This is a genomic window from Phycobacter sedimenti, assembly GCF_038148855.1.
In the GTDB taxonomy this organism is placed as follows: Bacteria; Pseudomonadota; Alphaproteobacteria; order Rhodobacterales; family Rhodobacteraceae; genus Phycobacter; species Phycobacter sedimenti.
Window position 1 is genome coordinate 460080 of the sequence record NZ_JBBVGR010000002.1, and the last position, 55333, is coordinate 515412.

Annotated in this window: 59 protein-coding genes (2 of these 59 only partly in view); 33 read left to right on the plus strand and 26 right to left on the minus strand. The window is 60.7% G+C overall.

All coding sequences use genetic code 11. The features are described from left to right. From AADA15_RS05255 to AADA15_RS05285, 7 genes are all read right to left on the minus strand, one after another. Nucleotides 1-686, minus strand: partial view of a tetratricopeptide repeat protein gene (locus tag AADA15_RS05255; RefSeq protein ID WP_341640489.1) — the 5' portion only. The gene continues 682 nt to the left of window position 1, outside the view; the window shows 686 of its 1368 coding nt (coding positions 1-686); it begins with the start codon at nt 684-686; its stop codon lies beyond the left edge, outside the window. A gap of 257 nt (nt 687-943) precedes the next feature. Then, nucleotides 944-2143 carry a CaiB/BaiF CoA transferase family protein gene (locus tag AADA15_RS05260; protein WP_437343170.1) on the minus strand — a complete coding sequence of 400 codons (1200 nt, stop codon included), beginning with the start codon at nt 2141-2143 and terminating at the stop codon, nt 944-946. Continuing rightward, complete coding sequence (locus AADA15_RS05265) at nt 2130-3746, minus strand: thiamine pyrophosphate-binding protein (RefSeq protein ID WP_341640491.1); 1617 nt, start codon at nt 3744-3746, stop codon at nt 2130-2132. The genes AADA15_RS05260 and AADA15_RS05265 overlap by 14 nt, the downstream gene beginning before the upstream one ends. Nucleotides 3747-3996: 250 nt before the next feature. Then, entirely contained in the window at nt 3997-6027 is a 2031-nt protein-coding gene (locus tag AADA15_RS05270; RefSeq protein WP_341640492.1) for a PhoX family protein, read from the minus strand. Nucleotides 6028-6200: 173 nt separating this feature from the next. Then, on the minus strand, nt 6201-7259 hold the full coding sequence (locus tag AADA15_RS05275) for a YeeE/YedE family protein (protein ID WP_341640493.1): 1059 nt from the start codon (nt 7257-7259) through the stop codon (nt 6201-6203). A gap of 343 nt (nt 7260-7602) precedes the next feature. Then, nucleotides 7603-7944: an ArsR/SmtB family transcription factor gene (locus AADA15_RS05280; protein ID WP_341640494.1), complete on the minus strand. Its 342-nt coding sequence runs from the start codon at nt 7942-7944 to the stop codon at nt 7603-7605. Between the two features lie 81 nt (nt 7945-8025). Next, a complete protein-coding gene (locus tag AADA15_RS05285) occupies nt 8026-8448 on the minus strand; it encodes a thioredoxin fold domain-containing protein (RefSeq protein ID WP_341640495.1) in 423 nt (140 codons plus the stop codon). 137 nt (nt 8449-8585) lie between these two features. Between AADA15_RS05285 and AADA15_RS05290 the strand changes: the two genes are divergently transcribed. From AADA15_RS05290 to katG, 12 genes are all read left to right on the plus strand, one after another. Further along, nucleotides 8586-9323: a cytochrome c biogenesis CcdA family protein gene (locus AADA15_RS05290; RefSeq protein ID WP_341640496.1), complete on the plus strand. Its 738-nt coding sequence runs from the start codon at nt 8586-8588 to the stop codon at nt 9321-9323. A 65-nt stretch (nt 9324-9388) separates the two neighbouring features. Continuing rightward, a complete protein-coding gene (locus tag AADA15_RS05295; protein WP_341640497.1) occupies nt 9389-9991 on the plus strand; it encodes a thioredoxin family protein in 603 nt (200 codons plus the stop codon). 123 nt (nt 9992-10114) lie between these two features. After that, nucleotides 10115-10591 (plus strand): sulfur oxidation c-type cytochrome SoxX, encoded by a 477-nt coding sequence (gene soxX / locus AADA15_RS05300; protein WP_341640498.1) that lies wholly within the window; start codon nt 10115-10117, stop codon nt 10589-10591. A gap of 49 nt (nt 10592-10640) precedes the next feature. Beyond that, entirely contained in the window at nt 10641-11057 is a 417-nt protein-coding gene (gene soxY, locus AADA15_RS05305) for a thiosulfate oxidation carrier protein SoxY (protein ID WP_341640499.1), read from the plus strand. Between the two features lie 39 nt (nt 11058-11096). Further along, nucleotides 11097-11426, plus strand: coding sequence for a thiosulfate oxidation carrier complex protein SoxZ (gene soxZ / locus AADA15_RS05310; RefSeq protein WP_341640500.1), 330 nt, complete (start codon nt 11097-11099; stop codon nt 11424-11426). Between the two features lie 77 nt (nt 11427-11503). Next, nucleotides 11504-12355, plus strand: a complete 852-nt coding sequence (gene soxA, locus AADA15_RS05315; protein ID WP_341640501.1) for a sulfur oxidation c-type cytochrome SoxA — start codon at nt 11504-11506, stop codon at nt 12353-12355. Nucleotides 12356-12457: 102 nt separating this feature from the next. Further along, nucleotides 12458-14155 carry a thiosulfohydrolase SoxB gene (gene soxB, locus AADA15_RS05320; RefSeq protein ID WP_341640502.1) on the plus strand — a complete coding sequence of 566 codons (1698 nt, stop codon included), beginning with the start codon at nt 12458-12460 and terminating at the stop codon, nt 14153-14155. Nucleotides 14156-14236: 81 nt separating this feature from the next. Continuing rightward, the gene (gene soxC, locus AADA15_RS05325) at nt 14237-15520 is read left to right on the plus strand and encodes a sulfite dehydrogenase (protein ID WP_341640503.1); all 1284 of its coding nucleotides are present in this window, start codon (nt 14237-14239) and stop codon (nt 15518-15520) included. Beyond that, nucleotides 15504-16553, plus strand: a complete 1050-nt coding sequence (locus AADA15_RS05330; RefSeq protein WP_341640504.1) for a c-type cytochrome — start codon at nt 15504-15506, stop codon at nt 16551-16553. The genes soxC and AADA15_RS05330 overlap by 17 nt, the downstream gene beginning before the upstream one ends. A 4-nt stretch (nt 16554-16557) precedes the next feature. After that, the gene (locus AADA15_RS05335) at nt 16558-17268 is read left to right on the plus strand and encodes a c-type cytochrome (RefSeq protein ID WP_341640505.1); all 711 of its coding nucleotides are present in this window, start codon (nt 16558-16560) and stop codon (nt 17266-17268) included. A gap of 41 nt (nt 17269-17309) precedes the next feature. Continuing rightward, on the plus strand, nt 17310-18572 hold the full coding sequence (locus AADA15_RS05340) for an FCSD flavin-binding domain-containing protein (RefSeq protein ID WP_341640506.1): 1263 nt from the start codon (nt 17310-17312) through the stop codon (nt 18570-18572). Between the two features lie 415 nt (nt 18573-18987). Beyond that, nucleotides 18988-21207, plus strand: a complete 2220-nt coding sequence (katG, locus tag AADA15_RS05345) for a catalase/peroxidase HPI (RefSeq protein WP_341640507.1) — start codon at nt 18988-18990, stop codon at nt 21205-21207. Between the two features lie 79 nt (nt 21208-21286). Here katG and AADA15_RS05350 read toward each other — a convergent pair whose 3' ends face one another. Continuing rightward, nucleotides 21287-22294 (minus strand): GlxA family transcriptional regulator, encoded by a 1008-nt coding sequence (locus AADA15_RS05350; RefSeq protein WP_341640508.1) that lies wholly within the window; start codon nt 22292-22294, stop codon nt 21287-21289. Nucleotides 22295-22527: 233 nt separating this feature from the next. On the opposite strand from AADA15_RS05350, the gene AADA15_RS05355 reads away from it, so the two are divergent. From AADA15_RS05355 to AADA15_RS05365, 3 genes are all read left to right on the plus strand, one after another. Beyond that, nucleotides 22528-23160 (plus strand): ATP-dependent Clp protease proteolytic subunit, encoded by a 633-nt coding sequence (locus AADA15_RS05355; RefSeq protein WP_341640509.1) that lies wholly within the window; start codon nt 22528-22530, stop codon nt 23158-23160. A gap of 140 nt (nt 23161-23300) precedes the next feature. Then, nucleotides 23301-24566 (plus strand): ATP-dependent Clp protease ATP-binding subunit ClpX, encoded by a 1266-nt coding sequence (gene clpX, locus AADA15_RS05360; protein WP_341640510.1) that lies wholly within the window; start codon nt 23301-23303, stop codon nt 24564-24566. A 7-nt stretch (nt 24567-24573) separates the two neighbouring features. Then, nucleotides 24574-25101: a hypothetical protein gene (locus tag AADA15_RS05365; RefSeq protein WP_341640511.1), complete on the plus strand. Its 528-nt coding sequence runs from the start codon at nt 24574-24576 to the stop codon at nt 25099-25101. 89 nt (nt 25102-25190) lie between these two features. Here the strand turns inward: AADA15_RS05365 and AADA15_RS05370 are convergent, their stop codons facing one another. After that, complete coding sequence (locus AADA15_RS05370; protein WP_341640512.1) at nt 25191-25970, minus strand: outer membrane protein; 780 nt, start codon at nt 25968-25970, stop codon at nt 25191-25193. 209 nt (nt 25971-26179) lie between these two features. Here AADA15_RS05370 and AADA15_RS05375 point away from each other — a divergent pair, with 209 nt between their 5' ends. From AADA15_RS05375 to AADA15_RS05395, 5 genes are all read left to right on the plus strand, one after another. Next, nucleotides 26180-26545 carry a RidA family protein gene (locus AADA15_RS05375; protein ID WP_341640582.1) on the plus strand — a complete coding sequence of 122 codons (366 nt, stop codon included), beginning with the start codon at nt 26180-26182 and terminating at the stop codon, nt 26543-26545. 181 nt (nt 26546-26726) lie between these two features. Then, nucleotides 26727-27263, plus strand: a complete 537-nt coding sequence (locus AADA15_RS05380) for a glyoxalase superfamily protein (protein WP_341640513.1) — start codon at nt 26727-26729, stop codon at nt 27261-27263. A 112-nt stretch (nt 27264-27375) separates the two neighbouring features. Beyond that, nucleotides 27376-27762: an NADH:ubiquinone oxidoreductase subunit NDUFA12 gene (locus AADA15_RS05385; RefSeq protein ID WP_341640514.1), complete on the plus strand. Its 387-nt coding sequence runs from the start codon at nt 27376-27378 to the stop codon at nt 27760-27762. Between the two features lie 57 nt (nt 27763-27819). After that, nucleotides 27820-28284, plus strand: coding sequence for an outer membrane lipid asymmetry maintenance protein MlaD (gene mlaD, locus AADA15_RS05390; protein WP_341640515.1), 465 nt, complete (start codon nt 27820-27822; stop codon nt 28282-28284). Between the two features lie 41 nt (nt 28285-28325). After that, on the plus strand, nt 28326-28661 hold the full coding sequence (locus AADA15_RS05395; protein ID WP_341640583.1) for a DUF2155 domain-containing protein: 336 nt from the start codon (nt 28326-28328) through the stop codon (nt 28659-28661). Here the strand turns inward: AADA15_RS05395 and aat are convergent. The 4 genes from aat to AADA15_RS05415 all read right to left on the minus strand — a co-directional run bounded on the left by aat (nt 28625) and on the right by AADA15_RS05415 (nt 31966). Beyond that, nucleotides 28625-29257 (minus strand): leucyl/phenylalanyl-tRNA--protein transferase, encoded by a 633-nt coding sequence (gene aat, locus AADA15_RS05400; RefSeq protein ID WP_341640516.1) that lies wholly within the window; start codon nt 29255-29257, stop codon nt 28625-28627. The two genes, AADA15_RS05395 and aat, sit on opposite strands and share 37 nt — an antisense overlap. A gap of 135 nt (nt 29258-29392) precedes the next feature. Next, the gene (accC, locus tag AADA15_RS05405) at nt 29393-30742 is read right to left on the minus strand and encodes an acetyl-CoA carboxylase biotin carboxylase subunit (RefSeq protein ID WP_341640517.1); all 1350 of its coding nucleotides are present in this window, start codon (nt 30740-30742) and stop codon (nt 29393-29395) included. A 9-nt stretch (nt 30743-30751) separates the two neighbouring features. Further along, nucleotides 30752-31243, minus strand: coding sequence for an acetyl-CoA carboxylase biotin carboxyl carrier protein (accB, locus tag AADA15_RS05410; protein ID WP_341640518.1), 492 nt, complete (start codon nt 31241-31243; stop codon nt 30752-30754). Nucleotides 31244-31429: 186 nt separating this feature from the next. Beyond that, nucleotides 31430-31966: a LuxR C-terminal-related transcriptional regulator gene (locus AADA15_RS05415; protein ID WP_341640519.1), complete on the minus strand. Its 537-nt coding sequence runs from the start codon at nt 31964-31966 to the stop codon at nt 31430-31432. Between the two features lie 101 nt (nt 31967-32067). On the opposite strand from AADA15_RS05415, the gene AADA15_RS05420 reads away from it, so the two are divergent. Together AADA15_RS05420 and AADA15_RS05425 are read left to right on the plus strand one after the other, a co-directional pair. Then, complete coding sequence (locus AADA15_RS05420) at nt 32068-33576, plus strand: class I adenylate-forming enzyme family protein (RefSeq protein ID WP_341640520.1); 1509 nt, start codon at nt 32068-32070, stop codon at nt 33574-33576. Continuing rightward, nucleotides 33573-34376 (plus strand): 3-hydroxybutyrate dehydrogenase, encoded by an 804-nt coding sequence (locus tag AADA15_RS05425; protein WP_341640521.1) that lies wholly within the window; start codon nt 33573-33575, stop codon nt 34374-34376. Before AADA15_RS05420 ends, AADA15_RS05425 begins: the two co-directional genes overlap by 4 nt. 2 nt (nt 34377-34378) lie before the next feature. Here AADA15_RS05425 and AADA15_RS05430 read toward each other — a convergent pair whose 3' ends face one another. The 8 genes from AADA15_RS05430 to AADA15_RS05465 all read right to left on the minus strand — a co-directional run bounded on the left by AADA15_RS05430 (nt 34379) and on the right by AADA15_RS05465 (nt 41273). Next, complete coding sequence (locus AADA15_RS05430) at nt 34379-34903, minus strand: helix-turn-helix transcriptional regulator (protein ID WP_341640522.1); 525 nt, start codon at nt 34901-34903, stop codon at nt 34379-34381. Further along, nucleotides 34900-35442, minus strand: a complete 543-nt coding sequence (locus tag AADA15_RS05435) for a cytochrome b/b6 domain-containing protein (protein ID WP_341640523.1) — start codon at nt 35440-35442, stop codon at nt 34900-34902. The genes AADA15_RS05430 and AADA15_RS05435 overlap by 4 nt, the downstream gene beginning before the upstream one ends. A 74-nt stretch (nt 35443-35516) precedes the next feature. After that, nucleotides 35517-35765, minus strand: a complete 249-nt coding sequence (locus tag AADA15_RS05440) for a PepSY domain-containing protein (RefSeq protein WP_341640524.1) — start codon at nt 35763-35765, stop codon at nt 35517-35519. Nucleotides 35766-36008: 243 nt separating this feature from the next. Further along, the gene (locus tag AADA15_RS05445) at nt 36009-36764 is read right to left on the minus strand and encodes an ABC transporter ATP-binding protein (RefSeq protein WP_341640525.1); all 756 of its coding nucleotides are present in this window, start codon (nt 36762-36764) and stop codon (nt 36009-36011) included. A gap of 12 nt (nt 36765-36776) precedes the next feature. Then, nucleotides 36777-37532, minus strand: a complete 756-nt coding sequence (locus AADA15_RS05450; protein ID WP_341640526.1) for an ABC transporter ATP-binding protein — start codon at nt 37530-37532, stop codon at nt 36777-36779. 12 nt (nt 37533-37544) lie between these two features. Then, a complete protein-coding gene (locus tag AADA15_RS05455; RefSeq protein ID WP_341640527.1) occupies nt 37545-38747 on the minus strand; it encodes a branched-chain amino acid ABC transporter permease in 1203 nt (400 codons plus the stop codon). A 4-nt stretch (nt 38748-38751) separates the two neighbouring features. Beyond that, on the minus strand, nt 38752-39783 hold the full coding sequence (locus AADA15_RS05460; RefSeq protein WP_341640528.1) for a branched-chain amino acid ABC transporter permease: 1032 nt from the start codon (nt 39781-39783) through the stop codon (nt 38752-38754). Between the two features lie 143 nt (nt 39784-39926). Further along, nucleotides 39927-41273, minus strand: coding sequence for a substrate-binding protein (locus tag AADA15_RS05465; RefSeq protein WP_341640529.1), 1347 nt, complete (start codon nt 41271-41273; stop codon nt 39927-39929). Between the two features lie 234 nt (nt 41274-41507). On the opposite strand from AADA15_RS05465, the gene AADA15_RS05470 reads away from it, so the two are divergent. The 5 genes from AADA15_RS05470 (at nt 41508) to AADA15_RS05490 (ending at nt 47781) form a co-directional block, all read left to right on the plus strand. Continuing rightward, nucleotides 41508-42806 carry a short-chain fatty acyl-CoA regulator family protein gene (locus AADA15_RS05470; RefSeq protein ID WP_341640530.1) on the plus strand — a complete coding sequence of 433 codons (1299 nt, stop codon included), beginning with the start codon at nt 41508-41510 and terminating at the stop codon, nt 42804-42806. Between the two features lie 95 nt (nt 42807-42901). Then, nucleotides 42902-43282, plus strand: a complete 381-nt coding sequence (locus tag AADA15_RS05475; protein WP_341640531.1) for a response regulator transcription factor — start codon at nt 42902-42904, stop codon at nt 43280-43282. Then, nucleotides 43279-43671, plus strand: a complete 393-nt coding sequence (locus AADA15_RS05480; RefSeq protein WP_341640532.1) for a hypothetical protein — start codon at nt 43279-43281, stop codon at nt 43669-43671. Before AADA15_RS05475 ends, AADA15_RS05480 begins: the two co-directional genes overlap by 4 nt. Next, nucleotides 43671-46355, plus strand: a complete 2685-nt coding sequence (locus AADA15_RS05485; RefSeq protein WP_341640533.1) for an ATP-binding protein — start codon at nt 43671-43673, stop codon at nt 46353-46355. The genes AADA15_RS05480 and AADA15_RS05485 overlap by 1 nt, the downstream gene beginning before the upstream one ends. 85 nt (nt 46356-46440) lie before the next feature. Further along, complete coding sequence (locus tag AADA15_RS05490) at nt 46441-47781, plus strand: FliM/FliN family flagellar motor switch protein (RefSeq protein ID WP_341640534.1); 1341 nt, start codon at nt 46441-46443, stop codon at nt 47779-47781. 182 nt (nt 47782-47963) lie between these two features. Here AADA15_RS05490 and AADA15_RS05495 read toward each other — a convergent pair whose 3' ends face one another. From AADA15_RS05495 to AADA15_RS05510, 4 genes are all read right to left on the minus strand, one after another. Beyond that, nucleotides 47964-48386, minus strand: coding sequence for a protein tyrosine phosphatase family protein (locus AADA15_RS05495; RefSeq protein ID WP_341640535.1), 423 nt, complete (start codon nt 48384-48386; stop codon nt 47964-47966). Nucleotides 48387-48395: 9 nt separating this feature from the next. Next, nucleotides 48396-48824, minus strand: a complete 429-nt coding sequence (locus AADA15_RS05500; protein ID WP_341640536.1) for a DUF6691 family protein — start codon at nt 48822-48824, stop codon at nt 48396-48398. Beyond that, the gene (locus AADA15_RS05505) at nt 48824-49252 is read right to left on the minus strand and encodes a YeeE/YedE family protein (protein ID WP_341640537.1); all 429 of its coding nucleotides are present in this window, start codon (nt 49250-49252) and stop codon (nt 48824-48826) included. Before AADA15_RS05505 ends, AADA15_RS05500 begins: the two co-directional genes overlap by 1 nt. 106 nt (nt 49253-49358) lie before the next feature. After that, a complete protein-coding gene (locus AADA15_RS05510; RefSeq protein WP_341640538.1) occupies nt 49359-50222 on the minus strand; it encodes an MBL fold metallo-hydrolase in 864 nt (287 codons plus the stop codon). A 303-nt stretch (nt 50223-50525) separates the two neighbouring features. Between AADA15_RS05510 and AADA15_RS05515 the strand changes: the two genes are divergently transcribed. Beyond that, on the plus strand, nt 50526-50741 hold the full coding sequence (locus tag AADA15_RS05515) for a hypothetical protein (protein WP_341640539.1): 216 nt from the start codon (nt 50526-50528) through the stop codon (nt 50739-50741). A 72-nt stretch (nt 50742-50813) separates the two neighbouring features. Here AADA15_RS05515 and AADA15_RS05520 read toward each other — a convergent pair whose 3' ends face one another. After that, nucleotides 50814-51032: a hypothetical protein gene (locus AADA15_RS05520; protein WP_341640540.1), complete on the minus strand. Its 219-nt coding sequence runs from the start codon at nt 51030-51032 to the stop codon at nt 50814-50816. A gap of 193 nt (nt 51033-51225) precedes the next feature. Here AADA15_RS05520 and AADA15_RS05525 point away from each other — a divergent pair, with 193 nt between their 5' ends. From AADA15_RS05525 to preA, 5 genes are all read left to right on the plus strand, one after another. Continuing rightward, on the plus strand, nt 51226-51489 hold the full coding sequence (locus tag AADA15_RS05525; RefSeq protein ID WP_192966339.1) for a DUF2312 domain-containing protein: 264 nt from the start codon (nt 51226-51228) through the stop codon (nt 51487-51489). Nucleotides 51490-51691: 202 nt separating this feature from the next. Beyond that, on the plus strand, nt 51692-52090 hold the full coding sequence (locus AADA15_RS05530) for a RidA family protein (RefSeq protein WP_341640541.1): 399 nt from the start codon (nt 51692-51694) through the stop codon (nt 52088-52090). 99 nt (nt 52091-52189) lie between these two features. Further along, nucleotides 52190-52828, plus strand: coding sequence for a cupin domain-containing protein (locus AADA15_RS05535; RefSeq protein ID WP_341640542.1), 639 nt, complete (start codon nt 52190-52192; stop codon nt 52826-52828). 154 nt (nt 52829-52982) lie between these two features. Then, complete coding sequence (locus AADA15_RS05540; RefSeq protein WP_341640543.1) at nt 52983-54317, plus strand: NAD(P)-dependent oxidoreductase; 1335 nt, start codon at nt 52983-52985, stop codon at nt 54315-54317. Nucleotides 54318-54372: 55 nt separating this feature from the next. Beyond that, nucleotides 54373-55333 carry the 5' portion of an NAD-dependent dihydropyrimidine dehydrogenase subunit PreA gene (gene preA / locus AADA15_RS05545; protein WP_341640544.1) on the plus strand. 344 nt of this gene lie beyond the right edge of the window, so 961 of the gene's 1305 nt are visible here — the first part of the coding sequence; its start codon is at nt 54373-54375; the stop codon falls past the right edge of the window.

The following is a 55333-nucleotide window of genomic DNA, read 5'->3' on the forward strand; positions in this document are numbered from 1 at the left end:
TTGCAGTGGCTCCAGGCCCCTTCGCGTCCGGAAAGCCACTCCAGCCCGGCTTTGGCGTTGCCGGTCATGTCGTGCACATGGGCCACGGCGTGCAGCCCCCAGGCATCATCCGGCGCCATCCACAGCGCCTGCCGACCCGTGGTTTCCGCCTTGGCATAATCGCCGGTTTCTTCCAGTGCAAAGGCATGACATCCAAGCAGATAGCCGCGGCCGACATGGCCAGGCTCATAAGCGGGCATCACCCGCTCGATCGAGCGGCGCATGCCTTCGCTGTCGCCCAATACAAACCGGATCGCCTGGCTCATCTTCATGGCTAGACTGTCGGCGGGGTGATCCCGCAGGACGGTCTCCAGCATCTGTACGGCGCGGCTTGGGCGTCCTTCCAGCCAAAGCTGCAGCGCATCGACATAGCGCCGCTCTCGGGGCAGGGCGGCCTCATAGTTGCCAAGGGCGGCAGTGAGGGCATCCCGCGCGGCGGCTTGCATTTCACGGCGCCCGAGCAGCATCAGGAAAAGACCTTTCGCCGCCTGGCCAAGGGCGAAGTGAGGGGCGGCATCCAGGAGCTGCCCCAGATGTGCCGGTGTGGCGGCACTGTGCGACAGGACCCCCAATTGAACCTTGTTCCAAAGCTCGGCGCAGGACCGGGCCGTCAGGCTCGTTTCCTGTCCAAAGATATCGTTTGCCATGTAGGATCTTCCTCGCCGCTTGGGATACTGGGATTTGCTGTGTGGTTCAGCGTAGAGGAGGGAGAATTGTCACGCGATGGGCGCTCGCGCGTTGGTGAAGGCGCGTGTGCGAAGCGTGGAAAGATCCGCTGAAAAGGCCGCTCTTTGTCGGCCATTTCCTGCCCCGAGAGCCTGTTTCAACGAAAAAGCCCGCCAAAAAGGCGGGCCTTTGCCGGTTTTTGTAACATTCGGAGAAAACCCGCCGGGCCAAGTCTTGCCTAGTCGGTCTCAAACGGGGCCTTCGCGGCGAGAATTTCTGCGCTGTCGGCCCCGCATGAAGGTGGCGCGTGGCGATAGATTACCGGTGTGCGCGAAAAATTCAGCGGATTGCCAAGCAGTTTGACGGGGATTCCATTCGCCTCCATCTCGATTGCCATGCCGCGCGCGGCCACCTGATCCGAGGCAAAGACACGGTCCAGCGTCTGCACGGGACCTGCTGTGACCTTGCGTGCCTCCATCGCCGCGATCACTTCATCCATGGTGAAGCGTTTGAGCGCGGGGATCATGATATCGTTCAGCGCATCGCGATGCTTGAGCCGGGATGGGTTGGTCGCAAAACGGGGATCCTCGGCCAGACCTTCGAGGCCGAGAAATTCCATTACCCTGCGGAACTGGGCGTCATTGCCGATGGCCAGGATGACATGGGAATCAGAGGTCTCGTAAACGCCATAGGGCATGATCGAAGGGTGCTCGTTGCCGCGCCGCGTGGGCAGTGTGCCGGTGTTGAGATAGGCGACGCCCTCGTTGATCAGCCAGGCGATGGTGCTGTCGACCAGGGCAAGATCGATCTGCTGACCCTCGCCTGTCTTCTCCTGATGGTGCAGGGCGGCCAGAATGCCGATGCAGGCGTACATGCCGCACATCACATCCGCGATCCCGGTCCCGACCTTCACCGGCTGACCCTCTGGATCGCCGGTCAGCGACATGATCCCGCCAAACCCTTGCGCAACCAGATCATAGCCGGGGCGGTGGCTGTTGGGGCCGGTCTGCCCATAGCCCGAGATCGAGCAATAGATCAGCCGGGGCAGGTCGTCCTTGAGGCTGGCATAATCAAGCCCGTATTTTGCGAGGCCACCGGGCTTGAAGTTCTCGATCAGAATATCGGCATCCGCCGCCAGTCTGCGGATTTCGGCCTGGCCTTCGGGGGTGGCGATATCGATGGCGACCGAACGCTTATTGCGGTTGGCAGCCATGTAATAGGCCGACAGATCCGTCGGATTGCCGTCTTTGTCCATGGCATAGGGCGGGCCCCACTGGCGGGTATCATCACCGCCCGACTTTGGGTTTTCCACCTTGATCACGGTTGCGCCCAGATCGCCCAATAGCTGCGTGCAGGTAGGGCCTGCCAGAATGCGCGACAGGTCCAGGACCTTGATCCCTTTGAGGGCACCGTGCGGCAACATGCTAGATGCGTCCATCATATCCTCCCGGTTCGATTTCCGCAGAGATGACAGTGAAGCGATCCGATGCCAAGGCTTGCGCAAGGGCTGCACGCAGTTCCGTTCGGTCACGAACCGTCACGCCATTGCCGCCAAAGGCGCGGCCCATGGCGGCGAAATCGTGCCGGGCAAAGTCGACGCCGCGGTTGGTCATCTGGCGCTGGCGCTGCTTGAGTTCGATCAGCGCAAGGCTCGCATCGGCAAAAACGACAAAGATGGGCGCCACGTTCAACTCGGTCGCAGTGGCCAGATCGCCGGCCACCATCAGAAAGCCAGCGTCTCCGGAAAAGCTGACGACGGGCCTGTCGGGCTGCGCCAGTTTGCGCCCGATCGCCATGGGCACGGCGCAGCCCATTGTGCACAGCCCGGATGACTGGATCAGCCCGCGCGGCTCATGGCATGTCCACATCTGGCTTAGCAGGATCCGATGTGCGCCGCTGTCGGCGGTGGCCAGCGTTTCAGGCGGCAGGCTGGCGCGGCATTCTGCAATGACACCGGCTGGCCCCCAGCTGTCGTCCTGCGGGAATGCCGTTGCTAGCGCAACGCGGGCTTTATCTGGCTGGCCGTGCGTCCATGTATTTGACAGGCGCGCAGTCTCGGGCGTGAGCGCTGTCAGGGTTGCGCTCAGCGGCGACACGATGCTGAGGCTGGACTGGTGCATGTAGTGCGTGTTGGCTTCGGCCGCGATTTCGATCACACGCTGTGTCTTTGCATCCCAGGCGTTGCGCCAGCCGGGGCGCATTTCAATCGGATCGTAGCCAAGGGACAGGATCAGGTCGGCCTCTTTCACAAGCGGCAACAGATGCCTGTCCGCGAGCGGCGACAGCCCCGCACCGCCGAGGCACAGGGGATGGTCTTCGGGCAGGATCCCTTTGGCCTTGTAGGTGGTGACAAAGGGGATCTGATTGGCGTCGAGAAAGGCGCGCAGGGCGGGGCCTGCGCCCTCGGCCACGGCGTCAAGGCCAATGATAGCGAGGGGGCGCTTTGCCTCCTTGAGCCAGGAGTGCGCCTGCGCCAGTGTTGCATTGTCTGGCACCGTGGCTGCAGCGGGCGCGCGGCGGATGTTACGCTCTCTGGCAGGGCTATCGGCAACCGAAATCGGAACATCGATATGGACCGGGCCGCAACGCGGCGCGGTCGCAATGGAGACTGCCTTGTCGGCGATGACTTCGGCGGCCTCGGCATTCAGGCGGAAGGTGGCCTTGGTGATGGGGGTGAAGACCGCACGGTGGTCCAGCACCTGATGCGTGTATGTGTGTTCTTCTGCGGCATCGACGCAGCCAGTAAGGACCAGCATCGGCACCCGGTCCTGTTGGGCATTGGCCACGACGTTGACGCCATTGAGCGCACCGGGTCCCAGGGTCGCCACGAGAATCACTGGTGCTCCGTCGGAGTGATGCACCCCTTCGCCCATGAAGCCGGCGGCGTTTTCGTGTTTGGCAAGATGAAAGGAGATCCCTGCCGTCTCAAGCGCATCCACCAGCGTCAGAACTTCGCCGCCGGGCATGCCAAAGGCATGGCGGCATCCCGCTTCATAAAGTCGCCGGGCAAGAATGTCGGCTGCGCGCAGGTCTTTTGTCATGGGGCCTATCCATCGTGAGAGCTTTGGCCCGCAGCATGCGCGTGCTGTTGCGCCGCGCAACCACTTTCACGCGGGTGTGATGGATTGGTGAGCGGAAGTTGTTCGAAGTGGTGCAGGAGGTGTCTGGCAGAATGACAGGCAATCTAACAGGTGAGCTGCGCCACAGGCGCCAATCGCCCCGACAGGGGCTGAAACCAGCGCGCGCCCCGAATTGGGGCGCGCACCTTTGGATTACGTCGATAGGACGGGATCAGACCGCGATCTTGCCGCCGCCCTTCTTGGTGACCACCACGACCGAGGGGCGCGGGGGCATCTTGGGGTCGAAATCGGGCCAGCGCGTGGCCGGGTCTTCAAAGGTCGAGGCGCGCTCGAAGCCTTTCAGATCCTTGGTGCCATCGGTGCCGGGATGCTGGACCGCCAGGAACAGGGTCTCTCCATCGTCGGTGAAGTAGGGGCCGCAGAGTTCTCCGCCGACAGGGCAGCGGAAGAACAGTTTGGAGGTGCCGCGCAGATCGCCTTCGGTCTCCACCCCATAAAGGCCGTCAGACTTGCCGGTTTTGCCCCAGCCCGATCCCTGGTCGGTCGAGACCCAGAGGCGCCCATCGGCATCAAAGGCACAGTTGTCCGGCGAGCCGAACCAGCCGTTTGCGCTGGTTTCCGGGTTCCACTGGGCGCCCACTTCGGCCAGTTCGGGATCACCACATTTCACCAGGATCGACCAAGTGCCGCGGGCGGCCGCGTGATCGCCGCCGTCTTCCTTGATCTCGATGATGTGGCCGAAGCTCGACTTGGCGCGGGGGTTGGCTGCGTTGACCTGATCGTCCTTCCGCTTGGAATTGTTGGTCAGCATGATGTAGGCGGTGCCGTCGCCGCGCGGCTGCGCGTCCTCGGGGCGGTCCATCGGGGTGGCACCCAGGGCGTCGGCAGCCAGGCGCGTGTCGATCAGAACGTCTGCCTGGCTGGCAAAGCCGTTTTCGGCGGTCAGCGGGCCGGTGCCATGGACCAGCGGCATCCATTCCACGCTCCCGTCCTCGTCAAAGCGGGCCACATAGAGGGTGCCGTCGCTGAGCAGGGCGCTGTTGGCGGCGGCATCATCGGAGACCAATCCGTTCGACACATATTTGTACTGATAGTCGAACCGGTTGTCGTCGCCCATGTAGACGACCAGCTTGCCCGAAGAGGACACGGTGGTCTCGGCGCCCTCATGGCGGAAACGGCCCAGGGCGGTATGTTTCACGGGCTTTGCGTCCGGGTTTCGCGGATCGACTTCAACAACCCAGCCAAAGCGGTTGGGTTCATTGGGTTCCTTGTCGATGTTGAAACGGTCGTAGAACTTGCCCCAGGCGTACCAGCGACCGGGCACGCCGTAGCGCTTCATAGTCTTGGCTTCGGGCTGGCCCGCGATGTCAGGCTTGCCGTCGGCGTCCACTGCGTCGGTCCAGAAATAGCCGTGGAAGTTCTCTTCGGCCATCAGGTAGGTGCCCCAGGGGGTCATGCCACCGGCGCAGTTGTTGAGCGTGCCGATAACCGACAGGCCGGTGGGGTCGGCATTGGTTTTCATGCGGTCGTGACCAGCGGCGGGGCCGTCGATGGTCATCTCGGTATTTAGGGGCGTGATGCGGCGGTTCATCTTGCCGTCGCGCACCACGGCCCATTTGCCGTCGGCGCCTTTGGCGATCTCGACAACGGTGCCACCATGGGCGGCCATTTCGATGTCGACCAGTTCTTTGGTCATGCCTTCAAAGCCTGCCTTGTCCTGGCGGCCAAGGCCGGGGAACATGACTTCTTCGTTGGTGTATTCGTGGTTCACGCAGAGAAGGCCACGGGTGCCTTCGGCGTTGAGCGGGGTAAAGCCGACATAGTCGTTGTTGTAGCCGAACTGCTTCAGCTGGGCTTCGGCGCTCTGGTTCATCACGTCGAATTCCGGCGCGTCAGCGGTGATCGGATCGCCCCAGCGCAGCAGCACGTCGGCGTTATACCCTTCGGCGATGTGGTGGGTTTCGTCGTTGCCCCAGGTCAGCTCTTCAAAGTTGTAGCGACCCTTGCTGTGGCCCCCTGCGACAGCTTCGTTCGGAGCGATCAGTGCGGAGGTGCCGAACAGCGCCGTGGTGGCGGAGACACCCAGCATGCCTTTCAGCAGATCTCGGCGGCCATAGCGGGCGTTGATCACATCGCCGATGGTACGCTCAAGCCGCGGATTGGTTGGGATGTCGTCAAAGGCTTCATAGGCTTCCGCCTTGTTGCCGATTTCCGGGTCATTGATGATTTGCTTGCGATCCATGGCTTGCTCCTGAGTGTCCGAGCGCCGACGCCGTGTCGGCTCGCCGCTCTTTCGCGCGAGTCTGTAACAGCTGCGTGACGCCGGTCGAAGTTTATCCGAACTGTCACATCCATCAACCTTGGGTTGCGATGGCGTTCCGCGGCTTGCTGAGCATCGTCGGCGACAATCCGCCGTTACTCGGCGGGGCGAAAGCCCTCGATCAGCTGGCGCAGACCAAAGGCAGCCCCGGCAAAAATCGACAGAAAGGTGACCGGGGCAGAGATCGCCAGCAGGGAAAAGGCGCTTAGGCCCTGACCGACGGTGCAGCCAAGGGCAATGACAGCGCCCGCGCCCATGATCCCGGCGCCCAGGATCTGCCGACGCAATTCGCGCGGGTCTTCGCAGGCCTCCCATCGAAAGTGGCCCTTGATCAGCGAGCCTATGAAGGCGCCGCACCAGACGCCGGCGATGGAGCCCACCGCAAAGGACAGCGGGCGCAGGCTGCCGGTCATGGTCCACAGGATTGTCTCACCCAAGGGGGCCGAGAAGGAATGCGAGACGACCGGAAGCGCCTCAAAGCCGACGGTGTTCACCTGGGTGGTGAAAGCCCATCCCGACACGATGGCCAGCCCGACCACAATGGACCAGAAGATGGCTTTTCGATCCTCGCGCAGCTCGCGCCCGGCCAGGGCGCCTATCACGATCAGCACGCCGATCACCATGCCGATGCCGTGCACTGGCAGGCCGGTGAGGGCCGCACCATGATGGGCAAGGCCCGGGGGCACCTCGGTGGTGACAAGCTGCTGTTCAAAGAAAAAGTTGCGCAGAGGCGCGAGCGGGCCGCTGAGGACAACATAGGTCGAGACACCCATGACAAGCACAATGACAAAACTGCGCAGGTCTCCGCCGCCAAGCCGCGCGATGGCACCGTAGCCGCAGTTGCCGCTCAGCGCCATGCCGTAGCCGAACATCAACCCGCCCAGGATCGAAGCGACGGGCATCCATCTGATGCTGAGGTAGTAGCTTTCGCTTGCATCGAAAAGTCCGAGGGCAACCAGCGAAAAACTGCCAAAGACAGCAACACCGATCGCCAGGATCCACATGCGCATGCGCAGGGTAGAGCCGCCGTAAAGGATGTCTTCGATGGCACCCAGGGTGCAGAAACGGCCAAGCCGGGCTGCCAGTCCCAGCAGGACACCGCCGCCAAGACCAGCAAGTGCAGCCAGGTGGTGCTCTGTCAGAAAGTCGAACATCCGGCCCTCCCTCCGGTTGTTGGCATGCTACCAGTCATGCAGAAACCACCGTGTCTATGCAAGTGGTCCCTCCACACGCACCCAGCGCACCGCCCGGACCTGCGCGCAAGCGATGGCGCCTGCATCAATGGGACGAGTGGAACAGGTTGCGAATGTTTGTCTGGTCTGTGGGATGGCGATCGGATGGAAAAACCGGTAGCCGAGGTTTGAGGCCGACTGGAAACGTGGCAACGCTTTTGAGATCGAAGCGGACCCCTGAAGCTGCAGCGGGACGCTTTTATGCGCGCAGTGTCACCGTCGGTTTACAGTGCGGTGGTCCTTGCATCCGGCGGCCCTGATGCCGTCAGCCTTCTTCCTGGTTGCAGAAGAGATCGTAGACCACCTCAAGAATGCGGCGTGGGCGATCATCCGCCAGTCGGTAGTAAATGGTCTTGCCTTCGCGGCGCGGCACAACCAGCCCCTCAAGGCGCAGACGGGACAGTTGTTGGGAAACTGCTGCCTGACGGGCAGACAAGAGTTCTTCCAGCTCGGTGACGGATTTTTCGCCGGTTACGAGGTGGCACAGGATCATCAGCCGCCCTTCGTGGCTGATTGCCTTGAGAAAGTTGGAGGCCGTGGTGGCACTGTCCACCATCTTCTCCAGTTCTTCGTCCGCCATATCGACCGAAAACTTCGGCAGCCCCATGTTCGTTCTCCTGTGCGCAGCGCCTGTCGCGGTGCCTGTCAAATTCCGTTGCCCCGGCAGGCCCCCAGCGCCAGGTTCGGTTCAGCTGTCATTGCCTTCAATGCCTGGCAAAAAACCTGCATGATCGCGCAACATCGCTTCAAGCAGCGGCCAGAAAAAATCTTCTCCCGGGTATCCTTCGAGACGGGCAATCTCATGACCGTCCTTCACGATCAAGAAGGTTGGAGTAAAATTGACGCGACGTGTGGTGTTCAGGTCCGATGGCAGGTTGCGCAGATCCACGCGACGCAGCGGCGCAAATGCGCCTTCTGCCGTCTTGGGGTAGATCGGCGCGATCTCTTCGTTCCAGCGCGCGCACCACTCGCATCCGTGCTGTTCCACCATCACCAGCTCCACGGCACGTGCAGGTGCCACCAGCAGGCCAATGGCAAGACAGGCGGCGGCCCACAGGCGCACCAGCGGAGCGATCTGAAACACCCCGTTATGAAAGACCTTAAGCGTCATGTCAGATCCGAATGATTCCGTTGACGATGTGGGAGCAAACTGATTGTACTGTGAAGCACAACATAATTTGAATATGTGAATGAGACAAGGTGCAGCGCTGCACTGCAGGCGCCAAATTGACCAAAAATGAGGCTGAAATGCTCGAAATATCCTACTTTGGTGCTCTGTTTGCCGGGCTTTTGAGCTTTTTTACGCCCTGCATCCTGCCGATGGTGCCTTTCTACCTCTCGTATATGGGGGGATTGTCCATGGCGGAGTTGCGCAATGATGGGGCCATTGCGCCGGGGGCGCAGCGTCGGCTGATCCTCTCGGCCTTCTGTTTTGCGGCCGGTGTGACGACCGTTTTCATGTTGATGGGCATGGGCGCGACGGCACTTGGCCAGCTCTTTGGCCAGTATATGGATCTCCTGGCCTACGGGGCCGCGGCGCTGTTGGTTCTGTTCGGCCTGCATTTCCTGGGGGTTGTTCGCATTCCGCTGCTCTATCGCGAGGCGCGGCTGGAAAGCTCGGCCGAGCCATCGACCGTGATCGGTGCCTACCTGATGGGGCTGGCCTTCGGGTTTGGCTGGACGCCCTGCGTCGGGCCCGCGCTGGCGTCGATCCTAATGATTGCCTCGGGCATGGGAGAGGTCTGGCGGGGCGGGGCGCTCTTGCTGGTCTACGGGATCGGCATGACGGCGCCCTTCATCGTGGCGGCCTTTTTTGCCAAGCCGTTTCTGGCCTGGGTTGCGCGCCATCGCGCTGCTTTTGCTTGGGTGGAGAAGGCGATGGGTGCTATGCTGATCCTGTTCGCTGTACTGATTGTCACGGGCGGTGTGACCTACATTGCCGATGTCATGATCCGATGGATGCCGGGTTTGACGTCGATCGGCTGACCGAGCTCAGGCCATCTCTCGGGAAAGCGGAGTGGCCAACGCACCAAATAGGGAGAGAGATTGCGATGAAACGACTGTTGGACGTGGTGACGGCGCCTCTTGCGGCCTGCGCATTCGGCCTGTTGCTGGCAATGCCGGCCATGGCGGTTGAATTGGGCGATGACGGGCTGCACAAGACGTCCTGGATGCGCGACACCTTCAAGGACCTGCAGGAGGATCTGGAAGAGGCCAACGCCGAAGGAAAGCGCCTTGTGCTGTTCTTTGAGCAGCGCGGCTGCATCTATTGCACCAAGATGCACGAAGAGGTTTTTCCCCGCCCAGAGGTCAGCGATTACATCGACGAGAATTATTTTGTCGTTCAGCTTAATCTGCATGGCTCAACCGAGGTGACGGATTTTGACGGCCAGACCCTTCCGGAACGCGACATGGCGCGCAAGTGGGGGATCCTGTTCACGCCCACGATTCTGTTCCTTCCCGAAGAGGTCGCCGAGGATCAGACCGCCGTTCAGGCCGCCGTGTCGGTCATGCCGGGGGCCTTTGGGCCGGGCACCACTCTGGACATGTTTACCTGGGTCAAGGAAAAGCGGTATGAGCTTGATAACGGGGAAGATTTCCAGCGATACCACGCGCGCCGAATCCAAGAGCGCAACAATGGATCAACAGACTGATAAAATGCGCAACAAGAGAAAAATTCACATTAATGAATTTGTTGTTGCGTCTAGGGCCTTCGGTGGCCTACGGTATGCAATAGCTAAGCAGGCCACCGTAAGTGGCAGCCAACGGGAGGAACCATGAAGAGACTATCTCTGACACTGGCCATGTGTCTGGCCGGGACCATGTCGCAGGCGGGCGAAGTCGCGCCGAAGGATGTGAAGTTTGACGAAGACGGCGCCATTGCCGAATCGTTGACCGGAGTTGCCGGCGATGCGGCAAACGGTGCGACCATCGTCGGGAAGCGCTCCAAGGGCAACTGCGTGGCCTGTCATGCGGTGACCGCCCTGTCCGATGTGCCGTTCCACGGTGAGATCGGTCCGAGCCTTGATGGCGCGGCGGATCGCTGGACCGAAGCCGAGCTGCGTGGCCTGGTGGCAAATGCGAAGATGACCTTTGAAGGCACGATGATGCCTGCCTTCTACAAGGTCGACGGGTTCACCCGTCCCGGTGATGCCTACACGGGCAAGGCGGGCACCGAGCCCCTGCCGCCGATTCTGACGGCGCAGGAAATCGAAGATGTCGTCGCGTTCCTCGCGACGTTGAAGGAAGAGTGAGACAGCGGCACCTTGCCGATTGTCCGAGCGAAGTCAAAGGAGACAAATGATGGAGTTCTCACGTCGCGAGACCTTGGCCATGGGCCTGGGCGCCGCCGTGCTGACGGTTCTGCCGTTCCGCGTAAGTGCGTCGGCAGAGGATAAGATCGCCGAGTTCACCGGCGGTGCCGATCTGGCCGACAGCGGTGTCGAACTGACCGCGCCCGAGATTGCCGAGAACGGCAACACGGTGCCGATATCGGTGAACGCCCCGGGCGCGACCGCGATCTTGGTTCTGGCCACCGGAAACCCGACGCCGGGCGTTGCAACATTCAACTTCGGCCCCGGCGCCGCCAGCCAAACCGCATCCACCCGGATCCGTCTGGCAGGTACGCAGGACGTTGTGGCCATTGCGAAACTCGCAGACGGCAGCTTTGCCAAGGCAAGCGCCGCTGTGAAAGTGACCATCGGCGGCTGCGGCGGCTGATCGCCTCCGCATTCCGTTCCGCATTCAAGGAGATAAGACATGGCATCCGGTGTAAAACCCCGCGTCAAGGTCCCGAAGAGCGCCGCTGCTGGCGAAGCCGTCACCATCAAGACGCTGATCAGCCACAACATGGAAAGCGGCCAGCGCAAGGACAAGGAAGGCAACGTCATTCCGCGTTCGATCATCAACCGTTTCACTTGCGAGTTTAACGGCGCCATGGTGATCGACGTGACGATGGAGCCGGCGATTTCGACCAACCCCTACATCGAATTCGAGGCGACCGTGCCCGAAGCGGGTGACTTCAAATTCACCTGGTACGATGATGACGGGTCGGTCTACGACGACTCCAAGTCGATCAAGATCGCCTGATCCCGTCCGGATCTCAAAGGCAAGCGCCTCGTCCGCCACTCCGGTGGGCGAGGTGGATACCCAAGGGAGGATATGGAATGAACTATAAGGCAATGACTGCCATCGCCGCTGCGCTGACCCTGCCGATGGCCGCCTTTGCGGAGCCGGACGATGACACGCTGGTGGTGAACGACGAGATCGAGATGATCACCAAGGCTGCCGCTCCGGCGCACCTGTCGGATGTGATGGACGAGGTCATGTCGGGCTGGCACTTCCGCTCGGACGAAACCCAGGCGCTGCAAATGGATGACTTCGAAAACCCGGCGATGGTTTTCGTCGATCAAGCCATGGACGCATGGAATGCGGCTGACGGCTCTGAAGGCAAGTCCTGTGCGTCTTGTCATGAGGATGTCGAGACCAGCATGAAGGGCGTGCGCGCGGTCTATCCGAAGTGGAACGAAGAGGCCGGTGAAGTGCGCACTCTGGCGATGCAGATCAACGACTGCCGCGAGAACCAGATGGGCGCGAAGGCGTGGAAATACGACGGTGGTGACATGGGCGCGATGGAGGCTCTGATCTCTGTCCAGTCGCGCGGCATGCCCGTCAATGTGGCCATCGACGGTCCGGTTCAGGCGACCTGGGAACAGGGCAAGGAACTGTACTATACGCGCACTGGCCAGCTGGAACTGTCCTGCGCCAACTGCCACGAAGACAGCTATGGCATGATGATCCGTGCGGATCACCTCAGCCAGGGCCAGATCAACGGCTTCCCCACCTATCGCCTGAAGAACGCCAAGCTGAACACCGTTCACGCGCGTTTCAAAGGCTGTGTGCGTGACACCCGCGCCGAAACCTACAAGCCCGGCTCGGCTGAATTCGTTGCACTGGAACTCTATGTCGCCTCGCGCGGCAACGGCCTGTCGGTCGAAGGCCCGTCTGTCCGTAACTAAACCCGAAGTACCCCGTGTCATCTTCATGGCACGGGGTGTTTCGCCTCTTTAACATTCATACATGCGAATATGTCGTATGTTTACACAGGATATCAGAGTAACATGATCTCGCGCCGTGATTTTCTGCAGGTTTCGATGGCCGCCTCTGCCCTGGTCGGGGCATCCGGTTTTGGCAATTGGGGGCGTCTTGCGGCGCAGCAAAGCCTGACACAGGACCAGTTGCTGGAGTTCGATACCTTCGGCAACATCAGCATCATCCATGTCACCGACATTCACGCACAGCTGAAGCCGATCTATTTCCGCGAGCCCTCGATCAACCTCGGGGTTGGCGCGAACAAGGGTCAGGTTCCGCATATCACCGGTGCCGACTTCCGCAAGGCCTATGGCATTGCCGATGGCAGCCCGTCCGCTTACGCGCTCACCTATGACGATTTTTCCTCCCTCGCCAAAGGGTACGGGCGCGTTGGCGGTCTGGACCGCATGTCGACAGTCATCAACGCTATCCGCGCGGATCGCCCCGATGCGCTTTTGCTGGATGGCGGCGATACCTGGCACGGCTCCATGACCTGCTACAAGACCGAAGGTCAGGACATGGTCAACGTGATGAATGCTCTGAAACCTGACGCCATGACCTTCCACTGGGAGTTCACACTGGGGTCCGAACGTGTTCAGGAAATCGTCGAAGGACTGCCCTTTGCCGCCCTTGGTCAGAATATCTTTGACGCCGAATGGGATGAGCCGGCGGAACTCTTCAAGCCTTACAAGTTCTTTGACCGTGGCGGCGCCAAGGTCGCGGTGATCGGTCAGGCCTTCCCCTATATGCCGATCGCGAATCCCGGCTGGATGTTCCCTGAATACTCCTTCGGGATCCGGGACGAGAACATGCAGGCCATGGTGGACGAGGTTCGCGAGGCGGGCGCCGATGTCGTAGTCGTCCTGTCGCACAACGGGTTTGACGTGGACAAGAAGATGGCCAGCGTCGTCACCGGCATCGACGTGATCCTGTCGGGTCACACACACGATGCGCTGCCCGAGCCGGTTCTGGTGGGCAAGACCCATATCATCGCCTCCGGGTCCAACGGCAAATTCGTCTCCCGCGTGGATCTGGACGTGCGCGATGGTCAGATGATGGGCCTCAAGCACAAGCTGATCCCGATTTTCTCTGATGTGATCGCGCCCGATCCGGTGATCTCCAAGCTGATCGACGAGCAGCGCGCCCCCTTCAAGGCTGAGCTGGAAGAGGTGATCGGCCAGACCGACTCGCTCCTTTATCGTCGCGGCAATTTCAACGGTACCTGGGATGACCTGATCTGCGATGCGCTGCTGAGTGAGCGCGAAGCCGATATCGCCATGTCGCCCGGTGTGCGCTGGGGGCCGTCGCTGATCCCGGGCGATGAGATCACCCGCGAAGATATCTGGAATGTTACCTCCATGTCTTACGGTGCAGCCTACCGTACCGAGATGACGGGGGAATTCATCAAGGTGATCCTCGAAGACGTTGCCGACAACATCTTCAACCCGGACCCCTACTACCAGCAGGGCGGCGACATGGTGCGGATCGGTGGCATGGGCTACCGCATCGACATCACCAAGCCGCAGGGCGAGCGCATTAGCGAGATGACACTGCTGAAGACCGGAGAGGCGATCGATCCGAGCAAATCCTACGTTGTGGCTGGCTGGGCCAGCGTCAACGAGGGCACCGAAGGACCGCAGATCTGGGATGTCGTCGAAAACCACATCAAGAAAATGGGTACCGTCACGGTGACCCCGAATAACTCGGTCAAGGTGGTCGGGGCCTAAGGGCCCGACCGTCTTCCGGGCAAACTTTGCGCCGATGAGAACCGGGAGCGGATCTCGTCTTTATACGGAGGCATGAACAAGATGAGCGATAATTCAAAGGGTTTCACCCCCTCGCGCCGTCAGTTTCTGGCAGGTGCGGCAGCAGCCGGGGCTGGCAGCGCGGTTGCGGGCGCGGCCCAGGCAGCGGGTCCTGACCCGCTGATCACCGAGGTCCAGGAATGGGCCAGCGGTCTGGGCGATGGCGTGGATGCCACCCCCTATGGTCTGCCGATCAGCTATGAATCGGATGTGATCCGCCGCAACGTGGAATGGCTGACCGCCGATACGATCTCTTCGATCAACTTCACCCCGATCCACGCGCTGGACGGCACCATCACGCCCCAGGGCTGCGCCTTTGAGCGTCACCATTCGGGTGCGATCGAGCTGAAGAAGGAAGACTACCGCCTGATGATCAACGGTCTGGTCGACACGCCGCTGGTCTTCTCTTACGCGGATCTGGAGCGTTTCCCGCGCGAGAACCATGTCTACTTCTGCGAATGCGCGGCAAACTCAGGCATGGAATGGGCTGGTGCCCAGCTGAACGGCGCTCAGTTCACCCACGGCATGATCCACAACATGGAATACTCGGGCGTTTCCCTGCGCACGCTTCTGCAAGAGGCAGGCTTGGACGCTGCGGGCGATCTCAAGGACAAGTGGGTCTACGTGGAAGGCGCGGATGCGTCGTCCAACGGCCGCTCGATCCCGATGGAAAAGGCACTGGACGACGTTCTGGTCGCCTTCAAGGCAAACGGTGAAGCCCTGCGCAAAGAGCACGGCTATCCGGTGCGCCTGGTTGTTCCCGGTTGGGAAGGCAACATGTGGGTGAAATGGCTGCGCCGGATCGAAGTGATGGATGGCCCGGTCGAATCCCGCGAGGAAACCTCGAAGTACACCGACACGCTGGAAGACGGCACCAGCCGCAAGTGGACCTGGGAAATGGATGCCAAATCCGTTGTCACCAGCCCCAGCCCGCAGTCGCCGATCACCCATGGCAAGGGTCCGCTGGTCATCACCGGTCTGGCCTGGTCCGGTCGCGGCACCATCACCGGCGTCGATGTCTCCATCGATGGCGGCAAGACCTGGAGTGAGGCACGCCTCGCGGCGCCTGGCACCGACAAGGCGCTGACGCGCTTTTATCTCGATATCAACTGGGACGGTCAGGAGATGTTCCTGCAAAGCCGCGCCCGCGACAGTTCCGGTTACGTGCAGCCGACCAAGGCGCAGCTGCGCGAGGTGCGCGGCCTGAACTCGATCTATCACAACAATGCCATCCAAACCTGGTGGGTGAAGGCAAACGGAGAGGCGGAAAATGTCGAAGTTTCCTAATCTGATCGCAGCAACCGCAATGGCAGCTGCCCTGGCGGCGCCTGCTTATGCAGAAAAATTCGGATTGGGCCGCCCGGCGCTGCCCGAAGAAATCGCGGCATGGGATCTCGATGTCAGCCCTGATGGCACCGGACTGCCCGCGGGCTCGGGCGATGTGCTGACCGGGGAAGAGGTCTTTGCAGAGAAATGTGCCATCTGCCACGGTGACTTTGCCGAAGGTGTGGACAACTGGCCCAAACTGGCTGGCGGTGCAGGGACGCTGGACCATGAGGATCCTCTGAAGACGGTCGGCTCCTACTGGCCGCATCTGTCCACCGCCTGGGACTACGTGAACCGCTCGATGCCCTTCGGTGCGGCGCAGACCCTGACCCCGGATGAGGTCTATGCCATCGTGGCCTATATCCTCTACTCCAACGACCTGGTGGATGAAGAATTCACCCTGTCGAACGAGACCTTCAAGGATGTGGAACTGCCCAACGCCGACGGGTTCATCATTGATGATCGCCTGACCACCGAGGCGCATTTCTGGACCGATACCCCTTGCATGGAAAACTGCAAGGACACCGTGGAGATCACGATGCGGGCTGCGGTTCTTGACGTGACCCCGGATGAGACCGGCTCGGTGCCTCCGGCAGAAAGCGCTGAGGCGGGTGTTGAAGAAGCTGCAGCCGAGCCCGCCGCCGAGCCCGCTGCCGAGGTTGCGGCGCTCGATCCGGAACTCGTGGCCGAAGGTGAAAAGGTCTTCAAGAAGTGCAAATCCTGCCACCAGGTCGGTGACAAGGCCAAGAACAAGACCGGTCCGGTTCTGAATGGTATTGTCGGCGCGACTGCGGGGGCGGTCGAAGGTTTCCGCTATTCCAAGGCGATGGAAGGTGCGGGGCAAGACGGACTCGTGTGGAGCGAAGAGGAGCTTGCGGCCTTCCTTGAAAAACCGAAAGCCTATATGAAGAAGACCAAGATGTCCTTTGCCGGCCTGAAAAAGGAAGAGGATATCGAAGCGGTGATTGCATACCTGAAATCCTTCGACGGATGATGCCATGAGGATCTGGATAACAACCTTTGCGGTCTTTGCCGCGCTCTCGGGCGCGGCAGGATCTGATGAGGTTGCCGTTCAGATTGGCGATGCAGAGAGAGGCGCGGAAATATTCCGCGCCTGTTCTGTTTGTCACGACGTAGGGCAGGGGGCGAAGCACCGCGTTGGTCCGCATCTGAACGGTATTTTCGATCGTCCTGCAGCGGGGTTTGAGGACTTCAAGTATTCCAAGGGGATCATTCGCGCACGGCGCGATGGCCTTGTTTGGGATCTCGAAAGGCTCGATGCCTATATCGAAAATCCAAAGGCGCTGGTCAGTGGCACAAGGATGAGTTTCCGCGGCATCAAGGACCCGCAGGACCGCCGTGATGTCCTGGCCTATCTGCGCCAGTTCTCGGCCAGTCCACAGGACATCCCCGAAGCAGCCCCCACGGCCCTGAAGCGGGAGATCGAACTTGATGAGGCAATCCTGTCCATTGAAGGAGATCCGGAATACGGCGAGTACCTGTCGACCGAATGTACCACCTGTCACCAGATTGGCGGGGACTATGAAGGCATTCCGGTGATTACGGGTTGGCTGGAGGAGGATTTTGTCACGGCCATGCATGCCTACAAGCAAAAGATCAGGCCACATCCGGTGATGCAGATGATGGCCGGACGGCTTGCGGATGAGGAAATAGCCGCATTGGCCGCCTATTTTGCCGCGCTGGAGTGATGCTCCGGCGCTTTTTGTTTTCAAAGGGAGGAGAAAAACAAATGACAATCGACAGACGCAGTTTCCTTGGGGCTGGCGTAGCTGCTGCCGCGGCCTTGCAGGCGCCCGCAGTCCTGGGGCAGGCGCGCCCGCGCGTGGTGGTGATCGGCGGCGGCGCAGGCGGCGCGACTGCGGCCCGATATATTGCCAAGGGGGCGAAGGGGGCGATCGACGTCACCCTGGTCGAGCCAAGCCGCAGCTATTACACCTGTTTCTTCTCGAACCTCTACATCGGGGGATTTCGCGAGTTGTCCAGCATCGCGCATAGCTATGGAACCCTTGCCAGCGATTACGGCATCAACGTGGTACATGACTGGGCCACCGGGATCGACCGCGAGGCGCGCACCGTCAGCCTCGCCGGGGGCGCTTCGCTGCCCTATGACCGGCTGATCCTGTCGCCGGGCATCGATTTCGTCGATGGTGCAGTTGAAGGCTGGGACGTCAGCGCTCAGAACAAGATGCCCCATGCCTATAAGGCGGGGTCTCAATCGGAACTCCTCAAGGCGCAGATCGAAGCGATGCCCGAGGGCGGCACCTTTGTCATGGTCGCGCCGCCCAACCCCTATCGCTGCCCGCCCGGACCTTATGAGCGGGTATCCATGGTGGCGCATGTCCTGAAGGCAAAGAACCCGACGGCCAAGATCATCGTCGCCGATCCAAAGCCAAAGTTTTCGAAGATGGCGCTCTTTCAGGAAGGCTGGGCCAATCATTATGACGGCATGATTGACTGGATCGGAGCGGAATTCGGCGGCGGCAATGTATCGGTCAATCCCGAGGCCATGACCGTCATGATCGACGGCGAAGAGGTCAAGGCGGATGCCTGCAACGTCATCCCTGCGATGAAGGCGGGCCGCATCTGCGAGATGGCCGGGATCACCGAAGGCAACTGGGCGCCGGTGGACGGTCGCACCATGCAAAGCCGGGTTGATGAGAACATCCACGTGCTGGGCGATGCCTGTGCGCAAGGCGACATGCCGAAATCGGGCTTTTCCGCCAATAGCCAGGCCAAGGTGGCGGCAATGGCGGTGCGTGCTGCGCTGACCGGATCCAAGATGTTCCCGGCCAAGTTCTCGAATACCTGCTGGTCGCTGATCGACACCAACGATGGTGTGAAGGTTGGCGCGACCTACGAGGCCACCGAAGAGAAGATTGCCAAGGTCGATGGATTCATCTCCCAGACCGGTGAAAACGCCGAACTGCGTCAGGCCACCTATGAGGAAAGCATCGGCTGGTACGCCGGTATCACAAAGGACATGTTTGGCTAAGCCGACGTTTCATTGTGGATGGCATGTTTCAGGGGCGTCCGAACGGGCGCCCCTGTTCGTTGTCCAGCCACCAGAGGGGGAGATCGCAGATTGATAGTGTTTGGCTATAGTTGTGATCAGTAAAAATAACTTATTTTTATTATGCGGCTTGGTTAGAATGTTTCTAGGTTAAGGGAGGGAGTGTTCTTCGGCTCGATTCTATCTGTGTTGGCATGTTCCGCGATACTCTATGCCGTTCAGCAGACAGGCCGATTGCGATCAGCACTGGATCTTGTGTGGGACGCGTCCCTGCAGGATGCAGCATAAAGATCGCCGATACAGCACTCTTTCCTGAAGGAAGGCCGATGCTGGGCGTCGTCCAGCATAGTCTTCGCGCCACGACAGATACGAAACGTAGCTTTGATCGGAGAGAGAAATGGACGGAAACGATATTCCTGGCGGCGGCAAATGTCCTGTCATGCACGGCGGGACAACGACTTTTGGCGCGCGCGTCAACAGCGACTGGTGGCCGAACCAGCTGAACCTGCGGATCCTGCATCAGAACTCGGCCAAGTCCGACCCGATGGGGCAGGCATTTGACTATGCCGAGGAATTCAAGAAGCTCGACCTCAAGGCGCTGAAAGAAGACCTTTATGCCCTGATGACAGACAGCCAGGACTGGTGGCCGGCGGATTACGGCCATTATGGCGGTCTGTTCATTCGTATGGCCTGGCACAGTGCAGGCACCTACAGGACCGGCGATGGTCGCGGGGGCGCAGGCACCGGCCAGCAGCGTTTCGCGCCGCTGAACAGCTGGCCTGACAACGGCAACCTCGACAAGGCACGTCGCCTGCTGTGGCCGATCAAGCAGAAGTACGGTAACCAGATTTCCTGGGCCGACCTGATGATCCTGGCGGGCAACTGCGCGCTGGAATCCATGGGCTTCAAGACCTTCGGTTTTGCCGGTGGCCGTGCCGACGTGTGGGAGCCGGAAGAAGACATCTACTGGGGCGCCGAGGAAGAGTGGCTCGCCACCTCCGACAAGGAAAACAGCCGTTACTCGGGCGATCGTGACCTGGAGAACCCGCTGGCTGCCGTGCAAATGGGCCTGATCTACGTGAACCCGGAAGGTCCGGACGGGAACCCGGATCCGCTGCTGTCGGCCCGTGACATCCGCGAGACCTTCGCCCGTATGGCCATGAATGACGAGGAAACCGTCGCCCTGACGGCAGGCGGTCACACCTTTGGCAAGATGCACGGTGCAGGCGATGCCGCCCATGTCGGCCCCGAGCCCGAAGCCGCCCCGATGGAGGCCATGGGATTTGGCTGGATGAGCAGCTACAAGTCCGGCAAGGGCCGTGACACCATCACCTCGGGCCTGGAAGGTGCCTGGACCTCGAACCCGATCCAGTGGGACAACGGCTATTTCGACGTCTTGTTCAAATACGAGTGGGAAAAGGTCAAAAGCCCTGCCGGTGCCTGGGTCTGGACGCCGAAGGACATCCAGGAAGAGGACATGGCGCCCGACCCGGAAGATCCTTCGAAGAAGGTCCCGATCTTCATGTCCACCGCGGACATGGCGATGCGCATGGACCCGGCCTATGAGAAGATCTCGCGCCGCTTCCATGCGAACCCGGATCAGTTCGCCGATGCCTTTGCCCGTGCCTGGTTCAAGCTGACCCACCGTGACATGGGCCCGAAATCGCGCTACCTGGGCGATGAGGTTCCGGCCGAGGACCTGATCTGGCAGGATCCGATCCCACCGGTGGATCATGCCCTGATCGAGGCGGCCGACATCGCCGAGCTGAAAGCGAAAATCGCCGAAAGCGGCCTGACCATTCCTGAGCTGGTCTCGACTGCCTGGGCTTCGGCCTCTACCTTCCGCGGCTCTGACATGCGCGGTGGTGCCAATGGCGCCCGCATCCGCCTGGCGCCGCAAAAGGACTGGGAAGCCAACCAGCCCGAACAGCTGGCCCGCGTGCTGGGTGTTCTGGAAGGCATCCAGGGTTACTTCAATGCCGAGCGTACGGACGGCAAGAAGGTGTCGCTGGCGGATCTGATCGTCCTTGGCGGCTCTGTCGGGATCGAACAGGCAGCCAAGGCAGCCGGTCAGGACATCGAAGTGCCCTTCACTCCGGGCCGCATGGACGCAAGTGCCGAGCAGACCGATGTGGAGGCCTTCGAGGTGCTGGAGCCGGTTTCCGATGGTTTCCGCAACTATCAGAAGACCCGTTTCACGGTGGCGCCTGAAGAAATGATGCTCGACAAGGCACAGCTTCTGACCCTGACCGCACCGGAAATGACCGCTCTGGTCGGTGGCCTGCGGGTGTTGAACACCAATGTGGGTCAGACACGGCACGGCGTCTTCACGGATCGCCCGGAAACCCTGACAAACGACTTCTTTGTCAACGTTCTGGATATGGCAACCGAATGGAAGCCGGTCTCCGAAGACGCCCAGGAGTTCGAGGGCCGCGACCGCGCCAGCGGTGAGGTCAAATGGACCGCGACCCGCTGCGATCTGGTGTTCGGCTCCAACTCGCAACTGCGGGCCCTGGCCGAGGTTTACGCCCAGTCCGACAACGGTAACAAGTTCGTCAATGACTTCGTTGCCGCCTGGACCAAGGTGATGAACGCGGATCGCTTCGATCTGGCCTGACCCGGTTCAAAGATCACTCGAACGCCCCGGCCTTGTGCCGGGGCGTTTCTTTTGAAAAGCCCTGCCTGGAAATCTGGGTTCAGGACCAGCCCTTGCGGAAGAAATGCGGGCTGGCGCCGAACTTGCGTTTGAACTGGCGCGAGAAATGCGTGGTGCTGTTGAAGCCCGAAGCCAGCGCGATTTCCGTCACCGACATCGAGGTTTCATTCATCAGCGCAAAGGCATGGCTGAGGCGCATGTCGCAATAGACCTGCATCGGACTTTGGTCGAGATAGCGCGAGAAAAGCCGCTCCAGCTGGCGGCGCGAGATATCGAGCCGTGTGCATAGGTCACTGATCTGCAAGGGTTCCTCGATGGCTTCCTGCATCAGTTGCAAGGCATTCAGAAGCCGCTGATTGCGGCTGCCGATGGCGACTGCAAAGTTCGATTTCTGCGGTGCGGCCTGCCCCCCGGAGCGCACATGCAGGCACATGTCCGCCACGATGATGGCAAGCTGTTTGCCGTGGCGGGCTTCGATGAGGTTCAGCATCAGGTCCGTCGCCGCATTGCCGCCGCCGCAGGTCATCAGGGAACCCGAAATCTCGAACGTATTGCCGGTGGGGGTTAGGCGCGGAAAACGCTCGATGAAACCCGGCTGATTTTCCCAATGCAGGGTAAAGGCCTGATCCTTGATCAAACCGGCCTGAGCGAGGGCAAAGGCCCCGGTGCAAATACCACCGATGGAACGGCCAAACCGGCTTTCGCGGCGCAGCCAGTTGAGCGTTGCCTCTCCGGCGCTGCTATGGGGCTCAACGCCAGCGCAGACAAATCCCAGGCTGTCCGTCGGCAGAGGGCGCAGCGCCATGTCGGGCGTGATGGTCATCCCGTTGGAGCAGCGGATCGGCGCCCCATCCTCGGTCATCACGAACCAACGGTAGAGGCGTGTATTGGTCACCTGGTTGGCGATCCGCAAAGGCTCTATCGCGGCAGCGACCGGAAGCATGGTGGCTTTGTTCAGCAGCAGGAAATAGAAATCCTGCGGCGCCCCGTCAAAGGGAAGGTCCAGCTTGGCGGCAGCACCTTTCTGAACAAAACTGTCATCGGTCATGGCAGGGATCCGGGGCGGTCGATCATAGATGTGTTAGTCCAGACTGGCCCAGAGATGCCCGGAATTTGCGACAGCCAAGCAATGAATTGCGACGTGTTCCGGCTGCCGCATCCGCTTTTGGCGTTTCGTAAATTCTAAGTGCGCCTCTTGCAGCCGTTTGGGGCCGGCACTAAGACTCAGGTAATACATGGTCGGGTATGATACCGGACATAAACCAACGCAGGCAGGTTCTAATGATTGATCCCACAGAAACATACATGAACACTCTGGTGCCCATGGTGGTCGAACAGACCAGCCGGGGAGAGCGCGCATACGATATCTTCTCGCGCCTGCTGAAAGAGCGTATCATCTTCCTCAATGGGCCGGTTCATGACGGAATGAGCTCGCTGATCGTGGCGCAGCTGTTGCACCTTGAGGCGGAAAACCCGTCCAAGGAAATCTCGATGTACATCAACTCCCCCGGTGGTGTGGTGACTTCGGGTCTGTCGATCTACGACACCATGCAGTACATCAAGCCGAAGGTGTCGACCCTGGTGATCGGGCAGGCGGCTTCCATGGGGTCGCTGCTGCTGACGGCGGGCGAACCTGGCATGCGGTTCTCGCTGCCCAACAGCCGCGTTATGGTGCACCAGCCTTCCGGCGGCTATCAGGGGCAGGCGACGGACATCATGATCCACGCCGAGGAAACGCTGAAGCTGAAGCGCCGCCTCAATGAGATTTATGTCAAGCACACCGGTCAGGAATACGAACGGATCGAAAGCGCCCTCGAGCGTGACAACTTCATGTCGCCCGAAGAGGCAAAAGCCTTTGGTCTGATCGACGAAATCGTCGAGAATCGTGCCAAGGGTGATGAGGATATCAGCTGAGCCCGGTAAATCATCGGGCTCGTGTGCCCTATCCCTTTGGGGCACACTTTCACATTGTGACCGCTTGAGCAGTGTCTTAAGCTGTCAAAAAGGCGGGTAGGACGGGGGCTCTCCCGCCGAAGCGGACTGAAAGGTAGAACATGGCAACGAACTCAAGCGGCGACAGCAAGAACACGCTTTACTGCAGCTTCTGCGGCAAGAGCCAGCATGAGGTGCGAAAGCTGATTGCAGGACCGACCGTGTTCATCTGCGACGAATGCGTCGAGCTGTGCATGGACATCATCCGCGAAGAAACCAAGGCATCGGGCCTGAAGGCCACCGACGGTGTGCCCACGCCCAAGGACATCTGTGAGGTTCTGGACGATTACGTGATCGGTCAGGCCACGGCCAAACGGGTTCTGTCGGTCGCCGTACACAACCACTACAAGCGTCTCAATCACGCGCAGAAATCGGCCAGCGATATCGAACTGGCGAAGTCCAACATCCTGCTGATCGGCCCCACCGGCTGCGGCAAGACACTGCTGGCGCAGACGCTGGCACGGATTCTGGATGTGCCCTTCACCATGGCGGATGCGACGACGCTGACCGAAGCCGGTTACGTCGGTGAGGACGTCGAGAACATCATCCTCAAGCTGCTGCAGGCTTCGGAATACAACGTCGAGCGTGCACAGCGCGGCATCGTCTATATTGACGAGGTCGACAAGATCACCCGCAAGTCGGAAAATCCGTCGATCACCCGCGATGTTTCGGGCGAGGGGGTGCAGCAGGCACTTCTGAAACTGATGGAAGGTACCGTGGCCTCGGTTCCGCCTCAGGGTGGGCGCAAGCATCCGCAGCAGGAATTCCTGCAGGTGGATACCACGAACATCCTGTTCATCTGTGGCGGCGCCTTTGCCGGTCTGGACCGGATCATTGCTGCACGTGGCAAAGGGTCTGCCATGGGCTTTGGCGCCGATGTGCGCGACAATGACGATCGTGGTGTGGGTGAGATTTTCCAGGATCTCGAGCCTGAGGATCTGCTGAAGTTCGGCCTGATCCCGGAATTCGTCGGCCGTCTGCCGGTTCTGGCAACGCTCGAAGATCTGGATGAGGATGCGCTCGTCACCATCCTGACCAAGCCCAAGAACGCGCTGATCAAACAGTACCAGCGCCTGTTCGAGCTGGAAGACACCGAACTCGATTTCACCGAGGAGGCGCTTCTGGCCATCGCCAAGCGGGCGATCGAACGCAAGACCGGTGCCCGTGGTCTGCGCTCGATCCTCGAAGACATCCTGCTCAATACCATGTTCGAACTGCCTGGTATGGGCAATGTCACCAAGGTCGTGGTCAACGAGGAAGCCGTGAATTCGGATGCGCAGCCCTTGATGATCTATGCCGATGAAAAGGAATCCGCCTCGGCTGGATAAATAGCCGATGTGGATCGCATTCGCGCTGATGCGCGGAGGGGCGAACGTCGCACTGACGTTCGCCTTTTTCTATGGGGTGTGGTGGTATCTTTTTACCTGGATGCCCGAAAAGGCCCGCCAGACATATGATCCGATTTATGCGCGTGATGTTTTTGCCGGGCGCTTTCCTGTGGCAGAGGTTCTTGCGACGCGCCGCTATCACGCCAGGGATGCCGAACTCTGGGATTGTACCTATGCCATCGCGCGCTTGGGGCCGGACACGCCAGAGCGGCCGCCTACATGGCAGGATATGGAGATCGCATGGGACCTGAGGTTTGGCGGGGAATGGATCGAAACGTCGGCGGCGGAGCTACCTGTGAATTACCATGACAACATCGACTTATGCGCCAAGTATTGGCCACCCGCGCTGTTCACTGAATTGAAGGACACTCTCTACAGTCCCGGTGCATGGTTCGTGTCCAGACAGTATTCGGATACCTTGCATCTTTACAGCAAGCAGAGGCGGATTGCCGCTCGCATTCGCTTTGGGGATTGATCGGTGCAATTGGGCTGCAAGGCCCGGCACAAGAAAACCCGCAGGCCGGTCTGGGCGCTGCGGGTGACTTTTCTGTTCTGAGCGTGGGATCAGTTCCGGCGCAGCGGGATCCGCAGTGCGAAACTCAGCACCGTGGCCTTGTTGTCGAAGGTAAACGGTGTACGCGGCCCATTCCCATTGTCCGAAAGAACCGTCGAGCCGCCCTCTGCCTTGCCGTAGTCGAAATAGCGCAGAGAGGTTTCCAAGATGATCGGGAATTGGCCGGGGTTGTTGACCGCGTAAGAGAAGCCCGCCCCGATCGACCACGCGAAATCCACGTTCTTGTCGCCGCTGAAGGTCCGTGTCGGGCGGGTGGCGGACGGGTTCACACGGGTCCAGTTGCCCATGTCGTTTTCAGCCGCACCAAGGCCAACCACAAAGAAGGGCTGGAACGCGCCGCTGTTGCCCTGTGCCTCGAGCGGGGAATAATAGATCGAGGCCATGGCGCCGCGCGTCGAAACCGATGCCTGAGTGATATCGGCATGGGTGCTGCAGAGCGAGCCGTCAGAGGCACCGGAACAGGGGCCGGTGACGTCAGAGGTGCCGGTGGCAAAGAGGCCCAGCTCCCCGCGCAGCCCGTTTCCCCAATCCAGTCCGAAAGCGAGAGAGCCAAAGGCTTCGTCCGAGCCGTCAACATTGAAGGAAACGGTGGGCGTTGTCGGGTCCGGCGCGTTCCAGAAGCCACCGCTCCCATCCGGGCTCATCCAGCCAAGCTCACCTTTGATGTAGGGAGAGGCCCCGAAGAACGGCGCCGAGATGTCTGCAGCGGCTGCCGAAACCGACATGGAAAAGCCTGCTACTGCGGCCAGAACGAGAGTTTTGTTCGCCATGATGTCTGATGTCCGTGATTGCGGTTGCTTGCCGTAAAATCGGACCCCAGAGCAGGACTCGCAATGGGATATACCTGCAGAGAGGCATAATGAGGCTTCATGTTGCACTTATGTCAAAATTTCAGGTTTGAAGTGATGCTTTGGCAGGCCTTGGCAACATGCGCCGAGTGTGGTCATGAGGACTTGCATGTCTGGATATGGAGAAGGTGATGATCAGGCGCATTTCGTCGGGTGGAGAATTTGAAAAGAAAGTGGGCTATTGCCGCGCCGTCGTCGCGGGCGGTTTCGTGCACGTGGCCGGCACCGTTGGACAGGGTGAAGATGTGGTTTCTCAATGTCGTGCGGCACTGGAGATCATCGAAAAAGCGCTTTCCGAGGCGGGAGCGTCTTTTGCGGATGTGGTGCGGGTGAACTATTACCTGCCTGACGCCGCCGAGTTCGAGCCCTGCTGGCCGATGTTGGCTGAGGCTTTTGGTGACAACCCTCCTGCCGCCACCATGATCGAATGCGGGTTGATCGACCCTAAGTACCGCATCGAAATCGAGGTAACAGCCCTGGCTCCGCAAGGGACCTGACCACCTTGACGCAGCATGTGGCGTTCTGTAGCGATGTGGCAGGCTGCCAGGGCCTGCCGCTCGCACCGGGTATCGGTTGGTGAACATGGTGATTTGACAACAGCCTTCCTGATACGCTTTGGCATGGAAATGGCAATGCGGGCACCGTTTCAGTCTCTGCCGTTGCAAAGGGACAGGCGCAATGCGCGATTTCACCGATTCAAAATCCATGGCCAAAACCCTGCGTGCGGGTCTCGCCGCGCAAGGCGTTGACATCAGTCACGCGCAGGCGCTTGAGCTTGTGGCGCGACAATTCGGCGTCGCGGATTGGAATACCCTCTCTGCTCAGATCCTGGCCCGGCAGGCCAGGCCGCTGGTCAGGCCCGCAATCCCGATCATTCGCAGCTTTGACGATGACCAGGCGCGTGACTTCTATGTCGACTACCTGGGGTTTTCGGTCGAATGGCAGTATCGTCATGCCGACGATCTACCGCTCTACATGCAGATCTCGCGGTCCGAGTGCCTGTTGCACATCAGCGGTCATCATGGCGATGCGACGCCTGGCGGGCGCAGCTTTATCCGGATCGAAGGGATCAAATCCTTCCATGGCGAACTTCAATCCAAGGAGTATCGGAACCTCAAACCGGGTCTGGACCGGCAGCCCTGGGGACTTGAAGTGAACCTGACGGATCCCTTCGGGAACCGGCTCACCTTTTGCGAACAGCGTGGTCAAGACTGATGTGACGGCATTCGGAGGCGGGCAGACACCGATGGTCAACCAATGGCCGCGTTGACACTGGACCTTGGCGACAAATTGCGCCATATCGGTGTCAACACTGTCGGAGGTACCCATGGGAATCCTGAACACTCTTTTGCGCGCTGTGACCTGGTGGAACGGCTCAACGCTCAATACCGCCATTTATACCCGTCGCAAGGGCACCAAGGTTGGCGAGGATGACCAGGGCAACGTGTTCTATCGCAATGCCGATGACAGCCGCCGCTGGGTGATTTTCAACGGCGAGGCGGAAGCCTCGCGCGTGAGCCCGGATTGGCATGGCTGGCTGCACCGCACCTTTGATGAGGTCCCAAGCGACAAGCCGCTGGCGCATAAAGCTTGGGAAAAACCGCATCAGGAGAACCTGACCGGCACGGCTATGGCCTATGCGCCGACGGGCTCGATCCGCCGCGCTGGCGAGCCGGATCAGCGCAGCGATTACGAAGCCTGGGTGCCAGAATAACCTGGCTGCCGCATGTGCTGTGCAGTCAGCCCTGATTGATCGAAATAGGCAGACGATATGTCTCAAAATACCACAGAGGTTCTTGCGGGCGGCGTCGTGGTCGCTGCGGCGCTTGCCTTCGCCATTTATGCCGGTCAGGCCGCAGGCCTGTCGAGCGGTGGGGCGGGCTATCCGCTGACCGCCTCCTTTCGCTCTCTCGAGGGGGTGACGGTCGGCACTGATGTACGGCTTGCAGGCGTCAAGATCGGCACCGTGACCGGCGTCGAACTCAATCCTGAAACCTTTCGGGCCGACACCAGCTTCACGGTGCGCGAGGGGATCGTGATCCCGGACGACAGCTCGGTGGTGATCTCCTCCGAAGGTCTCTTGGGCGGCAACTTTGTCGAGATCATGCCGGGTGGATCGCCCCTCAACCTGGAACCAGGCGAAGAGATCCTCGACACGCAAGGCGCCGTGAGCCTGATCTCTCTTCTGGTCAAATTCGTGGCCGGGGGGGATGACGGCAGCGGGGACGAGCAGTGATCCTGAACCGGATCGCTCGGGTCTGCTCTGTCGGGCTTGCCTTGGTATCGGCTCCTCTTTGGGGGCAAGAGCCGCAGGGGGCAGTGTCCGGCTCTGCCGCTCTGATGCGGGGGCTGGACAAGGTCAATGGTCGCACCGTGGATGTCACTATTCCCGTTGGCGGGACGGCTGAAATTCTTGGCCTTTTGGTGACCCTGACGGATTGCCGCTTCCCGGCGGACAACCCCACGGGGGATGCCTATGCCTATGCCACCATTCGCAGCCCCAAAGATGGTGAGGTCTTTTTTGAAGGGTGGATGATTGCCTCCAGCCCGGCGCTGAATGCGCTGGATCACAATCGCTACGATGTCTGGGTCATCCGCTGCAAAAGCGAGTGAGGCTCGGGTATCTGGGGGGCCGTGAAGTCGGCGGTCTGATCCAAGGCCTCTCTCAGGAAATCCCGGTAGGCCCTGCGGCTGATCTCGATTCCGCCAAGTGAGGCCAGGTGCGCGGTGATGAACTGGGTGTCGCACATGACAAAACCGGCCTGCCGAAGCCTGTCTACCAGATAGGCAAGGGCAACCTTTGAGGCATCCCGAACCCGCGAGAACATGCTTTCCCCGAAAAAGGCCCCACCGAGAGAAACGCCATAGACGCCGCCGGCAAGCTGTCCCTTGTGCCAGACCTCCAGCGAATGCCCGTGGCCCATACGGTGAAGATCCAGGTATCGCGCGAAGATCTCGGAATTGATCCAGGTGTCGGGGCGGTCTGCACACCCTTCGACGACGCCGCTGAAATCGCGATTGACGGTGATAGTGAACCCGCCATTTCGGATCCGTTTGGCCAGCGAACGGGAGATGTGAAACCCATCAAGAGGAAGGATCCCGCGCCGTTTGGGGTCCACCCAGAAGATCTCGGGATCGTCGCGATGTTCCGACATCGGAAAGACCCCTATGGAATAGGCATGCAGCAAAAGTTCGGGGGTAAGGCTCATCAGGTCGGCCCCGTTTGCCGTTTGGAGTGTTTCGCCGCATGGGTTTGCGGCGCGTCGTGGTGCACTCTTCCAGGGGGGGGAAGGGCGGATCCGGCAGGGCGCTTGTTTGAATGCGCCCTGCCGACAGTCTTGGCCTTATCCGGCCATGTTCTCTTGCAGCCAGCGTTCCAGCCAGTGGATGTCATAGTCACCTGTCAGCACGTCGCGTTCCTGCAGCAGAGCATGGAACAGTGGCACGGTGGTGTCGACGCCATCCACGATCAGCTCGCCCAGGGCGCGGCTCAGTCGGGCCAGCGCTTCGGGACGGTCACGGCCGTGGACGATCAGCTTGCCAATGAGGCTGTCGTAGTAGGGCGGGATCGAATAGCCGTCATACAATGCCGAGTCCATGCGGACACCCAGACCGCCGGGCGCATGAAACGCAGTGATCTTGCCGGGGCAGGGAGTGAAGTTCGGCAGTTTTTCGGCATTGATCCGCACTTCGATGGCGTGGCCGTTGATCACCAGATCGTCCTGGGTGAAGGACAGCGGCAAACCGGCTGCAACGCGGATCTGTTCGCGCACCAGATCGACACCAAAGATCCCTTCGGTCACCGGGTGTTCCACCTGCAGACGGGTGTTCATCTCGATGAAGTAGAATTCTCCATCCTCATAGAGGAATTCCACGGTTCCGGCACCGGAATATCCCATCTTGCCAATGGCATCAGCGCAGATCTTACCGATCCGAGCACGCTCTTCGGGCGTGATCGAGGGGCCGGGCGCTTCTTCGAATACCTTCTGGTGACGGCGCTGAAGCGAGCAGTCCCGCTCGGCCAGATGCAGGCCGGTCCCCTTGCCGTCGCCAAAGACCTGGACCTCGATGTGACGGGGCTTCTGGAGGTATTTCTCCATGTAGACCTCGTCGTTGCCAAAGGCGGCCTTGGCTTCGGAGCGCGCGGTGGAGAAGGCTGCTTCCAGCTCGGCCTCATTGCGGGCGACCTTCATGCCGCGCCCGCCGCCGCCGGCCGTGGCCTTGATGATCACGGGGTAGCCCATATCAGCGGCAGCCGCCTTGGCCGTGGCCGTATCGGGCACACCACCATCCGAGCCGGGCACTACCGGAATGCCAAGTTCCTTGGCTGTTTCCTTGGCGGTGATCTTGTCACCCATGATGCGGATATGCGCAGCCGAAGGGCCGATGAAGGTCAGGCCATGGTCTTCGACGATCTGCACGAAGTTGGCGTTCTCGGACAGGAAGCCATAGCCGGGATGGATCGCCTGAGCTCCGGTGATCTCGCAGGCCGAGATGATCGCGGGGATCGACAGGTAGCTTTGGCTGCCCGCAGGCGGTCCGATGCAGACGGATTCGTCGGCCATACGCACGTGCATCGCATCCGCGTCGGCGGTGGAATGCACGGCGACCGACTGGATGCCCATCTCGCGGCAGGCCCGGATCACGCGCAGGGCGATTTCGCCGCGGTTGGCAATCAGGATCTTGTCAAACATGAGGGATCCTTACTCGACGATGACCAGGGGGGATCCGAACTCCACGGCGGCGCCATCTTCGACCAGGATACGCTTGACGGTGCCGGATTTGGGCGCCGGAATGTGGTTCATGGTCTTCATGGCTTCGACGATCAAAAGGGTATCGCCTTCGCTTACGCTGTCACCCACCTTGATGAAGGACGGTGCGCCGGGTTCGGGCTGCAGGTAGACGGTACCGACCATCGGAGAGGTCACGGCACCAGGGTGGCTGGCGGGATCTTCCGGGGCCGCGGCGGTAGCTGCCGGTGCGGCCGGAGCTGCAGCAGGTGCGGCGGCAGGGGCCGCGATGGCCGGAACAGGGGCCGGGGCCGCAACAACAGTCTGGCGCGAGACACGCACGTTCAGGCTGTCGTCCTCGCCGTAATCCCGTTTCACCTGCAGTTCGGTCAGGTCGTTCTCGCGCAGCAGCTCGGCCAGCGCCTTGATGAATGCCACGTCAGCTTCGTGCGTTTTTTCTGTCATTTTTTCCTCAGCCGGTTCCGCCATGCCTGCCATCATGTCGCAGGCGGCAAATTAGGAGCGCTTATAGGCCAAGCTTTACCACAAGGAAAGCGCCGCCGTTCATGCGGTGTTGTACTGCGCACAACATGGGGGCGACGCCAGGGATTCGCAATCGCAGATGGGGGCGGGTGACCTCTGTGCAGGCGGTCAAAGCGGCATGCCGGTCAGTTTGGCGACCAGTTCGGGCAGCTTTCGTGCACCGAACTTTTCCAATAGATGCGCGCGGTGCGTTTCGATCGTGCGATAAGACAGGTCCAGTTTGGCGCCGATCTCCTTCGCCGACAGGCCCTTGCAGGTCAGAATCGCAACCTCGCGCTCACGCGGGGTGAGGCTTACGACCGGGCGATCGTCCGAGATATCCGCAAAAGACCAGATGCCGGTTTGAAACGGGGCCTCTGGGGTCACCGACCGTCCCCGTACCCGGCACCAGAACAACTCTCCCGAACGGCGACGCATGATGCGCTCGTCGCTGTAACTGCCAGTGCGGTGCTCTTCTTCCTGCAAAAGGGCACCAATGCGCTGGAACTCTTCCTGAGTGGGGTAGAGGTCGGCGATCAGCAGGTTTTCATAGTCCTGCGGCTGTCCGCCGAAGGTTGCGGCGAACTGCAGATTGCAGCGCTTGATCACGCGGCGTTCCAGAACGGCAAGGCCAACGGGGGCATGGTCAAAGGCGATATCTGTCATGGTCCCTTTTAACCGGGTATTTTTGCGGAATTGAAGGGGGCAGGGTGGCGTGAGACAAGGATTTATTCCGCAAAGAGGATGTGCGGATTGGGAGGGCAAACATGAATATCGGTCTTTGGCTGGCGCGTCGCGCGGCGTCGGATGGCGCGCGTCCTGCTTTGTTTCTGGGGCAGGATCAGGTGGTGGATTATGGCGGGTTTCACGAGTGCGCGGCGCGGGTTGCGGCCTGGCTGATCGGCAATGGGATCAAGCCGGGGGACCGGGTTGCGATCTTCATGAAGAACTGCCCGGACTACCTGACCACGCTGTATGGGATCTGGTACGCGGGGGCGGCGGCGGTTCCCATCAACGCCAAGCTCCACGGGCGCGAGGCGGCCTATATCCTGTCGGATTCAGGCACGCGGCTGGTCTTTACCTCAACCGGACTGGATAACGCTCTGGCCAAAGCTGACACAACAGTCGAGATCGTCGATCTTGCCAGCGACGCCTATGCTGCGGCGCGGGCAACCGATCCCATTGCAGAACCGTTGCGGCGGGCGCCTGAGGATCTGGCCTGGCTGTTCTATACTTCGGGCACCACCGGCAGGCCCAAGGGTGTGATGATTACCCATCGGATGCTGGTTGCGGTCTCGCTGGCCTATTTTGTCGACGTGGACCAGGCCACGGGCGAGGACCAGATCCTCTATGCCGCGCCGATGAGCCACGGTGCAGGCCTTTACAACATGCTGCATGTGTTGGTGGGGGCGGCGCATGTCTGCCCGGTCTCTGGCGGGTTTGACGAGGCAGAGATCTTCGATCTGGCCGAGCATTTCGGGCGCGTGCAGATGTTTGCAGCGCCCACCATGGTGACCCGCATGACAGCCGTGGCAAAACAGACCGGTCGCACCGGCAGGGGCCTGCGCACCGTGGTCTATGCAGGCGGCCCTATGTATCTGGCCGATATCATCGACGCGGTGGATCATTTCGGGCCGGTCTTCGTGCAGATCTACGGTCAGGGGGAATGCCCGATGGGTATCACCGCCTTGCCGCGTCACGATGTGATTGACCGCAGCCACCCCGACTGGCGCGCGCGCCTCGCCAGCGTTGGCCGCGCCCAAAGTCCGGTGGAGGTGCAGATCGGCACGCCCGAGGGCGAGATTCTGCGGCCCGGCACCATCGGTGAAATCATGGTCCGCGGTGATGCGGTGATGCCCGGATACTGGAATAACCCCAAGGCCAGCGCAAAAACTCTGAAGGGCGGCTGGCTGATGACCGGCGATATGGGGGTAATGGACGATGCCGGATACCTGACGCTTCAGGACCGTTCCAAGGACATGATCATCACCGGGGGCTCCAACGTCTATCCCCGCGAGGTGGAGGAGGTGCTTCTGATGCACCCGGACGTTCAGGAGGTGTCCGTCGTGGGGCGCAAACATCCCGACTGGGGCGAAGAGGTGGTGGCCTTCATCGTCGGGACAGCGGACGAGGCAGAGCTGGACGCCGTTTGCAATGATCAGATCGCGCGGTTCAAGCGGCCCAAGGCCTATATCACCCTGCCGGATCTGCCCAAGAACAACTACGGCAAGGTCCTGAAGACCGAGCTGCGCAAAATGCTGGAGGAAAAGGCATGACGGATCTGAACGGAAGGACGGCGCTTGTCACGGGGTCGGTGCAGGGGATAGGTCTGGCCATCGCGCGGGAACTGGCTGCGGCAGGCGCACGGATTGCTGTGCATGGGATCGCGGACGAAACCACCGCGCAGGCTGCGGTACAGACCCTGAAGGAGGCCGGTGCCCCCGAAGCGCGGTTCTTTCCGGGTGATCTGAGCAACCCGGAAGAGATCGATACGTTGATGGACGCGGTCGCTGACTGGGGTGGGGCCGATATCGTGGTGAACAACGCTGGCATTCAGAAGACCGCTCCCCTGGCAGAGATGCCCCGGGAAACCTGGGATGCCATCCTGGCGGTGAACCTTTCGGCGGCCTTTCACATCATGCAGGCGGCGCTGCCGGGGATGGCGAAGCGCGGTTATGGTCGGGTGATCAATATCGCATCGGTCCATGGGCTCGTGGCCAGCAAGGACAAGGCGCCCTATGTAGCGGCAAAGTTCGGCCTTGTTGGCCTTAGCCGGGTCGCGGCGCTGGAATACGCAAATCAGGGCGACGGCAAGACCGGTGGCATTACCGTGAACTGCATCTGTCCGGGCTGGACCGAAACCGCGATCATCGAACCGCAGGTGGCGGCGCGGGCGGCGCAGATGGGCGGTGACAGGGCCGCAGGTATCGCTGATCTTCTAAGTGAGAAGCAGCCCAGCCAGCGTCTGTCGGATCCCTCTGAAATCGGAGCATTGGCGCTATGGCTCTGTGCGCCGGTGGCTCATAACGTCACTGGCACGGCCATTCCCGTGGATGGAGGCTGGACGGCACAGTAGCCTTATTGATCCTGTGAGGAAGCCTGAGGGCGTTGCCCCATTAGGGTGTCGATCAGCAGGCTCATCAACTCGGCCCGATTGGCGCTCCCTGATTTTCGATAGATCGCATTGAGCTGCGCCTTGACCGTGCCCTCGGCGCTGCCGCGCATCTGGGCGATCTCGCCGGTGCTGAGGCCCTTGACCAGAAAGGTCGCCACATCGCGCTCTGCGGGGGTCAGGCTCCATGCGCTGAATTCGGCATCGATCACCTCTTGTATGGCGCCCTGTGCACTGCGCAGGCTGTCCTCAAGATGCGCCTTGCGCCGCAACAGCCACATCAGGATGCGCCCCTCAACGAAAATAGCGGCGATCAGCCCAAAGGTGGCGATCGCTTCGAGGACGGCATGGCGTCCCTCGGTCTGCATCGCACCGGGCATCAGAAGGTCCGCCACGATATCGCCAAGGAAGATCGCCGCGCAGATGGACTGCACGACGATGAGGGCGATCAGGACGGCGGGTTTGGCCGGGTCGGTTCGGGTGCTGCTCAAGGCCTTGGCTCCGCATGTGGTGTCGGCATCTCCTTGTAGCCGGTGATCATCGCGCGGGCCAGATTGATCCGGGTGCGGCGGCTTTCGAAAATGACAGCGCCAATGTGCAACACGACCGAGATTTCGGCCCATGTGACCAGCGCTTCATGGAGCTCTTCGGGCCATTCTGTGCCCCAGAACATATCGGTGGTCATCAGATATCCGGTTGCCCCGATCCCGATGAGGCTCAGCAGCAGGTTGTAGATCATCAGCGCCCCAAGGGGGGAGTGACCTTTGTGCGCGTTTGTACGTCCGGTGGCGATTTCGGTCAGTTGCTCCACCGCTCCGGAGGGGCTGGGCAGAAAGCTGGAGAACCGTGCATAGCGACTGCCGATCATCCCCCAGGCCAGCCGTGCGGCGACTAGGCCCAGAACCACATAACCCAGAGTTTCATGCAGTTTGGCATCGGGGTCAATCACCAGCGCATTCAGCGTGAAGAGGAGGACAAGCGACCAGTGGAACAGGCGTACCAGCGGATCCCAGACATAGTGACTTTGCATGGCGGTCTCCTGTTATTGGGAGAAAGGCAGGGCGGAGGGGACCGCACCTGCCGATAGGATATGCGGACGAAAGATCAGTCTTCCTTGACGCGGATGATTTCCATCTTGTCGTTCATGTAGATTTCCAGCTTCTTGCCGTCCTTGATGGCGTAAGCCTCGTAGAGGCCGTCTTCCTTTTCGATCTTGCGCACTTCATAGCCCTGTTCGGTGAGCGTGGTGCGGATCTTGGCTTCGACCTCGGCGCTGGGCTTGTTGTCCGAGGCGAAAGCGGCAACGGGAACCATAAGGGCCAGAGCGAGGATTTGGGCGGAACGTGCAAACATCAGTTGTCTCCTTGATGTGAGTTTGGCCCGCTAGGCTTGCGGGCGCCGTGTCACCAACATTGGAGAGCAAGCAGCCGACGATAATAGGCGGAGAGGTAGACAGAGACCTGCTTGAAGGCGTCTATAACCGCGGTTTATGCGCCTTTCTCCTCTTGCCGACACAAAAAGGGCCGTCTCGGCAGGAGACGGCCCTTGAAGGATCCACACCAACCCAATGGCCGGTGCGAGGGGGGAGATGTCGGATCAGATCGCCAGGTATTCTGCACGCAGCTCAGCGTTTTCCAGAACCTCCGATGCGGTGCCGTCAAAGACGATCCCGCCGGTGTCCAGGATCACGGCCCGGTCTGCAAGCTCCAGCGCACGCACCGCGTTCTGCTCCACGAGGATGGTCGTCATGCCCTGTTCCTTGATGTGGATGAGGGTCTTTTCGATCTCATCCACGATCACCGGTGCCAGACCCTCGTAGGGTTCGTCCAGCAGGAGCACCTTGATGTCACGGGCCAGCGCACGGGCGATGGCCAGCATCTGCTGCTCACCACCCGAAAGGGTCACGCCCTCCTGTTTGCGCCGCTCGCCAAGGCGGGGGAACAGGTCATAAAGGCGCTCGATCGACCAACCGATAGGCGGAGCGATCTGGGCCAGCTGCAGGTTTTCCTCGACCGTGAGGCCGGGGATGATGCGGCGATCCTCGGGCACCAAGCCCAGGCCAGCGGTGGCGGCCTCATGGCTGGACATCAGGTGCAGCGGCTGGTGATCGAGCCAGATCTCGCCCTGGGTCACCTGCGGATCGCCGATGCGCGCGATCGAGCGCAGGGTCGAGGTCTTTCCGGCACCGTTGCGGCCCAGAAGGGCGAGGATCTCGCCTTCGTGGACGTTGAAGTTGATGCCCTGCACGATGTAGCTCTCGCCATAATAAGCGTGCATGTCCCAGACCGACAGGAAGGCCGGAGCCGTCGTCGCTTGGTTGGCGTTCTTGGAGAAATCCGGTTTGACGTTCATCTGTCTCTCTCCTTATGCGGTTTCGCCCAGGTACGCTTCGCGCACCTTGGGATTGCCGCGGATGTTTTCCGGATCGTCCTCGACCAGGGGGGTGCCCTGGGCCAGAACGGTGATCCGGTTGGCAAGGCTGAACACCACATGCATGTCGTGTTCGATGATGGCGATGGTGATGTCGCGCTCTTCCGAGATCTGTTTCAGCAGATCGATGGTATTGTTGGTGTCGGCCCGCGCCATGCCGGCGGTGGGTTCATCCAACAGCAAGAGACGCGGCTCCTGCGACAGGCACATGCCGATCTCAAGACGCCGCTTGTCGCCGCGTGACATGGCGGCGGCATGCATGTGCCGCTTGTCCGCCATGTTCATTTCAACCAGCATCTGTTCGGCCTTTTCCAGCACGTCCTTCTGATCCTTGATCGAGCGGATGGCGTTCAGCTCGAACGCGCCGTCCCGTTTTGCAAAACAGGGGATCAGCATGTTTTCCATCACCGTCAGATCGCCAAAGATCTCGGGTGTCTGGAACACGCGGGAAATGCCCATCTGGTTGATTTCATAAGGCGCACGCCCCAGCACAGACTGACCGTCGAACATGACCGATCCGGTGTCGGGGATCAGCTTGCCGACCAAGCAGTTCAAGAGGGTGGATTTGCCCGCCCCGTTCGGCCCGATGATGGCGTGAACGGAGTTTTCCTTGACGCTGAGGTTTACATCCGACAGCGCCTGAAGGCCGCCGAACCGCTTACCTACGTTTTTGACTTCGAGAATACCCATTGGTCGGTCTCCTTATTCCGCAGGTTCGGTTTTGCCGTCAGCCGAGGTCTTGCCGGACTTGCGTCTCTTGACCCAGGCTGCGATGCGCTGACCACCTTCCACGAGGCCGCCGGGCAGGAAGATCACAACCATCATGAACAGGATACCAAGCGTCAGATGCCAGCCCTTGCCGATGAAGGGGTAGAGGACGGCGACGATGAAGTCTTCAAGACCGTCAGGCAGGAAGGCGAACCATTCATGCAGGATGGTGGCGTTGATCTTCGAGAAGATGTTCTCGAAGTATTTGATGAAGCCCGCGCCCAGAACCGGGCCAATCAGGGTGCCCGCACCGCCGAGGATGGTCATCAGAACGACCTCGCCCGAAGCGGTCCACTGCATGCGCTCGGCGCCTGCCAGCGGGTCCATCGAAGCCATCAGGCCACCGGCGAGACCGGCATACATGCCCGAGATCACAAAGGCCGCAAGCGTGTAGGGGCGGGTGTTGAGACCGGTATAGTTCATCCGCTGCTGGTTTGACTTCACCGCCCGCAGCATCATGCCAAAGGGCGAGCGGAAGATGCGGATCGCCAGATAGAAGGAGGCAATCAGAACCAGCGCACTGAAATAGTAACCAACGTTGAAGGTGAAGGTCCAGCTGCCGATGACCATGTCGAGACTGTCACGCATCTCGAGGCCAAAGAGGCCGGGGACCGGGATGTTGCCTTCCGGCGTCTGGCTCTGGCCCAGGATCCGCGGATCGTCCAGCGCCAGCTGCAGGCCCGTTTCCCCGCCGGTGATCGGCGTCAGAACCGAATAGGCGAGGGCGAACATCATCTGCGCGAAGGCCAGCGTCAGGATCGAGAAGTAGATGCCCGAGCGACGCAGGCTGATGAAGCCGATAAGCAGCGAGAACAACCCGGCCACGATCACCGATAGGATGATGGCGGGGATGACGTTCATGCTCAGCAGTTTGAACATCCAGACCGCCGCATAGGATCCGACCCCCAGAAAGGCCGCATGGCCGAACGAGAGGTAGCCGGTGAGGCCGAAGAGAATGTTGAACCCGATGGCGAAGATCCCGAAGATCACGAACCGCTGCATCAGGTCGGGATAGCCCGCGTTGAACTGCGCCATGGCGCTGTCTGCGGGAAAGGGGTTCAGGATGAAGGGTGCGAACAGGGTCAGCACCGCCACTGCGATCAGCAGGGTAAGATCGGATTTTTCCAGATTGAACATGCTGTTACTCCTCCATCACGCCTTTACGGCCCATCAGGCCACGCGGACGGGTCAGCAGAATGATGATGGCGACCAGATAGATGATGACCTGGTTGATGCCGGGGATGATGTCGATGACTTCACGCATCGAGGCAAAGCTTTCGAGAATGCCCAGAAGGAACCCTGCCAGAACCGCGCCAGGCAGAGAGCCCATGCCGCCGACAACCACCACCACGAATGAGAGCACGAGGAAGTCCATGCCCATATGATAGTTGGGAGAGTTGATCGGCGTGTACATGACGCCGGCAAGCCCCGCCACGGCGGCGGCAATGCCGAACATGATGGTGAACCGGCGGTCGATGTTGATACCCAGGAGGCCCACTGTCTCACGGTCGGCCATGCCGGCGCGCACGACCATTCCGAAGGTGGTGAACTGCAGGAAGGCAAAGACGGCGCCGATGATCACGGCTGCAAAGGCAAAGTAGATGATCCGCCAGTAGGGGTAGATGATAATATTGGGATCAAAACCGATCATCGCACCAAAATCCAGGGAACCCTTGAAGGCCTCGGGCGCCGGGGTCGGGATCGGGTTTGCGCCGTAGAAGTATTTGATCACTTCCTGCAGGACAATGGCGAGGCCAAAGGTCACCAGGATCTGGTCTGCGTGCGGGCGCTTGTAGAAATGCTTGATCAGCCCGCGCTCCATGATGACCCCGACAAGGATCATGATCGGGATCGCAAACAGCACCGACAGCGGCACCGCCCAGTCAATGATTGTATTGCCTGCTGCCTCTCCGAAGAGGCCGTGTACGTAAGGAACGTCCACCTTCAGCGGGTTGCCGAGAAAGTCTTTCTGGGTTTCGTCGATGATCGTATGGCTCAGCGTCAGGATGCGGCTCAGCGTCACCGCGCAGAAGGCCCCGATCATGAACAGGGCGCCATGGGCGAAGTTCACAACGCCCAATGTGCCGAAGATAAGTGTGAGTCCCAGCGCAATCAGCGCATAGGCCGAGCCCTTGTCGAGCCCGTTCAGGATTTGAAGGATTATGGCGTCCATTGTCCCACCCTTGGAAAGTGTGAGTGCATAAAGCGAAAATGCCCGGGGAGCGGGCGACTGTGGGGGAAGTGGTCAAAGAGGGCGGGGGCCGTCACGAAGAGAGCCCGCCGCCCGTTTGTTCACGTCAACTCAAGGCGCGGGGATTATGCGCCGTTGTTGCAGGTACCCAAGGCACCGCCCTGGAACTGCGGGTGGTTCGGATCATAGGTGACCTGAGCCGCCGGGGTGACTTCCACGATTTCCAGAAGGTCGAATTCGGAGGTCGGGTTTTCTTTACCCTTCACAACGAGCACGTCCTTGAAGCACTGGTGGTCGGCGCCGCGATAGAGCGTCTTGCCGTTGCCCAGACCGTCGAACTCGAAGTCTTCCAGCGCTTCGGCAACCGCGCAGGGCGCGAAGGAGCCGGCACGCTCACAGGCGTCAGCATAGAGCATGGTCTGCACATAGCAGGTGTGCGCGGCCTGGCTCGGCGGGAAGCCGTACTTGGTGCCGAAGGAGCGCACGAAGGCCTTGGAACCTTCATCCTGCAGCGACCAGTGCCAGTTGGTGGAGCCAAAGATGCCTTTCACGTTGGCGCCCGCACCCTTGGCCATCAGGCGCGAGTAGAGCGGAACGACGATCTCGAACTGTTTGCCGTTCACGATCTTGTCGCGCAGGCCGAACTGAACCGCGTTGGTCAGCGAGTTCACCATGTTACCGCCGTAGTGGTTCAGAACCAGAACGTCGGCGCCGGACTGCAGAACCGGCGCAATGTAGGACGAGAAGTCGGTCTGGGTCAGCGGTGTTTTCACTGCTGCGACGGTTTCCCAGCCCATGGCTTCGGTCGAGGATTTCACCGCTTCTTCGGTGGTGTAGCCCCAGTTGTAGTCCGCGGTCAGGTGATAGGCCTTGCGGTCGGCGCCATAGGCGTTCTTCAGAACCGGAGCCAGAGCCGCACCGGACATGTAGGAGTTGAAGAAGTGGCGGAAACCGTTGGCACGCTTGTCTTTGCCGGTGGTGTCGTTGGAGTGAGTCAGACCCGCCATGAAGATCACGCCTGCCTCCTGGCAGAGCGCCTGCACGGCCACGGCCACACCAGAGGACGAGCCGCCGGTGATCATGATCGCGCCGTCTTTTTCGATCATCGACTTGGCCGATGCGCGGGCGGCGTCAGACTTGGTCTGGGTGTCACCGGTAACGTATTTGACTTCCTTGCCCAGGATGCCGTTGCCTTTCAGCGCCTTGGAGCTGAAGGTGCTCATCATGCCGCCGTCGCCGCCGCCATTGAGGTGCTCCACCGCCAGCTGGTAGGCGCGCAGCTCATCTGCACCTTCGTCGGCGTAGGGGCCGGTTTGCGGTACGTTGAAGCCGAGGGTCACGGTGCTGCCGGTCGGCTCGTTGGTATATGCATGTGCGCTCTGCGCGGTGAAGATCGTGGGCAATGCCACGCCGGCACCCATCAGCGCACCAGATTTCAGTACCCCGCGACGCGAGACATCAGATTTGGACATGTAATCCTCCCTTAAGATTTTAACGCCAGGCAGCTCCTCACTTCCGCTCGGCGTTGGCACGGTTCTCGTGCAAAATCAGTATGAGGGCTGCTTGTAAAATCGCGCAATAAATCCTTTGTAATTCAGAGTTATTGTGTAAATAAATGAACAGTATTCCGTGGTGTTCTGTAAAGTTTTTTATGCTGCATTGCGGAAAGTGATTGAAATAGCGCCCTTTTGAGGCAGAGGTCTGCAATGACACGGGACACACTCACCGGCAGCAGAATTCGGGAACGCCGACTCATCCTCGGGCTGCGCCAGGCGGAACTGGCGCGCGCGGCGGGCATATCGGCCTCCTATCTGAACCTGATCGAACATAACCGGCGCAGAATCGGCGGTAAACTCCTGGTGGGGATCGCGCAGGTTCTGGGGGTGGAGCCTTCGATGCTGAGCGAGGGGGCCGAGGCGGCCCTGATCGCCAACCTGAGGGAAGCGGCCGTTGACAGCGGCGTGCCGGTGGCCGAACTGGACCGGGCGGATGAATTCGCGGGTCGTTTCCCCGGCTGGGCCGAGGTCCTGGCCACCAGTCATCGCCGTATCGCCACGCTTGAACGCACTGTTCAGACGCTGTCGGACCGCCTCACACATGACCCGCACCTGGCCGCCTCTTTGCATGAGGTGCTGTCAACGGCGGCGGCGATCCGCTCGACCGCCTCGATCCTGGCGGAGACCGGCGAGCTTGAGCCGGAGTGGCGGGACCGCTTTCACAGGAACCTCAACGAGGATTCCCGCCGATTGGCCGAAAGCAGCCGCGCCCTTGTCAGTTTCCTTGATGAAAGCAATGCGGGCGCGGACCGGCGCGGTGTGCCGCATGAAGAGGCCGAAGCCTATTTCCTGGCGCAGGGGTATCACTTTCCCGCGCTTGAGGACGGTTCGGCCACGCCGGAAGAGTTGATTGCACATGCCTCTGATCTGGTGAGCGACTCGGCCCGCCTGATCGCGCGGGGCGCGTTGGAGCAATACCAGAGCGACGCCCGGGCTCTGCCGCTTGAGCCGTTGAAGGCCGCGCTGGAGGAGGAGGGGGTGAACCCCGCGGCATTGGCGCGCCGGTTCGGTTGCGACCTTCCGACGGTTCTGCGCCGTCTCGGTCTTTTGCCCTTCGAAATCCTCGGGCAAGAGGCGGGCCTTGTGATCTGCGATGCCTCGGGATCGATCCTGGTGCGCAAACCGGTGACGGGTTTTGCTCTGCCGCGGTTTGGCGCATCCTGCCCGCTATGGCCGATCTACACGGCCCTTGCGCGCCCGCATGTTCCGGTGCGGCGCAACGTGGTTCAACAGGGGCGCTCCGCGCTCGCCTTTGAATGTCTTGCCGTCGCATGGGAACGCACCACGCCGGACTTTGACAGCGATCCGCTTTACCACGCGGTGATGCTGATCCTGCCGCAAAGCGACATTCCCGAAGATGCTCAGCCGGTGGGCGCCAGTTGCCGGATCTGTCCGCGCCGCGGCTGCCCGGCCCGGCGCGAGCCGTCGATCCTTAAGGAAGAGTTTTGACAGGTGCCGACCTCGGGGGGTAGTCTGGCGCGACATCAAAATTCGCGTTGGGGCCAAACAGGTCCGGGGAGCGGCGCTGGGAGGAAATTCTGCCGATGAGCAGACATGTGATTCTGATCGAGGATGAACCGAATATCACCGAGGCGATCCGGTTCCTTCTGACCCGTGATGGCTGGAGCGTTGATGCCCATGCCGATGGTGCGGGCGCTGTGGAACTGATCCAGAGCGCGCAGCCGGATCTGGTGATCCTGGACCTGATGCTGCCCGGAAAAAGCGGCCTCGAGATCATCCGAGAGCTGCGCGAGGTGGAAAGCCTTAAAGCGCTGCCGGTTCTGATGCTGACGGCCCGGGGCCAGATGAAGGACAGGGAAATGGCCGAGCGGGCCGGGGTGACCCGCTTCATGACCAAGCCGTTTTCCAATGCCGAAGTGCTGACCGCCGTGCGCGATCTGCATGCTCAAGCAAGTCGCCAATGATCCGGGGCGACGGGGCTGGGCGCCAGGATGAGATCACCGCGCCTTTTGTGGAGCGGCGCACCTATCGTCGTCGGCGCCTGATGGATATTGCCCGTCTGCTGCCGATCCTCGGTGCGGTGCTCTTTGCCATCCCGCTGATGTGGCCTGATCCCGACCCCTATCCTGCGCCGGGCACCCATGGCGGCATGCGCATGTCCTCGGCCATTACCTATGTTTTCCTGGTTTGGGCCGGGCTAATAGCGGTCAGTATCGCCTTTGGCGAGGCGGTGCAGCACTGGGCCGAGCACTGGACCGCTGGCGGGCACGCAGAGGCCGACCTCGAGCAGGAGACGACGCTGGCGGCAGCGCGTGATGACCTTCGGCGCCGGGCGGACACAAAGGACCACTGATGGCCTCGCTCAATGTCCTTGCGCTGGTCTGCCTTGGCTATGTGGCGCTCCTGTTCTTTGTCGCCTTCCTTGCTGACAGGATGGCCAGTCGCGGGGTGAGCGCCGCCTGGATGCGCTCTCCGCTGACCTATACCCTGTCCCTTTCGATCTACTGCACGGCCTGGACCTTTTACGGGGCAGTGGGCTATGCGGCGCGATCCGGTCTTGAATTCGTCACCATCTACCTCGGGCCGACCCTGGTCATGGTGGGCTGGTGGTGGGGCCTGCGCAAGCTGGTCCGGATCGGGCGCAGCCAGCGTGTGACCTCAATTGCCGACCTCCTGTCTGCCCGCTACGGCAAGTCCAATACCCTGGCCATCGGAGTGACCCTGCTCGCGGTGATTGGTGTGACGCCCTATATTTCGCTGCAATTGCAGTCGATTACCCTGTCGTTTTCGATCTTCGCCGAAGCTGACCCGGTGCGGAGCCTCAATGAGACAACAACGGTCCTTTGGGTTGCGATTGGTCTTGCGGTCTTTGCGATTCTTTTTGGCACGCGCAATCTAAATGCCAATGAGCGCCATCACGGCGTGGTGACGGCCATCGCGCTTGAGGCGGTCGTGAAACTCTTCGCACTTCTGGCGGTCGGGATCTTTGTGGTCTGGGGAATCGCCGGCGGGGTTTCAGAGACCTTCGCGCGCATCGATGCCTCCCGGATCGGTCAGTGGCAGGTGGACGGCGGTCGCTGGGCGGCCATCACCTTCCTGTCTGCAGCGGCGTTTGTCTGCCTGCCGCGCATGTTCCAGGTAATGGTGGTCGAGAATGAAGATGAGCGCCACCTGCGCGTCGCTGCCTGGGCCTTTCCGCTATATCTGATGCTCATGTCCCTGTTCGTGGTGCCGATCGCCGCGATCGGTCTGGAACTGCTGCCCGAGGGCTCGAACCCGGATCTGTTCGTCCTTACCCTGCCGCTGGCGCAGGGTCAGCAGGGGCTGGCGATGCTGTCCTTCCTTGGCGGGTTTTCTTCGGCGACCTCCATGGCGATCGTGGCGGCCATGGCGCTGTCGACCATGGTGTCGAACCATATCGTGATGCCGATCTGGCTGCGCACGCAGGGACCTGGAGCCTCGGTTTCCGGCGATGTGCGCAACGTGGTTCTGTTCGCGCGGCGGATCACCATCGCGGTGATCATGCTTCTTGGCTATTTCTATTACAAATTGTCGGGCGGCGGTGCGGCGCTGGCGGCCATTGGTCTGATCTCATTTGCCGGGGTCGCCCAGATGCTGCCGGCCCTTGTCGGAGGCCTGTATTGGCGCGGCGCCACACGCACCGGTGCCCTTGCGGGGATCAGCGTCGGCTTTGCCATCTGGGCCTACACGATGCTTCTGCCCACTCTGGGGGGCGGGGTGCTGCCGGACAGCGTTCTGGCCGATGGGCTGTTCGGACTGTCCTGGCTGCGCCCGCACGCACTGTTCGGTATCGAGGCGCTGGATCCGACGGTGCACGCCGTGATCTGGTCCATGAGCCTCAATACGGTTGTGTTCTGTGCCGTTTCGCTTGCCAGTTTCCCCAGCCCGATGGAGCGCCTCCAGGGGGCACAGTTCGTCAATGTGTTCGATCATTCCTCCGGTCCGCGCGGCTGGACAGGATCATTTGCGCAAAGCGAAGATCTGATGGTCATGTCCCAGCGGATCCTCGGGGCAACCGAGGCCCAGGCGTTTTTCCAGCGCGAATTGGTCCGGCAGGGCGGGCGCGGCAGCCTGCCCGAGCCGACCCCGGTGTTTCTGGAGCGTCTCGAGCGGGAACTGAGCGCCTCTATCGGCACGGCGGCGGCCCATGCGATGATTGGCCAGATTGTTGGCGGCTCATCGGTTTCGGTCGAAGATCTTTTGGCGGTTGCCGATGAAACCGCGCAGATGCTGGAATATTCCAGCCGCCTGGAAATGAAATCGGACGAACTGTCACGTACCGCTCGCAAGCTACAGGAAACAAACGAGAAGTTGACGCAGATATCACAGCAGAAGGATGCGTTTCTGAGCCAGGTCAGCCACGAATTGCGCACGCCCATGACCTCCATCCGGGCCTTTTCCGAGATTCTGCGGGATGACACCTCGCTCGATCAGGAGGGCAAGTCGCGTTACGCTAGCATCATTCACGATGAGGCGTTGCGCCTGACGCGGCTGCTCAACGATCTGCTGGATCTGAGCGTGCTGGAAAGCGGACAGGTCAGCCTCAACATGACAAACGGGACCCTGCAAGAGGTGCTGGATCATGCCGTCTCCACGGCCGTCGCCGGATTTGATGCCCCGATCCGTGTTCTGCGCCATCCGCAGAACGAGGCTGTTGCGATCCGTTCCGACCTGGACCGCTTGGCGCAGGTCTTCATCAACCTGATCGCCAATGCGCAGAAATACTGCGACGCAGAAAGCCCCGAGTTGACTATCGACGTGCATCGCGACGAGTCGCAGCTGACCATTGACTTCATCGATAATGGAAGTGGCATCTCACCAGAGTATCAACAGATGATTTTCGAGAAGTTTTCAAGGGTTAGGCCCGAGCGCGCCGGTGGGGCCGGGCTTGGGCTGGCGATTTGCCGTGAGATTACCCAGCGGATCGGCGGCGACATTTCCTACCTTCCCGGACGTCCCGGCGGTGCCTTCCGCGTCATCCTGCCCCTTGCCTGCGAAAATGCCACTTTAAACTGAGAACTCTGCTCGGAATAAAGGTATTGGTAACCCTACGCGGTCTAAAACAGAGACAAGAGGCGGCAAGGTTTCAGGTTCAATACGTATGTCCGATACGACAACTCAGGATTCGGCAGGCAGCAAGGCGGGGGTTCTTGCGCGCAAGCTGGCGGCGACCAAGGAAGGGTCCGGCGCGCTCAAGAGCTCGCTGACCCTCAAGGCGCTGCGCAGATCTTTGGCGCGTGCGGCCGCTGATCTCTGTGATCTTCCTTTGGCGGTTCTGGCCGCGCGGCAAGCCAACCGCAGCCCCGAGGAACTGCCCGAACACCTTTCTGACAAACATCTTTTGGTCGTTCTGGATGGGCCGAATGGCCGGATCGGGGCGGCAACGCTGGATGCCGCTCTCGTTACGGCCCTGATTCAGAAGCAGACAATCGGTCAGGTGCTGGGCAAGGCGCCATCCGAGCGTCACTACACGCCGACAGATGCGGCCATGACTGCAGATTTCCTCGAAAGGGCCTTGAAAAAGGTGGTCTTGATGCTCGAAGGGCAGTCCGACCAATTGATCTTTTCGGGCTATCGCTTCGGCGCTCAGGTCGAAGATGTGCGCAGCCTCGCTCTTGGGCTTGAGGCCGATGATTACCGGGTCTTGTCGTTGACCGTTGATCTGGCCATCGGGGCGATGCAGGGTGAGCTCACTCTTATCCTCCCCGAGCCGACGCCGGAAGAACTGGGCCACGGCGGTGCAACAGGGCCGTCACTGGGGCGTAACATGGGGGCGATGCGGGCGGAGCTGTCTGCTGTCCTGTGCAAGATGCGGGTGCCGCTCAATGAATTCTCTGGTCTCAAGGTCGGGGATGTCCTGCCTTTGGATCAGGCCTTCCTGTATGAGACGGATCTTCAGGCCGTCGGCGGTCAGTCCATTGCGCAGGGTCGGCTTGGGCAGTTGAACGGGGCGCGCGCAGTGCGTCTCAACCAGCCGCGGACCAAGTTGGTCAGCGATACGGACATGGGCGAAATGAGATTTTCGGGTGGCGTCGGCGCTGACGCCCTGCCGATGCCTGACGACGACATGCCAACGATCGACCTTGGTATCGCGGCAGAGGATCTGCAGGATCCGCTGGACAACAATCTGGGTGGTGGCCTCGGCGGCGACTTCGATACCGGCGGTCTGGGAGAGATGGGCGGTCTTGGCGGCGACCTCGGCGGTGGCCTTGGTGCTGGCCTCGGCGGCGATTTCAGCGGTGATTTGGGCGGTGATTTTGGCGGTGATCTGGGTGGCGATCTGGGCGCTGATTTCGGAAGCGGCCTTGGCGGGGATCTGGGGGGGGACCTTGGTGGAGGCCTGGATGATCTGCCCGCGCTCCCCAATGGAAATCTGGATGGTTTTGACCCGGACGATGCCGCCGCTGAAATATCCAAGCTTGCGGGCCTTGGCTCCGGCTGAGGCGCAGGCCCCTGTGCTGGATGTCGCAGGAAAAGGGTCACACCTGCCTGCGGACATGGCTTTGACGTCTCAACGGATCCTGGCCCTTCGGCCAAAGAAAAGACCCCGGCGTTTGCGTCCGGGGTCTTTGGCTTCGTGAGTGGTGGTTGGTCGTCTGAAAAAAAGAGCTGGAAAAGTTGATATCAGTTGGCCGCGGCCTCAAGCGCGGGGCGCAACCCGTCGAGCGCATAGCCTGCCGCTGCGGTCTTTGCGAGGACCTCGTCAGCTCCCAGATCCTTGGCCTGGCCCAATGCCCAGACAACAGAGGAGCGGGTGCCGGAGGCGCAATAGGCCAGAACCTGACCGTTGGCGCCCTCATATAGCGCGCGCTGGCGCGCAACATTCTCGGGCGTCATGGTCTGATGCGTCAGCGGCAGCTGTTCGAACTGCAGGCCGGCAGCTTCGGCGGCCGCGCGGATGGCGGCGGCCTGGTGGCTTGGCGGTACTTCCTCGTCGGGCCGGTTGCAGATCACCAGCTTGAAACCGGCCTCTGCGATTGCGGGAATGTCTTCGACCGAAATCTGCGGCGAGACGGCGTAGCGGGGGGTGATGTCACGAGCTTGCATGGTGTTCCTTTACGCCTTTGCTGCGAGGCGGTCCAGTTGTGCGCCGACCGGAGCGGAGATCAACATGCCTGCGGCCATCGCGGCCAGGAACAACACGCCTTCCCAGCCATTGTAGGTGAGGGAGGCGAGAGCCGGCCCCGGACACAGGCCAGCCAGCCCCCAGCCCATGCCGAACAGGACGGAGCCCGTGACCAGGCGGTGATCCAGTTCCGGGCGTGCAGTGGGGAAGTCGCCACCGACCAGCGGTTTGCGCCCATGTGTCAGGCGCCAGGCAAAGAACATCGGAATGACCGCGCCGCCCATCACAAAGGCCAGCGTGGGGTCCCAGTTGCCAAAGACATCAAGCCAGCCCTGAACCTTGGTGGTGTCGGTCATGCCAGAAATGAACAGGCCGCCGCCAAAGAGGCTGCCCGCGATAAGAGAAAGGATAAGACGCATCAGATCAGCCCCAGCACATGACGGAAGATGGCAAGTGTCAGACCACCCGCCAGGATGTAAAAGACGGTCGCAACGATGCCCCGCAGGGAAAAACGCGAGATGCCGCAGACGCCGTGGCCAGATGTGCAGCCATTGGCGATCCGGGTGCCGACGCCGACCAGCAGACCCGCCGCGATGATTACCCAGACATTGGTGGTCATGTGCGTGTCGATCTCGACGTTATAGATCGGCCAGAGGATCAGTGGCGTGACGATGACGCCGACCAGAAAGGCGACCCGCTCCCATAGGCTGTTCCAGCCGCTGCCATCGATCAGGCCGCCGAAAATGCCGCTCGCGCCCATGACGCGGCCATTGCCCAAAAGGTAGACGGCTCCGCCCAGGCCGATGATTCCGCCCCCGACGAGACCCCAGATCCAGTCTGTTTCCATGTTTCGCGTTTCCTTGATGTGGGGCGCTGCTTCTTTGACGTGCTTGCAGCACCCGGTCAGTGTCCAAGGCGCTGCATCCACCCCAATGGGCGCAGCGCCTTGGCGGTTAGATCTTGTTGACGGGGATCTTGAGGAAGACATCCCCTTGCTCATCCGGTTCCGGCATCTGGCCGGCCCGCATGTTGACCTGCAGCGACGGCAGGATCAGGCGCGGCATGCCGAGCGTTGCATCGCGGGCATCGCGCATGGAGACGAAGTCTTCGATGCTTTTGCCTTGGCCGATGTGGATGTTGAGCGCTTTCTGCTCTCCGACCGTGGTTTCCCAGGCATATTCGTCACGGCCGGGTGCCTTGTAGTCGTGGCCGACAAAGATGCGTGTCTCATCCGGCAGGGCGAGGATCTTTTGGATCGATTGGAACAGCGTTTCCGAAGAGCCCCCCGGAAAATCGCAGCGTGCGGTGCCGAAATCGGGCATGAACAGCGTATCACCAACAAAGGCCGCATCACCAATCACGTAAGTAAGGCAGGCGGGCGTATGGCCGGGTGTATGCAGCACCTCGCCGCGCAACTGTCCGATCATGAAGCTGTCGCCTTCCTTGAACAGCTGGTCGAACTGGCTGCCATCGCGCTGGAACTCGGTGCCTTCGTTGAAGACCTTGCCAAAGGTATCCTGGACGATGGTGATGTTCTCACCGATGCCGATCTTGCCGCCAAGACGTTCCTGCAGGTAGGGCGCTGCGGACAGGTGGTCTGCGTGGACGTGGCTTTCCAGGATCCACTCGGTCTTCAGCCCTTCGGCCTCAATCCAGGCGATGATTTCATCGGCAGAACTGGTGTCGGTCCTGCCAGAGGCATGATCAAAATCCAGAACCGAATCGATAATGGCGCAGGTGCTGCCGTTCGGATCGCGGACAACGTAGGAAACGGTGTTTGTGGCTTCGTCGAAGAAGGCTTTGACGATTGGATTCATGTTGGGACACTCCCTTGGGTTTCCTTGTACATATATCGAAAGCTGAATGTGTTGCAACCCTTGTCGCGACATTCCCGAAAATTCCTGTGGGACGCGCGGCAAGATGGCCTGCGTAGTGTAGCAGGGCAGGCGGAAGACTTGGGGTCAAAATCTGCTCCATCGCAAAGACCAGTGCCTGTCTGTTGAGCAAAAGCTTCGGAAAAAATGCCCCCTGTCCGCACATCGGGCAGCTTGGTGGCGTCAAACGCTTTATTTCTGTTTCATTTCTTTGGCAGACTGGATGCACTCAAGGGAGGAGTGAGCATGACGAGTACAAACCTTACGGAGATGGCGTTGCGCCTTGAAAAGGACATTCGCGGCGCTTCGGGAACTGCGCGCACAAAACTCATCGACGAATTCCTGTCGGTCATGTCACGCTTGCGTCGCAGCAACGCTGAGATTTCCGCACAGCTGCGCAGAGTGGAATATGCCATTCTCGAAGAGGCCACCGAGGATCGCTTCGATAATATGCCGGTTTGATCGGCAGGCTTTTAAAGCGTGGCCGTGATGCCTGGCCACGCCAAAGCCGGTGGAGCTTAGCTCATAAGGGGGTCAGGACAAAAAGATCCCGACCATCACCAGCATCAATCCGATCACAGATAGAAAAAGTGCGCCGAGATTGAAGGGCAGCACGGATTGAACCACGGCCCGCAAGGCGTCGTCGTCCAGTTTCTGGCGGCGGGCCTTTGCGACGCGCAGGATGCACCAGACCAGCCCCAGAAGACCGGCAACGGAAAGGGCCGCACCGACCCAGACGAGGATTTCGAACATGCCTGTCTCCCGCTGTTGACTGCCGCTGCGCCTAACGGATCGGCCCTGAGGATGCAAGGGGGCGGCTCTGTTGCTGCGTGCGCAAATGACCGCCTTTCAGCCGGCGCCTCGCTTTCGCGGCTTGCAGTGCTCTGACGGGATCGCTATCCCCTTTCATCGACTGTTTTGACATGCCTTGCTGACGGAGCCGGAAATGGATCTGACCGAAGACGAAAAAAGCGAAAACTACCGTGTGACCGCCGGAGAGCTGCGCCAGTTCATCGAGCGTTTCGAGCGTCTGGACGCCGAGAAGAAAGACATCGCTGACCAACAGAAAGAGGTGATGGCCGAAGCCAAGGCGCGCGGCTATGACACAAAGGTCATGCGCAAGGTGATTGCCCTGCGCAAGCGCGACAAGGACGACATCGCCGAGGAAGAGGCGGTCCTGGACATGTATAAGGAAGCTCTGGGCATGTGAGCCGCCGTTGGCCGCGAAGCTTGCAGCTTATACGCCGTGTCTCCTTTCCGGGACGCGGCGTTTTTCATTCCGGTTGGAGTTTGGTGGCATTGTCTGGTGGTGCCTGGAAACTCTTTATATATGAAATTTTAAGCTTGAAGTATTTTCCGAGCTGTCCGATATTGGCAGGGCAACAGACAAGAACCGAGTGAGGAGGCTGCTCATGCCCGCAATCAATGTGCATCCCGAAGGCTGGAAACCGGCCAAGGGCTATGCCAATGGCATGGTGGCCGAAGGCAAGCTGCTGTTTGTCGGCGGTCAGATCGGCTGGACGGCCGATCAGGTCTTTGAAACCCACGATTTTATCGGCCAGATGAGCCAGGCGCTGCGCAATATTCTGGATGTGGTGGAGGCGGCCGGGGGGCAGGCGAGCGATATCACCCGTCTGACCTGGTATGTGACCGACAAGGCCGAATACCTTGCACATCAGGCCGAGGTCGGCAAAGCCTACCGCGATGTCATGGGCTATCATTTCCCGGCCATGACGATGGTTGTGGTTTCCGCTCTGGTCGAGGATGAGGCCAAGGTCGAGATCGAAGCGACTGCGGTCCTTCCGACATAATCCCATGCGATAGCTGTCCGCAGCAGAGGACCTGGTGAAAGCGGTTGGAAATCCAAGCTGGGCGCCCCATGTCTGAATCTATCAGATGGAGGGCTCTCAATGCGGATCAATGCAGATTTCACCAAACGTGTCGCCGTGCACTATGAGGACACCCCTTGGGTGCCCAGCCCCGCCGCGGGGGTGGAGCGCAAGATGCTGGATCGGATCGGGGAGGAGGTCGCCCGTGCAACCTCCATCGTCCGTTTTGCACCCGGTTCTGCTTTCAAGGCCCATACCCACGATGGCGGAGAGGAATACATCGTCCTTGATGGCGTGTTCCAGGACGAGGACGGCGATTTTCCGGTCGGCTCCTATGTGCGCAACCCGCCGACTTCGCGCCATACCCCGGCCGCGCTGGATGGCGCGACGATCCTTGTCAAACTGCACCAGTTCGACCCGGGCGATCGCCAGACCGTTCAGATCGACACGAACGGGCATGACACGCTGCCGCTGTTCCGGGACGAGCACGAGGATGTGCAGTTGGCGACATGGGCCCCGGATGAGGAAGTCTCGTTCGTGGCTCAAGGTGGCGCTGAGGTCTTTGTCCTTGAGGGCAACTACCAGGAAGATGGTGAGGTTTTCTCCCGCTGGGACTGGTTGCGCCTGCCGCCGGGAGCGCATTTTGAGGCAAAAGCAGGCCCGGATGGCGCGCGTGTCTGGATGAAGACCGGACACCTCGCGCAAATGCTGAATTTCTAGGCGGTCATTATTTCTGATTGAAATCAGTGATTTGTCGGTCGCTCCTGAGGGGCGGCCGATTTTTTTTTGGTGCATCAAAAATTTTACCAGTTGATAAAAAAACAATCTGTGGCAGTCTGACTCGCAGAAAAAAGAACAGTCAGGGAGACACCCAATGGCGAGTAGCCATCAGGCATCCGGCATCCAGGCGGGACGTTTGTCCGCCCCCGAGATCGCCGAGAATTTCGGGGATCTGCATGCCCCTTACGATCAGCACGAGGCCGCCGTGGCCGCAGATCGTTGCTATTTCTGCTATGATGCGCCGTGCATGACGGCCTGTCCGACCTCGATCGACATTCCGCAGTTCATCCGTGAGATTCAGGCAGGGCACCCGGTTTCGGCAGCCAAGACGATCCTCGAACAGAACATTCTGGGTGGTATGTGCGCCCGTGTCTGCCCGACCGAGACCCTGTGCGAAGAAGTCTGCGTGCGCGAGACCGCAGAGGGCAAGCCTGTCGAAATTGGCCGCCTGCAGCGCTATGCCACCGACACCCTGATGGCAAAGGGCATTCACCCCTTTACCCGCGCCGAAGGCACAGGCAAGCGCGTGGCAGTTGTGGGCGCGGGCCCTGCGGGCCTGTCCGCTGCGCACCGCCTGGCCATGCTTGGGCATGATGTTGTCGTGTATGACAGCAAGGCCAAGGCCGGCGGTCTCAATGAATTCGGTATTGCCGCCTATAAATCTACCAATGATTTTGCGGCCCGCGAGGTCGAATGGCTTCTGCAAATCGGCGGCATTTCAATGGAGTATGGCAAGAAGCTTGGGGCTGAGCTGTCGCTTGACGCGCTCAAGGGGGACTTTGATGCGGTCTTCCTGTCGATTGGTCTTGGTGGCGTCAATGCTCTGCGCAGCGAGGGCGAAGACAAGGACGGCGTGCGCGATGCGGTAGAGTTCATTGCCGATCTGCGTCAGGCCGAGGATCTGACAAAGCTGCCTGTCGGGCGCAACGTCGTCGTGATCGGTGGTGGCATGACCGCGGTGGATGCGGCTGTGCAGTCCAAGCTTCTGGGTGCAGAGAACGTCACGATCGCCTACCGGCGTGGCCGCGAGGCCATGGGTGCAAGCCGGTTCGAGCAGGATCTGGCCGCCTCGAAAGGCGTCAAGCTGATGTTCAATGTCATGCCCAAGGCGATCCATGGCAACGGCGCCGCAGTTGAGATCGAACTGGAGTACACCGAGGTGAAGGATGGTCGCGTGACGGGCACCGGCGAAACGGTGCGTTTGGTGGCGGATCAGGTCTTCAAGGCGATTGGTCAAACCCTGGAAGGTCAGCCGGACGGGCTGAAGATCGAGGGCGGAAAGGTCAAGGTTTCCGAGACCGGGCGCACCTCGGTTGCCGGTGTATGGGCCGGGGGCGACTGTGCCTCGGGCGGCGAGGACCTGACCGTGACCGCCGTGGCCGAGGGCCGCGATGCCGCAATGGACATTCATTCCAGCCTGATGGGCTAAGCCAGCCCGCCGTTCCGGTCTGGGGCGGCAGGCGAGCATGAAAAGGAACAGATAAATGGCTGATCTGACAACTGAATTTCTGGGGATTAAATCCCCGAACCCGTTCTGGCTGGCCTCGGCGCCGCCCACGGACAAGGAGTACAACGTGCGCCGTGCCTTCGAGGCTGGTTGGGGCGGTGTGGTCTGGAAGACCCTCGGCTCCGAAGGCCCGCCCGTGGTCAACGTCAACGGGCCGCGCTACGGCGCGATCTGGGGGGCGGACCGTCGCCTGTTGGGGCTCAACAACATCGAGCTGATCACCGACCGCAGCCTTGAGACCAACCTCGAGGAAATCACCCGCGTCAAGAAGGACTACCCGGACCGCGCGGTGATCGTTTCCATCATGGTGCCCTGCGAGGAAGAGGCCTGGAAGGCAATCCTGCCCAAGGTCGAAGCCACCGGCGCCGACGGGATCGAGCTGAACTTCGGCTGCCCGCATGGCATGGCCGAGCGCGGCATGGGCTCTGCCGTGGGGCAGGTGCCGGAATATATCCAGATGGTCACCGAATGGTGCAAGAAATACTATTCCAAGCCCGTGATCGTGAAGCTGACACCGAACATCACTGATGTGCGCTTCCCGGCGCGCGCGGCCAAGGCGGGCGGCGGCGACGCGGTCAGCCTGATCAACACGATCAACTCCATCGTCTCGGTCGATCTCGACAGCATGGCGCCCGAGCCAACCATCGGTGGCAAGGGAACTCACGGTGGCTATTGCGGCCCGGCAGTGAAGCCGATTGCCATGAACATGGTGGCCGAAATTGCCCGCGACCCGCAGACCCATGGCCTGCCTATCTCTGCGATCGGCGGCGTCACCACCTGGAAGGACGCGGCGGAATTCATGGCGCTTGGTGCGGGCAACGTACAGGTCTGCACCGCCGCGATGACCTATGGCTTCAACGTGGTGAAAGAGATGATCTCGGGCCTGTCCAACTGGATGGATGAGAAGGGCTACACCTCGACCCAGGACTTCATCGGCA

Coding starts and splice junctions, on each gene's coding strand:
- AADA15_RS05475 (WP_341640531.1), top strand. CDS start 42,902: ATGAGCAGACATGTGATTCTGATCGAGGATGAACCGAATATCACCGAG.
- accC (WP_341640517.1), bottom strand. CDS start 30,742: ATGTTTGACAAGATCCTGATTGCCAACCGCGGCGAAATCGCCCTGCGC.
- AADA15_RS05435 (WP_341640523.1), bottom strand. CDS start 35,442: ATGCAAAGTCACTATGTCTGGGATCCGCTGGTACGCCTGTTCCACTGG.
- AADA15_RS05370 (WP_341640512.1), bottom strand. CDS start 25,970: ATGGCGAACAAAACTCTCGTTCTGGCCGCAGTAGCAGGCTTTTCCATG.
- AADA15_RS05270 (WP_341640492.1), bottom strand. CDS start 6,027: ATGGATCGCAAGCAAATCATCAATGACCCGGAAATCGGCAACAAGGCG.
- AADA15_RS05530 (WP_341640541.1), top strand. CDS start 51,692: ATGCCCGCAATCAATGTGCATCCCGAAGGCTGGAAACCGGCCAAGGGC.
- AADA15_RS05440 (WP_341640524.1), bottom strand. CDS start 35,765: ATGTTTGCACGTTCCGCCCAAATCCTCGCTCTGGCCCTTATGGTTCCC.
- AADA15_RS05375 (WP_341640582.1), top strand. CDS start 26,180: ATGATCAGGCGCATTTCGTCGGGTGGAGAATTTGAAAAGAAAGTGGGC.
- soxY (WP_341640499.1), top strand. CDS start 10,641: ATGGAGTTCTCACGTCGCGAGACCTTGGCCATGGGCCTGGGCGCCGCC.
- soxC (WP_341640503.1), top strand. CDS start 14,237: ATGAGCGATAATTCAAAGGGTTTCACCCCCTCGCGCCGTCAGTTTCTG.
- mlaD (WP_341640515.1), top strand. CDS start 27,820: ATGTCTCAAAATACCACAGAGGTTCTTGCGGGCGGCGTCGTGGTCGCT.
- soxX (WP_341640498.1), top strand. CDS start 10,115: ATGAAGAGACTATCTCTGACACTGGCCATGTGTCTGGCCGGGACCATG.
- AADA15_RS05355 (WP_341640509.1), top strand. CDS start 22,528: ATGATTGATCCCACAGAAACATACATGAACACTCTGGTGCCCATGGTG.
- AADA15_RS05265 (WP_341640491.1), bottom strand. CDS start 3,746: ATGACAAAAGACCTGCGCGCAGCCGACATTCTTGCCCGGCGACTTTAT.
- AADA15_RS05515 (WP_341640539.1), top strand. CDS start 50,526: ATGACGAGTACAAACCTTACGGAGATGGCGTTGCGCCTTGAAAAGGAC.
- AADA15_RS05425 (WP_341640521.1), top strand. CDS start 33,573: ATGACGGATCTGAACGGAAGGACGGCGCTTGTCACGGGGTCGGTGCAG.
- AADA15_RS05505 (WP_341640537.1), bottom strand. CDS start 49,252: ATGGAAACAGACTGGATCTGGGGTCTCGTCGGGGGCGGAATCATCGGC.
- AADA15_RS05450 (WP_341640526.1), bottom strand. CDS start 37,532: ATGGGTATTCTCGAAGTCAAAAACGTAGGTAAGCGGTTCGGCGGCCTT.
- aat (WP_341640516.1), bottom strand. CDS start 29,257: ATGAGCCTTACCCCCGAACTTTTGCTGCATGCCTATTCCATAGGGGTC.
- AADA15_RS05290 (WP_341640496.1), top strand. CDS start 8,586: ATGCTCGAAATATCCTACTTTGGTGCTCTGTTTGCCGGGCTTTTGAGC.
- soxA (WP_341640501.1), top strand. CDS start 11,504: ATGAACTATAAGGCAATGACTGCCATCGCCGCTGCGCTGACCCTGCCG.
- soxZ (WP_341640500.1), top strand. CDS start 11,097: ATGGCATCCGGTGTAAAACCCCGCGTCAAGGTCCCGAAGAGCGCCGCT.
- AADA15_RS05415 (WP_341640519.1), bottom strand. CDS start 31,966: ATGACAGATATCGCCTTTGACCATGCCCCCGTTGGCCTTGCCGTTCTG.
- AADA15_RS05285 (WP_341640495.1), bottom strand. CDS start 8,448: ATGACGCTTAAGGTCTTTCATAACGGGGTGTTTCAGATCGCTCCGCTG.
- AADA15_RS05365 (WP_341640511.1), top strand. CDS start 24,574: ATGTGGATCGCATTCGCGCTGATGCGCGGAGGGGCGAACGTCGCACTG.
- AADA15_RS05460 (WP_341640528.1), bottom strand. CDS start 39,783: ATGGACGCCATAATCCTTCAAATCCTGAACGGGCTCGACAAGGGCTCG.
- AADA15_RS05535 (WP_341640542.1), top strand. CDS start 52,190: ATGCGGATCAATGCAGATTTCACCAAACGTGTCGCCGTGCACTATGAG.
- AADA15_RS05520 (WP_341640540.1), bottom strand. CDS start 51,032: ATGTTCGAAATCCTCGTCTGGGTCGGTGCGGCCCTTTCCGTTGCCGGT.
- AADA15_RS05280 (WP_341640494.1), bottom strand. CDS start 7,944: ATGGGGCTGCCGAAGTTTTCGGTCGATATGGCGGACGAAGAACTGGAG.
- AADA15_RS05500 (WP_341640536.1), bottom strand. CDS start 48,824: ATGCGTCTTATCCTTTCTCTTATCGCGGGCAGCCTCTTTGGCGGCGGC.
- AADA15_RS05445 (WP_341640525.1), bottom strand. CDS start 36,764: ATGAACGTCAAACCGGATTTCTCCAAGAACGCCAACCAAGCGACGACG.
- AADA15_RS05295 (WP_341640497.1), top strand. CDS start 9,389: ATGAAACGACTGTTGGACGTGGTGACGGCGCCTCTTGCGGCCTGCGCA.
- AADA15_RS05510 (WP_341640538.1), bottom strand. CDS start 50,222: ATGAATCCAATCGTCAAAGCCTTCTTCGACGAAGCCACAAACACCGTT.
- clpX (WP_341640510.1), top strand. CDS start 23,301: ATGGCAACGAACTCAAGCGGCGACAGCAAGAACACGCTTTACTGCAGC.
- accB (WP_341640518.1), bottom strand. CDS start 31,243: ATGACAGAAAAAACGCACGAAGCTGACGTGGCATTCATCAAGGCGCTG.
- AADA15_RS05275 (WP_341640493.1), bottom strand. CDS start 7,259: ATGTTCGACTTTCTGACAGAGCACCACCTGGCTGCACTTGCTGGTCTT.
- AADA15_RS05350 (WP_341640508.1), bottom strand. CDS start 22,294: ATGACCGATGACAGTTTTGTTCAGAAAGGTGCTGCCGCCAAGCTGGAC.
- soxB (WP_341640502.1), top strand. CDS start 12,458: ATGATCTCGCGCCGTGATTTTCTGCAGGTTTCGATGGCCGCCTCTGCC.
- AADA15_RS05490 (WP_341640534.1), top strand. CDS start 46,441: ATGTCCGATACGACAACTCAGGATTCGGCAGGCAGCAAGGCGGGGGTT.
- AADA15_RS05380 (WP_341640513.1), top strand. CDS start 26,727: ATGCGCGATTTCACCGATTCAAAATCCATGGCCAAAACCCTGCGTGCG.
- AADA15_RS05480 (WP_341640532.1), top strand. CDS start 43,279: ATGATCCGGGGCGACGGGGCTGGGCGCCAGGATGAGATCACCGCGCCT.
- AADA15_RS05260 (WP_437343170.1), bottom strand. CDS start 2,143: ATGGACGCATCTAGCATGTTGCCGCACGGTGCCCTCAAAGGGATCAAG.
- AADA15_RS05540 (WP_341640543.1), top strand. CDS start 52,983: ATGGCGAGTAGCCATCAGGCATCCGGCATCCAGGCGGGACGTTTGTCC.
- AADA15_RS05385 (WP_341640514.1), top strand. CDS start 27,376: ATGGGAATCCTGAACACTCTTTTGCGCGCTGTGACCTGGTGGAACGGC.
- AADA15_RS05525 (WP_192966339.1), top strand. CDS start 51,226: ATGGATCTGACCGAAGACGAAAAAAGCGAAAACTACCGTGTGACCGCC.
- AADA15_RS05465 (WP_341640529.1), bottom strand. CDS start 41,273: ATGTCCAAATCTGATGTCTCGCGTCGCGGGGTACTGAAATCTGGTGCG.
- AADA15_RS05330 (WP_341640504.1), top strand. CDS start 15,504: ATGTCGAAGTTTCCTAATCTGATCGCAGCAACCGCAATGGCAGCTGCC.
- AADA15_RS05420 (WP_341640520.1), top strand. CDS start 32,068: ATGAATATCGGTCTTTGGCTGGCGCGTCGCGCGGCGTCGGATGGCGCG.
- AADA15_RS05485 (WP_341640533.1), top strand. CDS start 43,671: ATGGCCTCGCTCAATGTCCTTGCGCTGGTCTGCCTTGGCTATGTGGCG.
- AADA15_RS05335 (WP_341640505.1), top strand. CDS start 16,558: ATGAGGATCTGGATAACAACCTTTGCGGTCTTTGCCGCGCTCTCGGGC.
- AADA15_RS05495 (WP_341640535.1), bottom strand. CDS start 48,386: ATGCAAGCTCGTGACATCACCCCCCGCTACGCCGTCTCGCCGCAGATT.
- AADA15_RS05455 (WP_341640527.1), bottom strand. CDS start 38,747: ATGTTCAATCTGGAAAAATCCGATCTTACCCTGCTGATCGCAGTGGCG.
- AADA15_RS05340 (WP_341640506.1), top strand. CDS start 17,310: ATGACAATCGACAGACGCAGTTTCCTTGGGGCTGGCGTAGCTGCTGCC.
- katG (WP_341640507.1), top strand. CDS start 18,988: ATGGACGGAAACGATATTCCTGGCGGCGGCAAATGTCCTGTCATGCAC.
- AADA15_RS05470 (WP_341640530.1), top strand. CDS start 41,508: ATGACACGGGACACACTCACCGGCAGCAGAATTCGGGAACGCCGACTC.